This window comes from Vibrio sp. RW (assembly GCF_027587105.1).
Lineage (GTDB): Bacteria > Pseudomonadota > Gammaproteobacteria > Enterobacterales > Vibrionaceae > Vibrio > Vibrio toranzoniae.
On record NZ_JAPPTM010000009.1, the window covers coordinates 115,343 to 173,013 of the forward strand.

37 protein-coding genes and 1 pseudogene (2 of these 38 running past the window's edge) are annotated in these 57,671 nt (G+C 45.5%); 24 read left to right on the forward strand and 14 right to left on the reverse strand.

Annotation, left to right across the window (positions count from 1 at the left end; all coding sequences use genetic code 11):
- The 5 genes from OCT63_RS10690 to OCT63_RS10710 form a co-directional block, all read left to right on the forward strand.
- Nucleotides 1-342: the final stretch of a heme lyase CcmF/NrfE family subunit gene (locus tag OCT63_RS10690; protein ID WP_269983696.1), read on the forward strand. It extends 1,629 nt beyond the left edge of the window; 342 of the gene's 1,971 nt are visible here — the last part of the coding sequence; its start codon lies beyond the left edge, outside the window; its stop codon occupies nucleotides 340-342.
- Nucleotides 343-347: 5 nt separating this feature from the next.
- A complete protein-coding gene (locus OCT63_RS10695) occupies nucleotides 348-899 on the forward strand; it encodes a DsbE family thiol:disulfide interchange protein (protein ID WP_161674454.1) in 552 nt (183 codons plus the stop codon).
- Nucleotides 896-1,387, forward strand: a complete 492-nt coding sequence (locus OCT63_RS10700) for a cytochrome c-type biogenesis protein (RefSeq protein ID WP_161674452.1) — start codon at nucleotides 896-898, stop codon at nucleotides 1,385-1,387. Before OCT63_RS10695 ends, OCT63_RS10700 begins: the two co-directional genes overlap by 4 nt.
- Entirely contained in the window at nucleotides 1,387-2,607 is a 1,221-nt protein-coding gene (ccmI, locus tag OCT63_RS10705) for a c-type cytochrome biogenesis protein CcmI (RefSeq protein ID WP_269983697.1), read from the forward strand. Before OCT63_RS10700 ends, ccmI begins: the two co-directional genes overlap by 1 nt.
- A 126-nt stretch (nucleotides 2,608-2,733) precedes the next feature.
- On the forward strand, nucleotides 2,734-3,519 hold the full coding sequence (locus OCT63_RS10710; RefSeq protein ID WP_161687655.1) for an MlaA family lipoprotein: 786 nt from the start codon (nucleotides 2,734-2,736) through the stop codon (nucleotides 3,517-3,519).
- A gap of 96 nt (nucleotides 3,520-3,615) precedes the next feature.
- Here OCT63_RS10710 and OCT63_RS10715 read toward each other — a convergent pair whose 3' ends face one another.
- The 4 genes from OCT63_RS10715 to OCT63_RS10730 all read right to left on the reverse strand — a co-directional run bounded on the left by OCT63_RS10715 (nucleotide 3,616) and on the right by OCT63_RS10730 (nucleotide 8,073).
- Nucleotides 3,616-4,941, reverse strand: a complete 1,326-nt coding sequence (locus tag OCT63_RS10715; RefSeq protein ID WP_161674478.1) for an outer membrane protein transport protein — start codon at nucleotides 4,939-4,941, stop codon at nucleotides 3,616-3,618.
- 297 nt (nucleotides 4,942-5,238) lie between these two features.
- Entirely contained in the window at nucleotides 5,239-6,507 is a 1,269-nt protein-coding gene (locus OCT63_RS10720) for an outer membrane protein transport protein (RefSeq protein WP_161749115.1), read from the reverse strand.
- A gap of 296 nt (nucleotides 6,508-6,803) precedes the next feature.
- Nucleotides 6,804-7,532 carry a DUF3379 domain-containing protein gene (locus OCT63_RS10725; RefSeq protein WP_161687649.1) on the reverse strand — a complete coding sequence of 243 codons (729 nt, stop codon included), beginning with the start codon at nucleotides 7,530-7,532 and terminating at the stop codon, nucleotides 6,804-6,806.
- On the reverse strand, nucleotides 7,525-8,073 hold the full coding sequence (locus OCT63_RS10730; RefSeq protein ID WP_060468192.1) for a sigma-70 family RNA polymerase sigma factor: 549 nt from the start codon (nucleotides 8,071-8,073) through the stop codon (nucleotides 7,525-7,527). The genes OCT63_RS10725 and OCT63_RS10730 overlap by 8 nt, the downstream gene beginning before the upstream one ends.
- 561 nt (nucleotides 8,074-8,634) lie before the next feature.
- Here OCT63_RS10730 and fadI point away from each other — a divergent pair.
- Complete coding sequence (gene fadI / locus OCT63_RS10735; RefSeq protein WP_161680074.1) at nucleotides 8,635-9,942, forward strand: acetyl-CoA C-acyltransferase FadI; 1,308 nt, start codon at nucleotides 8,635-8,637, stop codon at nucleotides 9,940-9,942.
- Complete coding sequence (gene fadJ / locus OCT63_RS10740) at nucleotides 9,942-12,155, forward strand: fatty acid oxidation complex subunit alpha FadJ (protein ID WP_269983698.1); 2,214 nt, start codon at nucleotides 9,942-9,944, stop codon at nucleotides 12,153-12,155. The genes fadI and fadJ overlap by 1 nt, the downstream gene beginning before the upstream one ends.
- Before the next feature lie 100 nt (nucleotides 12,156-12,255).
- On the opposite strand, the gene OCT63_RS10745 is transcribed toward fadJ, so the two are convergent.
- Nucleotides 12,256-15,033: an insulinase family protein gene (locus OCT63_RS10745; RefSeq protein ID WP_269983699.1), complete on the reverse strand. Its 2,778-nt coding sequence runs from the start codon at nucleotides 15,031-15,033 to the stop codon at nucleotides 12,256-12,258.
- Between the two features lie 305 nt (nucleotides 15,034-15,338).
- Here OCT63_RS10745 and sixA point away from each other — a divergent pair, with 305 nt between their 5' ends.
- Nucleotides 15,339-15,803: a phosphohistidine phosphatase SixA gene (gene sixA, locus OCT63_RS10750; protein WP_046224380.1), complete on the forward strand. Its 465-nt coding sequence runs from the start codon at nucleotides 15,339-15,341 to the stop codon at nucleotides 15,801-15,803.
- 111 nt (nucleotides 15,804-15,914) lie between these two features.
- Here sixA and smrB read toward each other — a convergent pair whose 3' ends face one another.
- The gene (smrB, locus tag OCT63_RS10755; RefSeq protein ID WP_017056914.1) at nucleotides 15,915-16,445 is read right to left on the reverse strand and encodes an endonuclease SmrB; all 531 of its coding nucleotides are present in this window, start codon (nucleotides 16,443-16,445) and stop codon (nucleotides 15,915-15,917) included.
- 62 nt (nucleotides 16,446-16,507) lie between these two features.
- On the opposite strand from smrB, the gene prmB reads away from it, so the two are divergent.
- The 10 genes from prmB to hflX all read left to right on the forward strand — a co-directional run bounded on the left by prmB (nucleotide 16,508) and on the right by hflX (nucleotide 28,718).
- Nucleotides 16,508-17,440 (forward strand): 50S ribosomal protein L3 N(5)-glutamine methyltransferase, encoded by a 933-nt coding sequence (gene prmB, locus OCT63_RS10760; RefSeq protein ID WP_269983700.1) that lies wholly within the window; start codon nucleotides 16,508-16,510, stop codon nucleotides 17,438-17,440.
- Nucleotides 17,441-17,666: 226 nt separating this feature from the next.
- Nucleotides 17,667-18,308, forward strand: coding sequence for a LysE family translocator (locus OCT63_RS10765; protein WP_060468187.1), 642 nt, complete (start codon nucleotides 17,667-17,669; stop codon nucleotides 18,306-18,308).
- Nucleotides 18,309-18,824: 516 nt separating this feature from the next.
- The gene (locus tag OCT63_RS10770; RefSeq protein WP_269983701.1) at nucleotides 18,825-20,282 is read left to right on the forward strand and encodes a protein adenylyltransferase SelO; all 1,458 of its coding nucleotides are present in this window, start codon (nucleotides 18,825-18,827) and stop codon (nucleotides 20,280-20,282) included.
- Between the two features lie 151 nt (nucleotides 20,283-20,433).
- A complete protein-coding gene (locus OCT63_RS10775) occupies nucleotides 20,434-21,162 on the forward strand; it encodes a response regulator (protein WP_161674427.1) in 729 nt (242 codons plus the stop codon).
- 58 nt (nucleotides 21,163-21,220) lie between these two features.
- The gene (locus tag OCT63_RS10780) at nucleotides 21,221-22,666 is read left to right on the forward strand and encodes an ATP-binding protein (RefSeq protein ID WP_269983702.1); all 1,446 of its coding nucleotides are present in this window, start codon (nucleotides 21,221-21,223) and stop codon (nucleotides 22,664-22,666) included.
- Between the two features lie 110 nt (nucleotides 22,667-22,776).
- A complete protein-coding gene (locus OCT63_RS10785; RefSeq protein WP_004736057.1) occupies nucleotides 22,777-24,024 on the forward strand; it encodes an ABC transporter substrate-binding protein in 1,248 nt (415 codons plus the stop codon).
- A 144-nt stretch (nucleotides 24,025-24,168) separates the two neighbouring features.
- Nucleotides 24,169-25,107 carry a carbohydrate ABC transporter permease gene (locus OCT63_RS10790; RefSeq protein ID WP_009848503.1) on the forward strand — a complete coding sequence of 313 codons (939 nt, stop codon included), beginning with the start codon at nucleotides 24,169-24,171 and terminating at the stop codon, nucleotides 25,105-25,107.
- Complete coding sequence (locus OCT63_RS10795; protein ID WP_269983703.1) at nucleotides 25,104-25,961, forward strand: carbohydrate ABC transporter permease; 858 nt, start codon at nucleotides 25,104-25,106, stop codon at nucleotides 25,959-25,961. The genes OCT63_RS10790 and OCT63_RS10795 overlap by 4 nt, the downstream gene beginning before the upstream one ends.
- A gap of 6 nt (nucleotides 25,962-25,967) precedes the next feature.
- Nucleotides 25,968-27,080 (forward strand): ABC transporter ATP-binding protein, encoded by a 1,113-nt coding sequence (locus OCT63_RS10800; RefSeq protein ID WP_060468180.1) that lies wholly within the window; start codon nucleotides 25,968-25,970, stop codon nucleotides 27,078-27,080.
- 270 nt (nucleotides 27,081-27,350) lie between these two features.
- Nucleotides 27,351-28,718, forward strand: a complete 1,368-nt coding sequence (hflX, locus tag OCT63_RS10805; RefSeq protein ID WP_269983704.1) for a GTPase HflX — start codon at nucleotides 27,351-27,353, stop codon at nucleotides 28,716-28,718.
- 107 nt (nucleotides 28,719-28,825) lie between these two features.
- Here the strand turns inward: hflX and pfaD are convergent, their stop codons facing one another.
- The 4 genes and pseudogenes from pfaD to OCT63_RS10825 form a co-directional block, all read right to left on the reverse strand.
- Complete coding sequence (pfaD, locus tag OCT63_RS10810) at nucleotides 28,826-30,463, reverse strand: eicosapentaenoate synthase subunit PfaD (protein WP_269983705.1); 1,638 nt, start codon at nucleotides 30,461-30,463, stop codon at nucleotides 28,826-28,828.
- Nucleotides 30,464-30,501: 38 nt separating this feature from the next.
- Nucleotides 30,502-36,509: pseudogene (locus OCT63_RS10815) on the reverse strand (beta-ketoacyl synthase N-terminal-like domain-containing protein).
- A complete protein-coding gene (locus tag OCT63_RS10820) occupies nucleotides 36,506-38,554 on the reverse strand; it encodes a PfaB family protein (protein WP_269983706.1) in 2,049 nt (682 codons plus the stop codon). The pseudogene OCT63_RS10815 and the gene OCT63_RS10820 overlap by 4 nt, the downstream one beginning before the upstream one ends.
- Nucleotides 38,554-46,431, reverse strand: a complete 7,878-nt coding sequence (locus OCT63_RS10825) for a type I polyketide synthase (protein ID WP_269983707.1) — start codon at nucleotides 46,429-46,431, stop codon at nucleotides 38,554-38,556. Before OCT63_RS10825 ends, OCT63_RS10820 begins: the two co-directional genes overlap by 1 nt.
- Before the next feature lie 706 nt (nucleotides 46,432-47,137).
- On the opposite strand from OCT63_RS10825, the gene OCT63_RS10830 reads away from it, so the two are divergent.
- A complete protein-coding gene (locus tag OCT63_RS10830) occupies nucleotides 47,138-47,965 on the forward strand; it encodes a 4'-phosphopantetheinyl transferase family protein (protein WP_161687608.1) in 828 nt (275 codons plus the stop codon).
- A gap of 91 nt (nucleotides 47,966-48,056) precedes the next feature.
- On the opposite strand, the gene OCT63_RS10835 is transcribed toward OCT63_RS10830, so the two are convergent.
- Nucleotides 48,057-48,464 carry a thioesterase family protein gene (locus OCT63_RS10835; protein WP_009847292.1) on the reverse strand — a complete coding sequence of 136 codons (408 nt, stop codon included), beginning with the start codon at nucleotides 48,462-48,464 and terminating at the stop codon, nucleotides 48,057-48,059.
- 346 nt (nucleotides 48,465-48,810) lie between these two features.
- Between OCT63_RS10835 and OCT63_RS10840 the strand changes: the two genes are divergently transcribed.
- The 3 genes from OCT63_RS10840 to OCT63_RS10850 all read left to right on the forward strand — a co-directional run bounded on the left by OCT63_RS10840 (nucleotide 48,811) and on the right by OCT63_RS10850 (nucleotide 51,992).
- Nucleotides 48,811-49,806 carry a TRAP transporter substrate-binding protein gene (locus OCT63_RS10840; RefSeq protein WP_060468173.1) on the forward strand — a complete coding sequence of 332 codons (996 nt, stop codon included), beginning with the start codon at nucleotides 48,811-48,813 and terminating at the stop codon, nucleotides 49,804-49,806.
- A 66-nt stretch (nucleotides 49,807-49,872) separates the two neighbouring features.
- Nucleotides 49,873-50,628, forward strand: a complete 756-nt coding sequence (locus tag OCT63_RS10845; protein ID WP_161687606.1) for a TRAP transporter small permease — start codon at nucleotides 49,873-49,875, stop codon at nucleotides 50,626-50,628.
- A 2-nt stretch (nucleotides 50,629-50,630) separates the two neighbouring features.
- Nucleotides 50,631-51,992: a TRAP transporter large permease gene (locus OCT63_RS10850; RefSeq protein WP_060468171.1), complete on the forward strand. Its 1,362-nt coding sequence runs from the start codon at nucleotides 50,631-50,633 to the stop codon at nucleotides 51,990-51,992.
- Between the two features lie 60 nt (nucleotides 51,993-52,052).
- Here the strand turns inward: OCT63_RS10850 and OCT63_RS10855 are convergent, their stop codons facing one another.
- From OCT63_RS10855 to OCT63_RS10865, 3 genes are all read right to left on the reverse strand, one after another.
- A complete protein-coding gene (locus OCT63_RS10855) occupies nucleotides 52,053-52,226 on the reverse strand; it encodes a hypothetical protein (protein WP_167346764.1) in 174 nt (57 codons plus the stop codon).
- 78 nt (nucleotides 52,227-52,304) lie between these two features.
- On the reverse strand, nucleotides 52,305-53,654 hold the full coding sequence (locus OCT63_RS10860; protein ID WP_269983708.1) for a sigma-54-dependent transcriptional regulator: 1,350 nt from the start codon (nucleotides 53,652-53,654) through the stop codon (nucleotides 52,305-52,307).
- Between the two features lie 52 nt (nucleotides 53,655-53,706).
- The gene (locus tag OCT63_RS10865; RefSeq protein ID WP_269983709.1) at nucleotides 53,707-55,533 is read right to left on the reverse strand and encodes a sensor histidine kinase; all 1,827 of its coding nucleotides are present in this window, start codon (nucleotides 55,531-55,533) and stop codon (nucleotides 53,707-53,709) included.
- Nucleotides 55,534-56,172: 639 nt separating this feature from the next.
- On the opposite strand from OCT63_RS10865, the gene tig reads away from it, so the two are divergent.
- Complete coding sequence (tig, locus tag OCT63_RS10870) at nucleotides 56,173-57,471, forward strand: trigger factor (RefSeq protein ID WP_161687600.1); 1,299 nt, start codon at nucleotides 56,173-56,175, stop codon at nucleotides 57,469-57,471.
- 105 nt (nucleotides 57,472-57,576) lie between these two features.
- Nucleotides 57,577-57,671, forward strand: the 5' end (the start) of a protein-coding gene (gene clpP, locus OCT63_RS10875; RefSeq protein ID WP_017056939.1) for an ATP-dependent Clp endopeptidase proteolytic subunit ClpP. 532 nt of this gene lie beyond the right edge of the window; 95 of the gene's 627 nt are visible here — the first part of the coding sequence; it begins with the start codon at nucleotides 57,577-57,579; its stop codon lies off the right edge, out of view.

Here is a 57,671-nt window from a genome sequence, read left to right on the forward strand (position 1 = left end):
GATGGTCCAAACTACGATGGTTACATTGCTGACTTTGAAATCACTAAAGAAGGCAAATACATTAACACGCTTCATGCGGAAAAACGTTTCTACACCACAGCTAAGTCTATGATGACGGAAGCGGCGATCGACCGTGGCGTTACACGTGACTTATACATCGCAATGGGTGAGCGTTTGGACGACAACAAGTCTTGGGCTGTTCGTATCTACTACAAACCTTTTGTACGTTGGATCTGGGCGGGTTCTTTGATTATGTCGATTGGTGGTGCTATCGCTATCAGTGACCGTCGTTACCGTTTCCGTAAGCCAACCAAAAAGTCGGCTAAAGAGCAGGAGGCTTAATTAGAATGAACAAGAAGATTTTATTCATTCCTTTGATTGCGTTCATGGTTCTAGCTGGAATCTTTGCAACGCAATTAATGCGCAACCAGTCGGGCGATGACCCGACTAAACTGGAATCCGTATTGATTGGCAAAACGGTTCCTGAGTTTCGTCTAGAAGACTTAGAGCAACCGGGCAAACTTCACGACCAAGCTATCTTTAAAGGTGAACCGCTACTTCTTAATGTGTGGGCGACTTGGTGTCCTACTTGTTATGCAGAGCACTCTTACCTGAACAAGCTCGCTGATCAAGGCGTTAAGATTATTGGTTTGAACTACAAAGATGATCGTAATAAGGCTGTCGGTTGGTTAAACGAGCTAGGCAACCCGTACTTAATCAGTCTGTTTGATGGTAACGGTATGCTAGGTCTAGACCTAGGTGTGTATGGCGCGCCTGAGACCTTCCTGATTGATGCTAACGGCGTGGTTCGTTACCGCCATGTTGGTGATGTGAATCCAACCAACTGGGCGTCGACGCTTGAGCCGATGTATCAAGACTTGTTGGAGGAAGCGAAATGATTAAGAAGGCACTGATTGCTCTATTCGCTACGTTTGCAATTTCGGCAACGGCTTTTGCTGCACCTATCGAGTTCCATGAATTTGATAACGTTGACCAAGAGCAGCAGTTCAAAGAGCTGAGCAACACGCTTCGTTGTCCTAAATGCCAGAACAACACCATTGGTGATTCGAACGCTGAACTGGCGGTCGATCTACGCCAAAAAGTGTACGAGATGACAAAAGATGGTAAGTCGAAGCAAGACATCATTGATTACATGATTGCTCGCTATGGTAACTTTGTTACTTACAATCCACCGCTGACACTCGCAACTTCAATCCTTTGGGTTGGTCCGTTTGCAGTGGTTGTTGTTGGATTTGGTTTGATCATTTTACGCAGCAGAAAGTCAAAATCGAAAGCGGCAGTAGAGTCAGATAAAGACTGGGATGCAGACAAAGAAGCACGTTTAAAAGCGTTACTCGACGAAGAGAACGACGGAGATAAACAGTAATGACTCTATTTTGGATTTCTACCATTATCCTTTCGCTAGCGGCAATTTTCTTAATTGTTCTGCCCTTCATTAACAAGAAGGCGAACAACGACGAAATGCTTCGCGACGAGTTGAACAAAGCATTCTATAAAGACCGCCTCGTTGAGTTAGAAGTAGAAGCAGAAGAAGGCCTTGTTGATAACCAGCAGGAATTGATCGCTGATTTGAAACAGTCGCTGCTTGATGATGTTCCTACACAAGAAGAGATGAAGAAGACTCAAATCTCAACGCTTGGTGTTGTTGTACCGTCGATCATTCTGGTTGTAGTGGTAACGTATGGTATGTACTTTAAGTTTGGTGCGCTAGACAAAGTTCAACACTGGCAAGAAGTGAGTTCGAACCTTCCTGAGTTGTCTAAAAAGCTAATGTCATCGGAAGGTGGTGCGCTAACGGATGATGAACTCGAAGATTTGACGTTAGCGCTTCGTACTCGTCTGCACTATCAACCTAAAGACTCAACGGGTTGGTTACTTCTTGGTCGTATTGCACTGGCTAATCGCGATGCTGAAACAGCAAAAGATTCTATGGAACGAGCGTACAAGCTTGAGCCTAAGAATGAAGATGTTCAGTTAGGTTTTGCACAAGCACTGATGCTTTCGCCTGATGAAGCCGATCAAAACCAAGCTCGCTTGATTTTGAGCCGTTTGATTCAAAACGATTACGTGGACCTGCGTGTGTTTTCATTGCTGGCGTTCGATGCGTTTGAGCGTCAAGATTACCCAGGTGCTGTGAAGTACTGGAGTATCATGCAGCAGATGATTGGTCCGCAAGACAGTCGCTACGAAATGTTGTCACGCAGTATTGAAAGTGCTCAGAAGAAAATGGGCAATGCCATGGGCGTTGACCAAGGTAAGAGTGTTGCCGTAACGCTTGATATATCTGGTGATGTGAATGCTGATCCGAATTCAGTGTTGGTAGTATCAATACACAGAGCGGATGGCTCGCCAATGCCTGTTGCTGCGGCTCGTTACCCATTGGGGACTTTCCCTCGTACTGTTGTGCTTGATGATGGTAACAGCATGTTGGAAGGCCAAAAGTTGTCTAGCCTTGAAACTCTGATGGTTAGAGCTAGGCTTGATACCGATGGTAATGTTTCAACTCGCGATGGTGATTGGTACGGTGAGAGTGAAGTGGTTGAACTGGGTGCTCCAGTGACCATTGATATCAACAAGCAATATTAATCATCACTTTGCATAGGTGTTAGCTATTCCGATTTGTTGATAAACGGTATAGACTTACGCAAACAATTGAGGCCAGCGATTGCTGGCCTTTTTATTATTATATGAATTCCTTATGGAAAAGGTGATATGTCTAGCAGTGTTTTAAGACTCTCGGGTTTACTTTTTATCGCTAGCTTAACGGTGGGCTGTTCTAGCGCGCCAGATGAAAGCACTTACGATAATAACCTTGAAACCTCTGAATACGTCGTAGAATCCCACCCCAATGATCCTTTTGAAGGGTTCAACAGAGCGATGTGGGATCTCAACTACGAGTATCTAGACCCTTATTTGGTTCGTCCAGTTTCTCTAGCCTATGTTGATTATACTCCTGTGCCAATTCGCTCTGGAATCTCCAATTTTTTAGCCAACTTAGACGAACCATCAAGCATGGTGAATAATCTAATAATGGGTAATGGCGGTGAAGCACTCGACCATTTCAACCGATTTTGGATTAACTCTACGTTTGGTCTACTTGGCTTAATTGATATCGCTAGTGAAGCGGGGATCACTAAGTTTGATGACAAATCATTCTCTGATGCGATTGGTCATCATGGAGTAGGAAATGGCCCTTACTTTATGGTGCCAGGTTATGGCCCATTAACGACTCGTGAAGTAACAGATACTGTCGATGGTTTGTATGTGCCTCTCTCTTTCTTGAACTTCTGGGCGAGCTTAGGCAAGTGGGCGTTTGAAGGGATGGAGACTCGAGCTAAATTAGTTTCACAAGAAGCCCAATTGGATGACTCTCCGGATCCATACGCATTAACACGTGACGTTTACATTCAACGCCGTGACTTCAAAGCCGAGGTTGAACCTGAAGAGGTCGATCTTGATGAAGAAGACTTCATTGATGGGTATCTAGAAGATTACTAAATATAAAACTTTGAAGAATAAATAAAGGAAAGGCTCGAGGTTGAAAACAACATCGAGCCTTTTTAATGCTTATGACTTTAGATTAAGTCAAACAGATTAGAAGCGGTAGTTGGCTTGGATACCCACTAGCCAAACATTACCAGTTGTTGTACCAACAAATTGACCACCAACGGCTTCAGCAGTATCGTCAGATGCATAGCCACGTGATTCGGTGATTGGAGCATCTTTAGCAATAATGTATGTAAAGCCAGCATCGAATGACAGTTGCTCAGACCATTGGTAACCAGCACCAACACTTAACCAAGTGCGGTCTGTTTCTGGGATAGTAATAGTACGGTTTTTGTCACTTACTGCTGAGGTATCGTAAGCAATACCGGTACGTAGCGCTAGCTTAGGATCAATTTGGTAAGTTGCACCTAAAGCAAAGCGGTAGTTATCCTCCCAATTTTCGACTTTAACTGTATGGCTGCCAGATGTGCCTAGCTCTGCTTGCAGTTTCTCGAAAGAACTCCAATCCGTCCAGTTGAAACTAGCGTGAAGTGCTAAGGCTTTAGTCAGTTGATGGAAACTTGCGAGTTCTGCTGTTGCAGGAAGTGCTAACATCATATGGCCGTTGGCACGTTGACCTTGTGCCATCTTAAATCCGATCCCCTCAGCGTGACCTTCTAATTTCAGTTCAACCTCAGATTTATAGGCAAAACCTATACGGTGGTCTTCGTTGATCTGCCACGCTGTACCTACTTGCCAACCCCAAGCCGTGTCATCACCTTCCATATATTTTAGTGTTGTACCTGCAGGGACTGAGATTGGTGCACCTGTGCTTGGGTTTACTGCAACAGCGTTTTTTTCGGGGGCTGTTGCGCCAAAGCTACCTTCTCCCATAACGTAACGAATACCGCCACCAATGCTAACTTGTTCAACGATTTGATAAGCAAAGTTAAGGTTAGCTTCTTTGGTGATCACGCTTGCTTCGTTGCCGAAGTGAGAGGCGTTAAAGTCATCACCTAAATTAGTTTCCATGCCATAGTTCGTGCCAAATGCAAGACCAATAGCAAACTTTTCGTTGTAACGGTGAGAAATGTAAAGGTTAGGGATAATGGCATCATCTGCGAAATCGTTTGAAGATGCTTGGCTTGTCCCTATCGCAGGGTGAGCGTGGTTTACTTCACCTTTAACATCAATGTTAGGGTTAACGTAGATACCACCAACAGAAACCTGTGTACCTTCTAGGTAAGTCAACATTGCAGGGTTGCGCCATTGTGCGTCCGCACCGTCTGCGATTGCAGCTTCCCCCGCGTATGCACGGCCAAGGCCTGTAGCTGAGTATTCTGCTAATTGAAAACCTGCCGCTTGAGTCACGGTAGAAGTCGAAAGTAGTCCAACTGCCACTGCAGCAGATAGAAGAGTCTTATTCATTTTCATTGTGATGTTCGCTGAATCATAAGTATTTAGTGACATGATTCTACGTTTAGAGTTATTACTTTAAAAATGAAATTCGAATAAAATAGTGTTTTAGGGATTTAATTGTCAAATATGCCGAATTATTAGGTAAATAGCCTGAATGTTTCGGCTGTGTTGCGAAATTTGAGCGTACACCTGTAGGCATATTTTGCCTCTGCAGCCTACAGCTGTAAGCCTAAATCGATGCCAGTCAGTGGTTTAGGTAACAAAAAAGGGTCGCGTAATGCGACCCTTTGGATATTTATAACCCAGCTTATCTTAGAAGCTGCGGCTGTATTGTAGACCTAGTAGGATTGCATCAGCGTGTGTTGTCGCGTTGACACCAGTTGAAAGCCCTGTTCCTAACTGTGTGTTTTCTGATACATTTACATCATCACCCATTAAGTATGTGAAACCGAAGTCAACATTAGAAACTGTATCAATGTGGTATGTGAAACCTGCAGAGAACCACTGACGATCAGAGTCTGGTACAGAGATTGAAGTTAGCTTGTCTTGTGCGCTCGTGTCATACATATAACCAGTACGTAGTGTCCAAGTATCGTTTAGGTAGTAAGTACCACCAATTGCGTAGTGCCAACCGTCTTGCCATTGGTATTGTTTTGCATACGTTGAACCAAGTGGTGAACCTTGTAGGTTGTCAAAGTCAATCTGATCGAATGCACCCCAACCAATCCACTGTACAGAATAGTGAACTGCGAATTTAGTATCTTCGATTTTGTGGTAACCAGAGAATTCAGCAATGTCGGGTAGAGGTAGAGTAATTTCCTGCCCTTTGTCATCTTTAGCTGTAATTTCAGGGCTGTAACGGTACGATAGACCAAAACGGTTGTTTTCATCTAGTTCATACACAGTACCCACGTTAAAGCCTACTGCCCAACCATCAGCTTCATCAACATCAACTAACGTTGTTCCAGCTGGGACTAAGCCACCACTAGCGACTCCTAGAGCCGCACTTGTTTCTCTTTTCATCGTGCCTTGGCCGTAAATCAGGTCTAAACCTGCACCGAAACTCCATTGTTCACTTAGGCGATATGACCCAGCAAGACCAAAGTTAATGCTCTTAACATCAGTTAGGCCGCCGTATTCAGCTGCAGTGTAGCTGTCATCAAACTCAGTCTTTGTAGCAAAATTTGAATATGCATTCACACCCCAAGCAAATTTATCATTTACTGGGACGATAAGGTGGATATTGGGTGCAATAGAAGTGTCACCGACATCATCAGTATTGGCAACTGGGATTGGGCTGCCGTTAATATTGTATTCTGCATCTTTAACTTCAATCAGTGAAGTGATGCTTTCAAAACCAAGAGAAAGCTCAGTTTTATCAAACAGTGCCATTGCTGCAGGGTTACGTGCCATTACTGACGCGTTATCTGCGATTACTGCATCACCAGCGAAAGCACGGCCGATGCCAGTTGCTGATTGTGCGTTGATTTGGAAACCTGCTGCCATCGCTTGCGAAGACGCCAGTGTAATTGTTACTGCTAAAAGAGACTTTTTAAACAGACGCGTGTTGTTGGTAGTCATTTATTTATTCCTTTATATATCCGCCTCTACAGGGCGATTAATTTGAGCAATTGCTCAATGGTGGCTGATCCTATTCGCAAGTATACGATATACAAATCCGACCATTGAAAAATTTGAGTGGAAAATTATGGAAATGACGCCTATCTGGCACGAAAATGGTGAGAAATGCTTATTTTTAGAGTTTTAACTCTAGTGGTATTAGCTTTGTGAATGGTTTAAGGGTTTGTTATAAATAAAGCCCAGCAATATCAAGAGTATAGTTGCTGGGCCTTTTATTACGGGGCTTTGAGAGCGAATTAGCTCATCGGTTTGATCATTTTGGTAAGCTTTTCGGCGATCTTAGAAATGTCTTCACCATTCTCACCTACAAGGATCAAACTGCTGCCATCCACGGGGGTTACCGAACCGGACATGCCTTTTTCATCAAAGTCGATAGGTTTGTCTGTCGGAATACCGGTTAAAAACAACGTTACTTTGCCTTTTGCGCCTTGGAAGACCATATGTACCGCGTTGGATTTACCAAAGCCACAGTGGTTTAGGTAATAGACGTGGTAAGGGAAAGCATCATCAAACTGAAAAGCAAATGGGTTCATTTTTGCGTTGATCTGCTGCGATGTAACCTGTTCATCGATGCTACTAACAAAACTCTTTTCATCAACAACGTGCTTCATTGCTGTATCAGCCAAACTTGCTTGTGCGGGTGAAACGAATGCATTGCCCCAGTTAACCTGGCCAACTAATAAACCAGCAACGAATGCCACTGAAGCCGCCATCGCCATTGCTCGTCGAGCAAAAGTCGGCCTTACTACTTTACTTTCTTCGCTTGAGGTCTGATTGAACAGAATACGGTCAGCAAGATCGTCTGGCACATCTACGTTCATTGCAGTGTGGATCTGTTTATCAAGCGCTAGTACATCGTCTAAGAAGTTACTATTGGCTTCGCTATTCGCGGCCGCATCAACAATATCTTGTGTACGCTGTTTAGGTTCCGACAATACACGACGACGAAATTCCAAATCATCCATTATGTTGCCCCCTTTCTGCCTCTTCTGTATCCAGCATCTCTTTCAATTGATTTCGAGCTCTGAATAAACGTGTCATCACCGTGTTTTTGTTGAGTTCGAGAATATCTGCGATCTCATCACCACTAAAACCACCAATCACTTGTAAGAAGAGAGGCTCACGGTAATCAATTTCAAGTTTCATGATCTGAGCTTGTAACCACTGGTGTTGATGGTGCGGGTCATCACTGACACTAGCATCGTTACCATGATCGTCGATATCAACCAGATCAAATTGTTTACGTTCAAAACGTCGAGCGTTCTCGCGTCTCAAGATAGTAATCAGCCAAGATTTCGCGGCTTTTTCATCTTGTAGGCTATCGAGTGACTTCCATGCACGAAGGCAAGTCTCTTGCACTAAATCCTCGGCAATGCTTTTGTCTTTACATAACCAATAGGCATAGCGAAAGAGGTCACGATGATAGGCGCGCACGAGTGCTTCGTATTTTCTTTGTTTGTCCATATCAGAGTTGACCGGACGCTTGGCTGTTTTCTTTCCAAACATTTTTATTATTGACACACGAGCCTCCATAATTGCTCTGCGTATAGCTGTCTCTATACGTTGTGCTTCGTTTTTATATTCTGTTTCGTTTTCAGAGCGAACGATCGGCAGGAATTCGTAAAATCACATTAAAATTGATCTACTTCAAAATCTAAGGCCTCGAACCAGTTATAGTACACCTTGTCGTCTAGTTAGTCATTCGTGACTAGCATGTTGAGCAAGACGACACTTCCTTTTGAAGGCTGACTTTACTTTCTCCTAATCAGGAAACTGATTATTTCAATTGGCGTCAAGTTAATTGCTTTATACACATTCCAACCACACAGCTTTGTGTGGTTTTTTTTTACCTCAAGAAAACCATTCCCTACAAAGCGATAACAGTATTTGCTCACAATAGTTTAGTCTCTAACGACAACCTTCCCCCAAAAAAGATTCGCCTGAATGTGCTGCCATACTTTCAAACAGTGAGATACTCGTATCACGTTTATTTAAACGCTCGTTTGATTTAATTAACAACTTCTTTACAATGATTCAGGTCAGACCTCTTAACCTTAAGGAGAAACCATGGGCAAACAGGAAGTCAAAACGCGTTCTGGAGAACGTGTTGCCGTTGTCGCTGGGTTACGAACCCCATTCGCTCGTCAGAGCACCGAATTTAGTCAAGTGCCTGCGGTCGACTTAGGCAAAATGGTTGTGAGCGAAATGCTTGCAAGAACTGATGTCGATCCTGCGCTTATCGAACAAGTTGTGTTCGGCCAAGTTGTTCAGATGCCGGAAGCACCAAATATTGCGCGTGAGATCGTGCTGGGCACTGGAATGAATATTAATACCGATGCTTACAGTGTGACACGAGCATGCGCAACCAGCTTTCAAGCGGCAGTCAATGTTACCGAAAGTATTATGGCTGGCACGATTGATATCGGTATTGCGGGTGGTGCGGATTCGTCTTCTGTATTGCCAATCGGTGTTTCGAAAAAGTTAGCGGCAAACTTATTAGCGCTGAGTAAAACGAAAACTATGGGTCAAAAACTGAAGATTCTTAAAACCCTTTCCGTGAAAGACCTCATGCCAGTGCCACCGGCTGTCGCGGAATACTCGACCGGTTTATCCATGGGGCAAACTGCCGAGCAGATGGCGAAGACGCACAGTATTACTCGCGAAGCTCAAGATGCACTTGCACACCGCTCTCACTCTCTTGCTTCTCAAGCATGGAAAGAAGGCAAGATTAAAGACGAAGTAATGACGACATTCCCTGCACCGTACAAAAAGTACTTAGCGGAAGATAACAACATTCGCCACGACTCAACAGTAGAAGGCTACGCTAAACTTCGTCCTGCATTCGACAGAAAGTACGGCAGCGTAACGGCAGCTAATGCGACGCCTCTTACTGATGGCGGTGCGGCAGTGATGTTGATGCGCGAAGGCAAAGCGAAAGAGCTAGGCTTAGAAGTGCTTGGTTATATTCGCGGTTACGCATTCTCAGCGATTGGTGTTGAAACAGACATGTTGATGGGGCCAACCTATGCGACCTCTCAAGTGCTGAAGAACACAGGTTTAGAGTTGTCAGACCTAACACTTATCGAGATGCACGAAGCGTTTGCAGCTCAAGTTTTGGCTAACGTCAAAATGTTTGCAAGCGATGAGTTTGCTCAACAGAATCTTGGCCGAGATAAAGCAATCGGTGAGATTGATATGGAGAAGTTCAACGTGCTGGGCAGCTCAATTGCTTATGGACACCCATTTGCTGCGACTGGCGCACGCATGATGACTCAAACATTACGTGAACTGAAACGTCGCGGTGGCGGTTTGGCACTGAATACAGCTTGTGCGGCCGGTGGTTTAGGTGCAGCAATGATCTTGGAGGTAGAATAATGTCTACGACTCTTGATGCAACAACAGCAAATGAAGCGGTCACTAAAGAAGATTCGACTCTAACGGCAGACCCAAAAAATCAAGCAACAGCATTTAGGTTAACCATTGATGACAACAATCTTGCATGGTTAGCGATCGATGTGCCAAACGAGAAAATGAACACGTTGCAAGCGGCTTTTGCGGAAGAGATGAAAGCGATCTTTGAGCAATTGAAGGAAAAGAAAAGCCAAGTTAAAGGCTTGATCGTGCATTCACTCAAGCCAGATAATTTTATTGCTGGTGCTGATGTTAGAATGCTAGATGCGTGTAAAACGGCTGACGAAGCTCAGTCTCTTGCGCGTCAAGGACAGGAGATGTTCCAAGCGTTATCTGATCTTCCTTATCCCGTTGTGGCGGCGATTCATGGCCCATGTTTGGGTGGCGGTCTAGAGTTAGCCTTGGCGTGTGATTATCGAGTGTGTACAGATTCAGATAAGACTCGTCTTGGCCTGCCAGAAGTTCAGCTAGGCTTACTACCAGGTTCTGGTGGTACGCAGCGTCTGCCTCGTTTAATTGGTTTGCTACCGTCGCTCGATCTGATTCTCACCGGTAAACAGCTTCGCGCTAAGAAAGCGAAATCGCTAGGTGTCGTAGATGCTTGTGTGCCAGAAACTATCTTGCTTGAAGTCGCTAAGAGCTTTGTCGAAAAGAACTCAGGTGGAAAAAAAGGTAAGCGTCTTGCGTCTAAAAGCCAAGCTTCGACTAAAGAAAAATTAATCTCACGTAATGGTTTTGGCCGTAAAGTGATTTTTGAACAGGCTTCAAAGAAGACTAATCAGAAGACACGCGGTAATTACCCAGCCGCTGATGCGATTCTCGATGTGATTCGTTATGGCTTAGAGAACGGTTTTGATAAAGGTCTTCAGTACGAAGCCAAGCGCTTCTCTGAACTGGTGATGACGACACAATCTAAAGCTCTTCGTTCTATTTTCTTTGCCACCACAGAAATGAAAAAAGAACATGGCGCAGATGCAGAACCAAAAGCGGTTAAGCGTGTTGGCGTGCTAGGCGGTGGCCTAATGGGGGCGGGTATCAGCCACGTGAGCGTAGCGAAAGCGAAAGTGCCTGTGCGTATTAAAGACGTATCAAATGAAGGTGTACTGAACGCGCTTAACTACAATTACAAGTTGTTCGATAAGCAGCGTAAGCGTCGTATTCTGAGCCGAGCTGACCTTGAAAGTAAGATGCTTCAACTGTCTGGCGGTATCGACTTTACGAGTTTTAACCACACTGATGTTGTGATTGAGGCGGTGTTTGAAGACCTCGACCTTAAGCAGTCGATGGTTGCAGACATTGAAGAAAATGCTAAGCCAGAGACGATCTTCGCGACCAACACATCTTCGCTACCAATCCATAAGATCGCGGAGAAGGCGAAGCGACCAGAAAATGTGATCGGTCTTCACTACTTCAGCCCTGCAGAGAAAATGCCGCTGGTTGAGGTTATCCCTCATGAGACAACCTCAGAAGAGACGATTTCAACGGTTGTAGCATTAGCGAAGAAGCAAGGCAAAACGCCGATTGTTGTTAAAGATACAGCGGGTTTCTATGTGAACCGTATTCTTGCTCCATACATGAATGAGGCGGCACATCTGCTATTGGCTAATGAGCCGATTGAAAAGCTAGACAGCACGTTATTGGACTTCGGTTTCCCGGTTGGCCCAATTACCTTGTTAGATGAGGTTGGTGTGGATATCGGCGCTAAGATCATCCCGATTCTGGTCAATGAATTAGGCGATCGTTTCCAAGGCCCTGATGTGTTCGACATTCTTCTGAACGATAATCGTAAAGGCCGTAAGAATGGCAAAGGTTTCTATACCTACAAAGGTAAGAAGAAGGAAGTCGATAAGTCAGTTTACAAGCTGCTTAAGCTTCAACCTGAACCTAAGCTAAGTGATAACGACATCGCAATGCGTTGCGTGTTACCTATGCTAAACGAAGCGGTTCGTTGTCTAGACGATGGCATTATCCGTAGCCCGAGAGATGGCGATATTGGTGCTATTTTTGGTATTGGTTTCCCGCCATTCCTAGGTGGTCCGTTCCGTTATATGGATCAAATCGGTATTAAATCACTGGTTGAGATGATGAACGACTTCGCTAAGAAGTACGGTGATCGTTTTGCGCCATGTGATGGCCTACTGACACGTGCTGGCTTGGATGAGTCTTTTTATAAGTAACTCTCTATAAAAGTAACTTTCAAGCACATTGATTATTAAGCCCGTATCAAGCAATTGATGCGGGCTTTTTTAGTTTATTCTGGTTGGTATTCCAGTCTTATTAACCAAGTTGGCAGTCTTTAGGTCGTAACTGAAATTCATCAATAGACCCGATTTCAATACCTGCTGATAACTTTTCTTCTTCGTTATGAGCATTACCGTGAGCGTGCATTATTAGACGATTTGCCGTGCGTGGTTTCAGTTGGTTAATCACAAAACGGATCATGTCCGAGCGAGTGAGCCCTTTAAGCTCTTCCAATACACGCTCTCTCTGGTTGAATTCAATATCCTTATTACCTATCGCAACCCATAAGCGCTGAGCTCGACCTCGCAAAGTCGTATCGGGTGTCGAAATCTGATTCCAAAGGCCACGTTTACTGCTGTGCCATTGGTAGTCATTCAGCTCCAATAAAACCATGTAGAAGGCATTAAGGAACTCATCTATTGAGGCCAACAAGTCGGCTGGAGCGGCATTCGGTGACTGCACGTACAACACAATACCTGGGTGTCGGTTGAGCGGCATATTGCCTGTGCCAACCATGTATCCAAGTTGTTGTTTGGTGCGTATTTCATGGAAGAAAGTAGCTGACATCAAATGGTTAGCCAATGAATACAGCGCAATATTCTGAGGTGAAATATCGGGGCATTGATAATAAACCACGATGGCCGAATCATCCTGATTACACACAACTTCACGCTGGAAGCTACCATTTTCACCTAGCATTATTAACGGTCGCAGTGACTCTTCATAAGCTTGATCTTGGACACGCAATGTGTCTTTTAACGTTTCAGCCATCTCGAGAGCATCAGCTTGCTTCCAATCGCCATACACAAACATCTCAACATGGAGTTCGGCTAATATCGATTGAACGAATGAGGACAACTCATCGACTTCAATGGTATTTAGCGCTTCTATGAGAACCGCATAAGGAGGGTTATTTGGCTGCAGTATCCCAGTCATGGCATTAAACAGTTGTGACAGAGGGCGATCTTGTGACGCATTGCCCCAACTCCTAAGCAATTGATGCTTAATGGTTTCAAAGCGGGCTGGACTAAATTCACGAGCTTGAAAGCGTTCAAGGATCATATTGAGCAATTGTGGTTGTTTTTCGCTAAATCCAGACAGAGTCAGGGTTACGCCACCTTGGTGGGTATACATGTTGTAACCCATACCAGCAATTTCAGCCTGATAGGTCTCTTTTTCGAGTGAATCTAAGAACATCTCTACGCATAAGCGTGTTTTGACAATGTTCTTAGGGCTAGCGACCGAGTGCGGGCTATCGATGGCGATATACACCACACCTTTCGGTACTCGAAATTGATGATCTTGCAGATGCCACAGCTTAAAGCCGTCCAACTCTTCTAACAATTGCGGGTGCTTAGCGTCACCTTCGAGTTCTGCCGGATCTAAGTCATAGCAAATAAACGGGTTTTTGTTTGGAAGCTCAAACTGCCAACCGGGGTTAATGCACATAAAGCTTTGGGTTTGCTCTGGGCTAAAAGGTGTCACTGAGTAGGGCGTGTAGTACCATTTTGCTTCTCTATCATACTCGAAGCCTTGAGCCACAATGGTCGCGCGCATATTGTCGACGGTTAAGTAGGGGAGTAAAGATCGCTGTAATTCGTCATCGAAGTGCGACATTTTATAGTCGCCATACACCACATCTTGTTCTTGATAGTGTTGCATGTTGAGCACCAGATGACTGACTAAATCAAGTGGCCTTGCTGGCTCTTGAAAGCGGAACGCTGATTCTAACACTGCGCGTTTTTCTAGATAACGCCACTCTTCAATGCCCTGTTGTTCAATCAACTTGATGTATTGAAACACTGCTTGGATGATGTTATCGGTTTTGGTTAAACCTTCGATGGTCAACGAGCAACTGACGGTGAAATCACGATAGTTACTGCCACTTGCGCCACCACCGGCTGAGAGAGAAGTGATCCAACCTTTCTCTTTCAATTGCATCATTAAACTGCCTTCACCTTCGTAACCTAAAAGGTGTGCGAAGAACGACAGTGGCTTAACACCATAGTGCTCATCCATGCTTGGCATCGGGAAGGTGAGTATGAGTTTGCGCACTTCTTTTATTGGTTCGACATGTACTTGAACGCCTGTGCTTAACTCGCCAATAATCGGTTCTTGAACTTTTTTACCTTGCAGGCTGTGATTGGTAATTGAGCTAAAGCGTTCCTCAACCCAACCTTGCATCTCATCTAATGATTGATCGCCAGACAGTGTGAGTGTCATTAGGTCTGCAGAATATTGCTGCTGGTGGAACGATAAGATATCTTGTCGAATCGTTTCGCCGTTTCTGTCGCCCAACGTATCGATATTACCGACAGAAAATTTCGAGAATGGGTGATTGTGGTTCACCAGTTCTTTGGTCACTTGGTACAAGCGTCGCGAATCGTCGTTGAGTTTCATTTTATATTCTGAATCAACCGCTTGGCGTTCTTTATCTAATGCTTCTTCGTTGAACAGGGGAGCAGTGAAAAATTGGCTGAAGCGATCGAGTGCGGTTTCAAACGCATTCAATTCAACATCAAAAAAGAAGCAGGTGTGCTCTGTGCCCGTCCATGCATTGTTGCTACCGCCATGCTGGCTGATAAAACTTTGGAACTCTCCGACCTTTGGGTACTTTTCCGTTCCCAAAAATAGCATATGCTCTAAGTAGTGAGCTAAACCCTCTCGGTCTGTAGGGTCATCAAAGTGCCCCACATTAACGGCTAATGCGGCTGCGGCTTTTTGAGCTTTTGGGTCCTGAACTAACAGTACGCGTAACCCGTTATTTAAGGTTATGTAACGGTATTGATGTTCATCATTGGGGCTTAAGTGCACAGGAGCATCTCCAGAGAAGGTGGTTTTTAAATTATGTACCCGATGATTCGGCGTGCAAACGTTGTGATCATTTTTTGGGATATGAAGAGATTTTTAGCGACTTAAAAATCATCTTTTATCGATTTTTATCAGTAATTTATTTTCTTTTAATAAGATTGTTAAGAAAGTCGAACTCTTTAGCAAGTGACTTGATATAATTATTTATATAGACTGCGTTTTCTCTGGACTGAGAGCCAAACGCTAAGTAGCGTATCGTTGATATGGGATATATCAACTCTCGAAATGTTACGTAGACAGGATTGAGCATGAAAGTATTCATAATGCGCCACGGTGAAGCAGAAAATTTTGCAAACTCTGATGCAGAACGAGCGTTAACTCAGCGCGGTAAAATGGCGTCTCTTGCGGTCGCGCAAGCGGCAAATGAGCAAGGCATAAGTCAATTTGATAAAGTACTGGTAAGTCCCTACTTAAGAGCACAAGAAACGTGGTTAGAGATTTCTCAGGTGTTTTCTGCAAAGAAAGTTGAAACCTGTGATGATATTACTCCTTATGGAATGTCCGACGACGTGTTTGATTTGACCTTAGCGATGACGGAAGTGGAAAAGCTAGAGACTGTTTTATTTGTGTCTCATTTACCTTTAGTGGGCTACTTAACTGCGGAGTTCGCAACAGGTATGGCGCCACCTATGTTTCCGACTTCAGGTTTGGCCTGTATCGACTTTGAGCTAGAGACACAAAGAGGCGAGTTACTTTGGAATATTAATCCATAGGCGAGGCTTTAGAGAAGCTGCATGCTGAAAGGTAACAAAGAAAAGGGTATCCCAATTATTTGAGATACCCTTTGCTGTATTTGACGTTGGAATACTTAACAGGCCAACAGATCATTTCTCAGGGATCGAAATTAAAACCAACAGTGCACCATGGCCACCAAACTCTAATGGTGCTTGATGAAAAGCCATTATGTCCGGGTGCTGCGCTAACCACAAAGGCACCTTTTGTTTAAGGATGTGTTTACCAATACCATGTTGAACGCAGGCACACGCCACGCTCTCTTTTACGCAGTGGGCAATCATTGCACCTAACTCGCGTTTCGCTTCTTGTTGAGTCATACCGTGCATATCGAGATACACATCTGGTACGTAGACACCACGACGCAGACGCTTCACCTCATATTTAGAGACATCATCACGCGCATAACGTGTTGGGCCGTCTTCGCTAAGGTGCGGAATAAATTCATCCGAGAAATAAAACTCGCTGTCACTGGCTTGTCTTGCCGTTCGCGTAATTTCTTTTTGCTTGGCATTTCTTTTTGGCTGCTGGACTATGGTATCCTGTCGCAACTTTTTAACGCCCTTTACTGCATCATTGAATAGGGCGAAATCGTCATCGAAGTCGGTGTCTTTTTTGCTCATCAGGTTATGAATTCTAATTAGAAACGTAATTAGCGGTATTGTAGCGCTTTTCGGAGACAATTTTGGATAAGATTTTTGTAGAAGAAGCGGTATCAGAACTACACACGCTTCAAGATGTGATTCGTTGGACTGTTAGCCGCTTTAACGCAGCGGGCCTATTTTATGGTCACGGCACTGATAACGCGTGGGATGAGGCGGTACAACTTATTTTACCTACTCTTTATCTGCCGATTGATGTTCCTTCGCATGTCATGAACTCTCGTTTAACAAGCAGTGAGCGTCTACGTATTGTTGAGCGCGTGATTAAGCGTATCAATGATCGTACCCCAACGGCTTACCTAACCAATAAAGCTTGGTTCTGTGGCCTTGAGTTCTATGTTGACGAGCGTGTTCTTGTGCCTCGTTCGCCAATTGGTGAGCTAATTGAAGCTCAGTTCCAACCATGGTTAACAGAAGAACCAGCTCGTATTATGGATCTTTGTACGGGCAGTGGTTGTATTGCTATCGCTTGTGCGCACGCATTCCCAGATGCTGAAGTAGACGCGATAGATATCTCTACTGACGCACTTCAAGTTGCTGAGCAGAACGTTCAAGATCACGGCATGGAGCAACAAGTGTTCCCAATCCGTTCAGATCTTTTCCGTGATCTGCCGAAAGAGAAATACAACCTGATCGTGTCTAACCCTCCTTACGTGGACGAAGAAGATATGAACAGCCTGCCAGATGAGTTTACTCATGAGCCAGAACTTGGCCTAGCAGCAGGTACTGACGGTCTGAAATTGGTTCGCCGTATCCTAGCTAACGCACCAGATTACCTAACTGATGATGGTATTCTGATCTGTGAAGTGGGTAACTCAATGGTTCATATGATGGATCAGTACCCTGAGATTCCATTCACTTGGATTGAATTCTCGAACGGTGGTCACGGTGTATTCATGATCACTCGCGAGCAGCTAGTGGCTTGCGCTGACGAGTTCTCAATCTACAAAGACTAGGTAATGATGGCTAGTTTTTAGCTTAGTATCTGGTAAGACGTTCTATTTGAAACGTTTTAATTTAAACGCCATGCAGCAATGCATGGCGTTTTTTATTGCCTTAGTTTTAGGGCTAAGTCATCAATACAGAATAAATAATGTTCAATATTTAGTTGCCTAATATGAATGGCTATTACATATTGGTGGCTAATGTTTAGCCGTTTTAGTGAGTTAAGGAGAATTCGCAATGAGCTTTGATACATGGATTTATTATTTGTTGGCAGTACTGATTTTAACGGCATCGCCGGGCCCAAGTTCTTTATTGTGCATGACCAAAGGTGTGCAATCGGGTTTTAAATTATCAATATTTACTGCTCTGGGCAGCTTAACGGCGATCACCGGAATCTTAACGTTATCGTTCACCGGTTTAGGGGTGATCATAGCTTCATCGGAAGTGGTATTTAATGTCATAAAATGGACTGGCGCTGCGTATCTTATCTATCTTGGCTGGAAGTCTTTACGTTCTAACCAGCAAGATTACGACAATCTATCTAGTCAACAAACCGATTCTCAGCTTGTTAAAGAAAGCGCGGTGCAACACTACTTAAGTGGTTTTATTGTTGGCGCGAGTAACCCGAAAGCGATCTTGTTTTTTACCGCACTTTTCCCTCAGTTTATCGACCCGTCACTCGCTCTGCTTCCCCAGTTTGCTGTGTTTGCTTTAACCTTTGTTGTGATGGAGTTGTCTTGGTTATTGATCTACGCCTACCTAGGTGCAAAATCATCAACGTGGTTATTTGCCAAGGGTCGAGCCAAGGTATTTAACCGTGTTACAGGGGGCGTGTTTATTGGTGCAGGAGCGCTACTTTCGACAACAAGCCGAGCATAACTTTTCGATTTATCAAAGGGCTGAATAGTTACAGAAAATTCTTAATGCTGTCATAAAAGGTTAATATTAATATGCTTGCTGCTTTTAGCGAAAAGCCGATATATTGTAGTTACACCATCACGTTCTCAAGGAGAGATATATGCAGCATCAAGAAATGATTCAACACAGTAACTTTGGCGTTATCAGCCGCACTTGGCTTTTCTCTACCCTGTCTCTAGTGGGTATTCTTGCTCTAATGTAGTCAGCTTTATGGCTCTATATTTTTAGTTTTTATTATGAACACACTTGTTAAAAAGTCTTCAAAGTCAGAACTCTTTATCTCATAAACGTGGCTTTTCTCATCAGGCTAGCCACTTAACCTTTTCTCGCTGCACCTTTCTCTGAACCCCTTCTTTCCCTGAATAGTCTCTTTGTCTGATTCCCCATTTGTTTAATAGACTCATTGTTTAACCTGATCTGAAGTTGTTATCAAACTGTGATAATCTTAAGTTATCTATTACCTACAGTGTATCTCTCATGTCTGTCTGGGATTCAATTTCATTTAACAATCGATTTACGACGTTACCTCGACTGTTCTATACCCCAATTCAACCTACACCTTTAAATAATGTCCAATGGCTTGCATGGAACCAAAACCTAGCCAGTGAACTGGGCTTTCCGTCATTTGAGGACGTCTCTGATGAGTTGCTTGAAACGCTATCGGGCAACGTTGAACCTGAGCAGTTCTCACCAGTAGCAATGAAATACGCAGGCCATCAGTTTGGCTCTTATAACCCTGACCTCGGTGATGGTAGAGGTCTGCTATTAGCGCAAGTTGTCGCGAAAAGTGGCGAAATGTTCGATTTACACCTCAAAGGTGCAGGTAAAACGCCATATTCGCGCATGGGTGATGGGCGCGCTGTGATTCGCTCAACCGTTCGTGAGTATTTATGTAGCGAAGCGATGGCTGGGCTTAATATCCCAACGACACGTGCGTTGGCGATGATGACCAGTGACACGCCTGTTTATCGAGAAAAGCAAGAGTGGGGCGCATTGTTGGTGCGTGCTGCCGAATCACACATCCGTTTTGGTCACTTTGAACATCTGTTTTATACCAATCAGTTGGCCGAGCATAAATTGCTGGCCGATAAAGTCATTGAGTGGCATTTCCCTGAGTGTCTCGATGAAGAAAAGCCATACGCTGCAATGTTTAATCAGATTGTCGATCGCACTGCGGAAATGGTCGCGCTGTGGCAAGCTAATGGTTTTGCTCACGGGGTGATGAACACCGATAACATGTCGATCATCGGCCAAACCTTCGATTACGGCCCGTTCGCCTTTCTTGATGAATATGATCCAAGATTGATCTGTAATCATTCGGATTACCAAGGTCGTTACGCTTTCAATCAACAACCTAGAATTGGATTGTGGAACCTGTCAGCTCTGGCACACTCTCTGTCGCCGCTGGTGGAGAAGGCTGATTTAGAAGCTGCGTTGGAACAATACGAACCACAAATGAATGGTTATTTCAGTCAGATGATGCGTCGTAAGTTGGGGCTGCTTTCGAAACAAGAAGGTGACAGCCGCTTGTTTGAATCTATGTTCGAGTTGATGTCGCAAAACAAAGTCGATTATCCAAGATTTTTTAGAACGCTGTCGAACCTAGACACTTTGCCTGCGCAGGAAGTCATTGATTTAGTTATCGATCGCGAGGCCGCAAAGCTATGGCTGGATAACTATTTGCAACGTTGTGAACTTGAAGATAGCTCAGTAGTCGAGCGCTGTGAAAAGATGAGGCAGGTAAACCCTAAATATATCCTCAGAAACTACCTTGCTCAGCTGGCGATAGATAAAGCCGAGCGTGGTGATAGCAGTGATATTGACGCATTAATGGTGGTGCTCGCAGACCCTTATGCGGAACACCCTGACTACGAACATCTTGCCGCGTTACCACCAGAGTGGGGTAAAGCGATGGAGATCAGCTGCTCGTCGTAAATCGATTCGCTTAATCAAACGAGTGGATGGAGGTCACTTAGTTGTGATCTCTGTCTGTTTGTTCTTCTAATTTTACAAACATATCAATAATCAAATGCTCAACCTGTCTATACACTATGTGAATAAGTTGTAAATTTAATAGGTTTGGGCGATGCCAACAAATACTCGAATTCTCGTGGTGGATGATGATCAAGAAATCCGCGAGCTGCTGGAAGAGTACCTCACAAAATCGGGTTTCGATGTCTCTTCGGTCGGAGATGGTGTTGAACTCGAAACTCACCTGCAAAGCCAAGGTTACCCAGACCTGATTCTTCTTGATGTGATGCTACCCGGTGACGACGGTTTTACCTTGTGTCAGCGCGTCCGCAAACAATCGAATGTACCAATCATCATGCTGACTGCGGTATCGGATGAAACCGACCAGATCATCGGCTTAGAAATTGGTGCAGATGACTACATCGCCAAGCCGTTTAGCCCTCGTCAGTTAATGGCGCGTATCAAAGCTCTGCTACGCCGCGTTCAAGTCGTCGATGACAAACCCAATGATGCGTTGCCAAAGCAGATCATCTTTGGTGACTGGACGCTCGATACGTTAGCGCATCGAATTTCCAACAATGAAAGCTCAGAAGAGATGGACTTATCGGGCAGTGATTTCTCATTGTTAATGTTGTTCCTTACTCGCCCTAATGAAGTATTAGACCGAGATACCATCTCATTCGCCACCAGAGGCCGTGAAGCGCTGCCTTTTGAACGTGGCATTGATGTGCAGCTTAGTCGTCTGAGAAGCCGATTGGGCGACAGTGGTAAATATCCTCACTACATCAAAACCATGCGCGGCAACGGCTACATTCTGGCTGTGCCTGTTCAGTATGAACACTAAGCATGACCTACTGCTAATCAAGTAATGCTAATAAAGTATTTCAAATGAAGTATCTCGTATGAACTGGATGAGTCGTTTAAAGCCTAACTCCTTGGTTGCTAGAACCTTGTTGCTGACCTTGTTGGCGGTGGTGATTGCTCAAGGTATCGCAACCTCTATTTGGTATAGCGAATCTAAACAAAAAGAACTGGAAGGGATTCGCTCGGCATCGTCGAGCATGGCAAACATGTTTGCTTCAACGGTGACTTTCTTCCAATCTCTACCCGTTAAATATCGCCATATCGTGTTGGATCAAATCCGCAATATGGGCGGTACGCGCTTCTTCGTCTCGTTTAACAAAGAGGCTTTGATCGTTGAACCGATACCTGATACCCGCTTAAAAACCGCCTCAATTGAAGCCATAGAAAGTGTGTTGAGTAGCAAGCTCAATAAGGTGGAATCGGTGCGCGTCGACTTCTCTCGCCCAGAGCACCTTCGATTACTTAAAAATGACATCTACTTGAGCGATCTCCCTCGATCATGGGCGCATCACACATTAACCTTAGAGCCTCTCAATCCGCCAATATTGGTTGTGCAAATTGAGCTAGCTAGTCATGAATGGGTCTATATTGCCGCACTGTTGCCAGCACCTTACGTAAAACTTGATGACACTATTCTTGGTCGTGAACAGGTGATTTTCTTGCTCTCTTCAACGCTGATTCTACTGGTGTTGACCTACTTAATGATTCGCCGCCAAGTACGTCCGCTTAAGAAACTTGCAAGGGCAGCCAACGAAATGAGCATGGATATCCAGCAGCCTCCACTTAACGAAGAAGGAGCGACTGAACTGGTCACGGCGACTCGGGCGTTTAATCGCATGCAGCAGCGTATTCGTCGTTATGTTGCCGACCGAGAACACCTTTTCTCTGCTATCTCTCATGACTTAAAGACTCCAATCACCCGCTTAAGGCTTCGAGCCGAGCTATTGGAAAGTGAGGTTAAGAAAGACAAGTTCAATAAGGATTTGGATGAGCTTGAGATGATGGTCAAGGGCGCATTACAAGCGGTAAGAGATACTGACCTTCACGAAAACAACGCCATTATCGATCTCAACGAGATGATGCTTTCTGTGATTGAACTGCACAACCAACATCAAACCTTGGTTGAGTTTGAACCCATAGTGGTTGAACCGTTAGTCGCCAAACCACTAGCAATTAAACGTGTGCTCACCAATCTTATCGACAACGCTGTGAAATATGGAACATCAGGTGAGGTCGATATTAACAGTGATTCGGTGTGGGTTATCGTGACGATTCAAGACCACGGCAAAGGTATTCCTGAAGACAAGTTAGAGTTGGTGTTTGAACCTTACTTCAGGCTCGCCACCGACGACCAAGGACACGGTTTAGGGCTTGGGATCTGCCGAAATATCCTGCACGGACATGGCGGAGATCTCATTATTCGTAACTCCCCTCAAGGCGGCTTAGAGGCCAAAGTCTATATCCCTAGAGGCCTAGAAGTGTAATGTAACAATTGTGTTACATTGGGCTTACCTTTTGTTTCAATCCTAAAAATCAAAATAAGTAGACTCTTTATTGAACCGGACGTCGAGTCCGCTAAACATGGAAGATAATAATGAAAATCAATAAAACCCTACTTACTCTATCTCTTCTTGCTGCCTCAACATTTTCTCAAGCTGGTGAAGTGGAAGTGCTTCACTGGTGGACTGCCGGTGGCGAAGCAAAATCTGCCGCGGTACTGAAAGAGATGATTGAAGAACAAGGCCATACATGGAAAGACTTTGCAGTGGCTGGTGGCGGCGGTGAAAGTGCGATGACCGTTTTAAAAACGCGAGCAGTATCAGGTAACCCACCGTCTGCAGCGCAGATCAAAGGTCATGATATTCAGGAGTGGGGTGGTTTAGGTTTTCTAACGTCTCTCGATGCAACAGCGAAACAAGAACAGTGGGATGAATTACTACCAGAAGTAGTGACTAAAGTGATGAAGTGGGATGGCGAATATGTGGCAGTTCCTGTCAATGTTCACCGTGTGAACTGGCTTTGGGCTAACCCTGTTGTTTTAGAAAAATCAGGCGTTACGGTTCCGACTACATTAGATGAGTTCTTTGTTGCTGCAGACAAGATTAAAGCGGCTGGCTTCATTCCACTGGCTCACGGTGGGCAACCTTGGCAAGACGCGACGGTATTCGAAGCGGTAGCACTTGATGTACTGGGCAGTGAAGACTACAACAAAGCGTTCGTTGACCTTGATATGGACGTGTTATCTGGCGACAAAATGGTGGAAGTCTTCACCAAGTTCAAAAAGATGCGTGACTACATCGACAGCAACTCTCCAGGTCGTGATTGGAACGTCGCAACGTCTATGGTTATCAATGGTGAAGCCGCGATGCAGATCATGGGTGACTGGGCGAAAGGCGAATTTACGGCGGCAGGCAAAGTACCGGGTAAAGATTACATCTGCGCGCCAGCTCCGGGTACTGACGGCCAATTTACCTTCAATATCGATAGCTTTGCGTTCTTTGAGTTAAGCGACAAAGAGAACCAAAAAGCGCAACAAGACCTAGCGAAAACCATTCTTACCAAAGATTTCCAAGAAGTCTTCAACCTGAACAAAGGCTCAATCCCAGTACGTCTCGATATGGACATGTCTAAGTTCGACCAATGTGCGTTGGACTCAATGGCAACCTTTAAAGCGAGTGCAGAGTCTGGCGACCTAGTTCCAAGTATGGCTCACGGCCTAGCGACGACAAGTTACGCTCAAGGCGCGATTTACGACGTAGTGACCAACTTCTTCAATGAGAAAGATGCCGATCCAAAACAAGCGGCAGCTAAGTTAGCAAAAGCAGTGAAAGCGGCTATCTAATCTCACTTGGTTTAACACCAAACCCCCAGGGTGGGTAGGCTCGTAGGGAGCCTATCTGCTCTTCATTCCCAATTCTGATATGCGTGACGCTGATGTGGTGCCGAAAGGTAAGCCATCGGCTCGATTGTGCAACAAGGATAAGTTATGGAGCATGTTTTGACTGAGTCGACTCCAAAACCCACAAGGAGCCAGCCTGCGCCCAAGCCTAGCTTTGCTGACAGGTTGCAACATTGGTTACCTAAGATTGTACTGGCGCCTACCGCGTTAGTGACCGTGGTGTGTATCTACGGCTATATATTCTGGACGGCGGCGTTGTCGTTCACGAATTCTCGATTTCTACCGAGCTTTAACTTCGTTGGTTTAACCCAATATGAAAAGCTGATGGACAACGATCGTTGGATCACCTCAATCACCAACCTTGGTGTGTTTGGTTTTCTATTCATGGCGATTGCTATCTTGCTAGGTGTTGGTTTAGCGGTATTACTTGACCAGAACATCCGTCAAGAAGGAGCGATTCGTACTATCTATCTCTACCCAATGGCCTTGTCATTCATCGTGACGGGTACCGCTTGGAAATGGATTCTTAATCCGGGTCTTGGCATTGAAAAGCTGATGCAAGATTGGGGATTTACTGACTTCAAATTCGATTGGTTAGTCGACTCTGAAATGTCGGTCTACACCTTAGTGATTGCGGCACTTTGGCAGTCTTCAGGGTTTGTGATGGCGATGTTCTTAGCGGGTCTTCGTGGCATCGATTCTTCAATCATCAAAGCCGCTCAAATTGATGGGGCAAGCTTACCCACTATTTATCTAAAAATCATTTTACCGTGCTTGCGCCCTGTGGTTTTCAGTGCGGTGATTATTACCTCACACATTGCGATTAAGAGCTTTGACCTTGTGACCGCAATGACGGCAGGCGGGCCGGGTTATTCATCGGATCTTCCTGCGCTATTTATGTACGCACACTCATTCACTCGTGGACAAATTGGCCTTGGTGCGGCTAGTGCGATGATGATGCTTGCGGGTATTTTAGCGATTTTGGTGCCTTATCTTTACTCTGAACTTAGGGAGAAAAAGTCATGATGAATAACATCAACTTTGCTCGAATGTTCATCTATTCAGCACTGCTTTTCTTCTGCTTAGTTTATTTAATGCCACTGTTCATAATGGTACTGACCTCATTCAAAACTCTGCCAGACATTAAGGCGGGTAACTTGATGAGTTTGCCTAAAGAGTGGGTGTTTGATGCTTGGTATAAAGCGTGGGATACCGCGTGTACGGGCGTTAAATGTGAAGGCATCAAAGGCTACTTTTGGAACTCATTCCAAATGGTGATTCCTGCGGTCGCGATCTCGACATTGCTCGGTGCATTCAACGGTTATGTAGTAACAAAATGGCAATTCAGAGGTTCAAACCTGTTCTTTAGCTTGCTGTTGTTTGGTTGCTTCATCCCATTCCAAGTGGTGCTTCTACCAATGGCGACCATGCTTGGCAAGATGGGCTTGGCTAACACTACCATCGGCTTGGTGATTGTGCATGTTATCTACGGCATGGCGTTTACAACTCTATTTTTCCGTAACTTCTACATCTCGATTCCGGATGAATTGATCAAAGCGGCAAAGCTGGATGGTGCGGGCTTCTTCACCATTTTCTATAAGATCTTATTACCGATCTCTACACCTATCATCATGGTGACGGTGATCTGGCAGTTCACTGCTATCTGGAACGATTTCTTGTTCGGGGTGGTGTATTCAGGCTCAGAGACTCAACCAATCACCGTGGCATTAAACAACTTAGTCAACACCAGCACGGGCGTTAAAGAATATAACGTCGATATGGCTGCCGCGATCATCGCCGCAATGCCAACGCTGTTGGTGTATGTCTTCGCAGGAAAGTATTTTGTTCGTGGCCTAACGGCAGGATCAGTAAAAGGATAATTACCCATGGCAACATTAGATTTAAAACAGATCCGTAAAACCTATCGCAACGCGGACAACGAAACGTTAAAGGGCATCGACATCAGTATCGATTCGGGGGAATTTTTGATACTTGTCGGCCCTTCGGGGTGTGGAAAATCCACCCTAATGAACACCATTGCTGGGCTAGAAAATATTAGCTCGGGTGAAATCGTGATTGATGGTGTTGACGTGGCTCAGGTTGAACCTAAAGACCGCGACATCGCGATGGTATTTCAGTCTTACGCGTTATATCCAAACATGACGGTACGCGGCAATATCGCCTTCGGCTTGAAGATTCGTAAGATGCCACAAGACGAAATCGATGCAGAAGTGAATCGAGTCGCTGAAATGCTGCAAATTGAACAGTTGCTGGATCGCAAACCGTCGCAACTTTCTGGTGGCCAGCGTCAACGTGTCGCGATGGGCCGTGCTTTGGCTCGTCGTCCTAAGCTTTATCTGTTCGATGAGCCGCTTTCTAACTTGGATGCCAAGCTGCGTGTTGAGATGCGTCACCAGATTAAACGTCTGCACCAAAAGCTCAACACCACCATTGTCTATGTGACTCATGATCAGATTGAGGCAATGACGTTGGCTGATCGCATCGCGGTGATGAAAGATGGTGAACTGCAGCAACTCGGTACGCCGCAAGAGATCTACACCAAGCCAAATAACATGTTCGTGGCGGGCTTTATGGGTTCACCATCCATGAACTTCATTAAGACCATGGTGGATTTGGATGATGAGCAGAATCCGATCATCAAAGTAACTGGCACGGCGGAGCAAGAACACCACATTCGATTGCCACAGAGTATGCGTGACCAAGATGGCAAGGAGTTGGTTATTGGATTGCGCCCTGAACACATCACTGAGCAAGAAGGTGATGATGTGTCGGCAACCACAAAGCTAGATCTGCAATTAGAAGTGTTGGAGCCAACAGGGCCAGATACGATTGCGATGGTTAAAGTGAACGACCAAGAAGTCGCGTGTCGTTTATCGCCAGAATTTGAAGTGTCCGTTGGACAAATGGCGCCGCTGCATTTTGACTTATCAAAGGCGGTATTCTTTGATGCACAGACTGAAGCGAGAATTGATTTTTAGTTTTTGAGACAGTAGCTCAATGAGAGTCTAAGCTTAAACAAAGGCAGTATCACTAATTACTAATAAGTAACGTGATGCTGTCTTTTTTGTTGTTTTAGCCTGTTTTATTTCCTCACGAAAACAGAGGGATAAACGAGATAAATAGATTATCTGCAATAATATCGCCAATTAGCCTCCGTTAGCTCTATAAAGCTGACCGAGAACAGCGTAGGATCGCGCTACTTTAGACCAAATACTAGGTTGCACATTAGTGCATAAACAGAAGAATACATGAAACTAACAGCAAAACCCTCAGCTAGTAACGCTTTACTTATTTCTATTACGACACCGGACTTCAAAGGTGACGAAGCAAAAGAGTCTCTTGCCGAACTTGCTCGCTTAGTAACAACCCTAGGGTTTAAAGTGGTTGGTACTCAATCGCAGCACCACAGTTCAACTCAACGACAAAACGTGTTGGGTGCTGGTAAGCTTGCGGAAATTGCTCATCTAACCGGTTACCAAGGTTCGATTGAAGAAGCAGAAGATGAAGACTTCCTTGATGAATCGGGCCTGTTCGATTCAGAAATCGACGAGTTAGATTTTGATGATCTTCCAACGGGCGACTTTCAATACGGCGCTGCCGATGTTGTGGTCTTTGACTGTGATTTAAGCCCATCTCAACTGCGCACTGTTGAGGCTAGTTTAGGTGTGGAAGTATTTGACCGTACTGGCATCATCATCGAAATTTTCAGCCGTCATGCTCGTACTCGTACTGCTCGCCTGCAAGTTGATATCGCTCGTCTAAACTACCTAGTGCCACGACTTCGTGAAACGGCTGAGGGTGATAAAGAGCGTCAAATGGGTCAGGGCGCAGGTGAAACTTCACTAGAGCTAGACCGTCGTAACGTACGTGACCAAATTGCTGCGCTTAAGCGTGAGCTAGTAAGCGTACAAGATGAAATGAAGACCCGACGCACAAGGCGCGCGGAGCTTTTCACTGTTGCTTTAGTTGGCTACACCAATGCCGGTAAATCTTCGATGATGCGTGCAATGACCGCAACCGAAGTGGTGGGTGAAGATAAACTGTTCGCAACGCTAGACACCACGGTGCGTGCGCTTCAACCAATTACTCAGCCGCGTATCCTAGTGTCAGATACAGTGGGTTTTATCAAGAAACTGCCACACGATCTGGTTGCCTCATTCCACTCAACGCTAGCAGAAGCGCATGATGCTTCATTGCTGCTTTATGTGGTTGATGCTTCTGACGTTTCATTCCGCGCGCAGCTTGATGTGGTACACGAAGTATTAGCGCAAGTGGGCGTTGAAGGCAGCGAAAAACTATTGGTATTGAACAAGTGCGATAGACTGAGTGAAGAAGAGCAGTTAGAGCTGATTGAAGAATTCCCAGATGCAATGCTGACCTCGACTCGTGACCCGCTCGATATCACTAAACTGCACAAGTACATTGTGGGTGTGGCTGAACAAGGCATGATCGAAGAAGAGATCACGATTCCTTATTCTGGACAAGGCATCATCGGTGAGATCCGATCAAACATGAGTGTTGTGAAGGAAGAGTATGACTACGAGTGCATCAAGCTGACTGTGCGCTCAAGTGCAATTGATTTAGCGCGCTTGAAAAAGCGTATGCAGAAGTCTTAATCTTTTAGCTAGCCTGAAAAGAACAACCAAAAGAAAAGCGACCCGATAAGGTCGCTTTTTTATTTTTTGAGCCTAGTTAATCTAAGTTTAGCTAACTCATGAGTTACTTATGCCATTCTCTGAGTTGGCTTCCAGCGTGCTAACTCTGGGTCAAGCTTGATACCTTGCGAAGTCAGCAGGTTAACACGTGCCAAGTACGCCGCACCGTGCATCAGGTGCTTAGCAAGGTCGACCGCATTACGCTGCTGGTAATCATCTAGGTAGCTGTCTTTTGCCCACGCGTTGAATGCGCCAAGTGCAGGGCCTGCCCATACTTGATAATCCATTTCACGACCTTGTTCACCGGTGTTTGACCAACGGCTAGAAAGCCCTAAGTACCAACGGAAGATCAACGCCATTTTACGCTTCGGGTTGCCTTCAGCTCGTTCGATCTGTTTAGGGTCGCGCTCGTTAAAGTGAGCCACAGTTCCCGCCCAAATGTCATCCAGTGTTGAACGGAATACTTGCTTCTCAAGCTTCAGGCGTTCTTCTACTGGAATTGCCTCAATCGAGTCGTAACGTGTGTATAGCTCATACAGTTTGTTGGCACGCATTGGGAATAAAGTGCCGCGCTTAACCACTTGCAGTTTCACGCCCATTTCGAACATGTCTGCCGCCGGAGCCATAGTCACGTCAGCCATTTCGGTTGTCGAAAGCAGCTTACGTGTGTGTTCGCTCGCGCCAGCTTCAACACACGCTTGATTGATTGAACCGGTAACGATGTATGCCGCGCCCATATTAAACGTCGCTAGAGCAGCGTCAGGTGTGCCGACACCACCACCACAACCAACACGCAGCGGTGTTTTGAATTGGTACTGAGCTTGGATTTGCTCTTTCAGTGCAAGAATCGTTGGTAAAAGTGTGACAAGTGGACGGTTATCGGTGTGACCACCAGAATCGGCTTCTGCGGTAATGTCATCCGCCATTGGAACCAGCTGTGCTAGCTCCATCTGTTCTGCTGTGATTCGACCTTCATCAACCAAAGCTTGCAGCATTTTAGCTGGAGCTGGTTGCATGAACTTGCTTGCGACTTCAGTACGGCTCACCTTTGCGATGACTTTGTTGCCGATCTGGATTTCGCCTTGTGCATCACGGCTAAGGCCAGCAGCACGATAGTGAACGATTTGCGGTGTTAGCCCCAAGAATGCAGAAGCCTCAACGGTTTTCACTTTGTGCTTCAAAAACAGCTCTACACTGCCGCGCTCTAGAGCGGGTTCACTTGGGCTGTGAATCAGGTTAAACGCGTAAGGACCATTTGGCAGCGCTGCTTGAATACGGTTGATCGCTTGCTCAACGCGAAACGGGATTAAGCCCGCCGCGCCAAATGAACAAAGAATGCCAGCTTGGCCAAGGGCAATTACTAACTCTTCAGATGAGATGCCGTTTGCCATTGCGCCTGCGTAGTACGCGTATTTTACGCCATGGCAGCGACGAAACTCTTCGTCGCCCAAGCTTTGTGTACCTAGTGCTGGAGCAAATGCGCTAACAGGTTGGCTGTTCGCTGCACTTGCTGAGTCACCCGATGTGATTTCAGCTTGTTGGCTTACGCCTAAGCCTTTTTCTGGGTGGTTTACTACGTAACAAGCAAGGCTCAAGTCTTTTAAAATGGTCGACATTGCCGCGCTATCAAAGTGAGTTGTGTTCTCTTCAATCTGCCAAGGCCACGGAGATAGCTTTTCGTTATTAATTGTAGTTTGAGTTGTCATACTAAATTCTTTCCTAATTCTTTATCTCTAATGGCGGCTTATGCTTTCTTGATACCAGAAGCTTTATCGCTAGCAGGGGCTTCTTCGATACAAATCGCGATGTCTTTCACTTCGTAAATACGCAGGCCATCTTTGCTCAGGTTTGCATCGCCAACGATGATACGCTTACCGTCTTCGTCTTTAACCGCAGTGATATGTACATCCAGAGACATCTGTTTGTTCAGAGGGTTAATCTGACCACGGTATTTCCATTTCACTTCAGATTGGATTTGACCAAATTTCGGATTACGGAAGCCTGCGCCAAGATCTTTGTTTAGTGCGTAGGTTTGTATCAGTTCGATGATCGCTTCGACACCTAGAGAACCTGGCATTACCGGATCTTGATGGAAGTGGAACTGGAAGAACCAATCACTTGGGTCAATCGTACGCTCAGCGTATAGGTAACCAAGGCTGTCTTTACCACCATCGCTGGTGATCTGCACGGTATCGATAAAGTTCAAACGACCGCCAGCCAGTTGGTAGTGCTCTTGCACTTCACCATTAGCAGAAACAGGTGCATTGAAGTAACGCGTCGTTTTGTCTAGCAGGTTGATGTTTACATCCGGTGTGCGGTTGTTATCAACGTGCCAAGGGTGAGTCACTTTACCGTTGTCCAAACCAAGTTGGTCTTTCAGTGCAGCGCCTTTGAAGTAACCAAATACCGCTGTACCTTGGTAGAAAGGCACACCGTCTGTGCTCAGTTCGAAGCTAAAGCTCTGTACGATGTTGGTACCCATCATTACGGTTGAAAGCAGGCGAGAATCATTGGTGATCGTTTTGCCACGCAAGTCGACGTTACGCAGCATTTTGCCGCTACCATCTAGGTTACGGAAAAACAGTTCTTCACCTGGGAAGCCCAGTGTTGTGCCCATGTAGCCAGAGATAAAGCCGTTTGGCTGCAGTGAAATCTCCATTAATACCGAATAAGGCATCAAGGTATGGTGGCTGTTTTCATCGAAATACCATGCGTTTTCTGGCACTTCGTATTCTGCGATACACGATGAAGGCTTTTTGAAGTCACCACGTTTACCGTCGATCTCAACGACACGAGTGGTTAACTGCAAGTCGCCACACGGAGTACGTGGTGGAATCATCCCACGGTAGATAGAGAAGTCAGGGCCGAAACATTTCTCGATATCGCCAGTTGCGAATTCGAACATGTGGTATGGCGTGAATGGAACCGTATCGGGTGTGCGGTTCGGGTAATCAGGCGTTACTGGCGCTTCAACGTGTTGAAGAGGAATCACGCCTTTATTTGGTGCTGTTTCTAGGTCTTCAATTTGTGCCATCAGTGGTGCATTCGCTGAAGCCTGTTGATTCACTGCTGGTGTATGGCCCAAGTTTTTATGGTCCAAGTTTTCGATAACAGGGGTCGCGACAGCTGTTTCCAAAGAAGGTAGGTAACGAGTACATTCGTCATCTTCTTTGATCATCACACCCAAGTTTTGGAAATCAACAATCACTTTGCCGTTCAGCAAAATATCGATGTTGGCTTTCGCGTATGGACGAGGGCTTAGACCAATCTCGGTCACTTCCATGCGGTAAGTCAGTTCTGCCGATTGCGGGAGAACTTGTCCACGACAACGTACTTGTTGAGGCGCATTTTCCAGTGGTTGGAAACGACCATTTTGAACAAGCGTGTGCATGCCAAGGTGCATCATGAAGAACTGAAGCAGTTGACCACAACCTTCAGCCATCAAAGAGCCGGCCATTACTGAGTCATCTTTGAAGTGACACGGGAAGTACCAGTGCTCAGGCTCTAGCTGCTTGTGACCTTCAATCAGACCAAGTCCCCATGTGCCGCCTTGCGGTTCAACACGGCTAACCTTTTCGATCATCATGAACTTCTCTGAGCTGAAGCATAGAGAAGGCTGGTGGCGATCAGATTGGTGAGTCGGGCCAAAACACTCTGCAATGTTGGCAGTCAGTAAGTGACGCAGTTCTTGGTGGTTAAACTGGGTTTTTGGGCAGTGCAGCATTGGGTCGAAGCGTTGCTTAGTTGCCAGCTTGCGAGCCTTGATTTCATCTTCAGTGTGAATCACACCCTTGCCGTCTGCCAGCTCTTCGTCGGTGAAGAAGCCCGCACAACCGTTATCCATTTTCAGGATCATCTTGTCGCCAACGAAACATTCGTACGAGAAGAAGAACAGCAACGTGTCACCATTGCGAGCAAAGCTGTTGATTGAGATATCGTAACGCAGCGTATCGCCACCACGAGGCAAGTCGCCAAGGAAGGTCAGCGTACAATCAAGCAAGCGATAAACACGCTCGCCTTTGTTTTCGAAATCAATGCCTAAGTAGCTGATCAGCATTAGGTCACACTGACCAGATTCAACAGCAACAGCCCAAGGGATCTGACCATCGACAAGATACGGCGCATCAACTGGGATGTCGTATTCCGTAGTCATGGCGCTTGGCTTGTACTCGTTGACTGTCGCGTTGAGCTTAGTGACACGAGATACCAATAGGTAATCGGTGGTTGGCAAACGAACACGGCGCGAGTAGCTATCGATGATCGCGTAATCAGGGCCAAACACGTTCGCAATATCACCTTCCGCGTATTCAACCAGATCATCATAATCCCAGATACATGGCTTACGGATAGGTTTTACTGGTGCAGGCGTCGCAAGTACGTTTACTGGCACTGACTGAACCTGAGCCGGTTGAGCTTGAACAGGCTGACCTGATGTTTGTTGACCATTCGTTTGTTGAATAAGGGCATTGTTCTCTAAACTAGAGCTATCTAAACCAGACGTAACGGCGTTTAGCTGCGCTTTTAATAGTGCATCAGCCATTTGCAGACCTTGTTCACGTGTTTGCAAGAAGGCTTTGTGAACTTGTTGCACCGCTTGCTGATTTTGAGAAAAAGCTTGGTTTTGGCTTAGATTTTGTGGCTGCTGTGAAGCTGCGTCGATTTGAGACTCGCCATTTTTAGCGGATAGGACATGAGTCATATTGCTGTGGTTACCTGTTAGCTGACTGTGGCGAGTTGGCGCCAGAGTAGGGGATACTGATGTAGGAGTTTCGATTACTGTCTCTACCGCGTTCTGCGCTAATGCTTTCTTCTCTAACTCTTTTTGCGCAAGGGCTGCTTGAATACTTGCTGTCGTTGGAATCGACGCCACTCTTGCTGCTTGTTTACCAGAAGCTTTCTGTTGAATCGTTGCCAAGTTAGTCACTGGGGTTTGGGCAATATGTTGATAAATATCGCGACCACCTAGAGTGACTTGCTTAACCAATTGACGCTTAGCATCACTTGCCAATTCATTACTTAAACGAACCGATAGTGAGTGAGATTCAACACTCGATTGGCTTAGTAGCAGCTGTGAGCATTGTCCTTCGCTGATGTTGGCAACAATCGCGCTCTTAGAGCTGACATTTGGATTCAGAGACTCAAGGTTCAGGTTGAGCAGACCGTGTAGCAGACTGGCCATGCCAGAAGCTGCAGAGCAGTGCCCAACACGTTGACTCGCTTGAGTCGTCTTTGTGCTCGCTAAACTTAGAGACGAAGACTGATATGATGAAGACTCTGGTGCATGGTTAAGCTCAAGCAGAGAAACATCGTTCGAGCTCATACCAACTTGAGTCAGTAACTCATCAGCAACTCATCAGCAACGGCGTTGTGATGCTCGCTTGAACCAAAAGCCAATGCGTTGATGCTGCCGTAAGCCGTGTCTTGGTTGCTCGCTACTCGGTTTTCTTCAACAAGAACAATTGCACCTGCGCCCTCGCCCACATTCCAACTGCCGTCTTGCGGTTGTCCGAATTTGGGATCAAGTGACACTGGGCTCACGCTGTTCTTCAGAATCACATGCTCTGCACTGCCACTAAGGTCAACGGCTGCAATCACGACTGCGTCCATGGATTCTTGCGACATTAGGTTTTGCGCAACATCGATACAACGAGCAACCGACTGTTCAGCGGCTGAAATCGTAAAGGCAGGGCCGTTAAAGTCCCACAATGAAGAGATACGCGAAGCCATGATGTTGCCGATGAAACTGGTGTATTGGTTCAGCTTGGCTGCGTCCATCACACTGTCCATCGCGATGGTTTCTAGCGATTGGTATTCATCTTGTGTTAGCTCAATACCCATGTTGGCAAAGCTGTCAGCCAATTGGCTATGCAGGTTTACGCGTCCACGGAATTGGTGCATCTCAAGCTCTGTTTCCATCGCTACCAGTACTGCAACCTTCTGGCCTGCTACAAGCTTGGCGTCTTTGATGGCTTCGTCTGCAACTTTCATCAGTAGCAACTGCTGAGAGATCAAACGGTCATCTTCATTAGGCGGCACTTTGAAGCGTAGGAAATCGAGATCGAATTGATCGATGTAGGCTCCGTTTGGAATGCCGTGTAAACCAAACTGATTCAGCAGTTCTGGATGTTGGTCTAAGCCTTTCCAGCGCTTCTTAGGCAAGGCAATGAAAGCATCGTTGTTGGTTTCAATCGCAGTGCTCAGCGCGTTGATACTTTGCAGAGAACCAAAGTGAGATGCAAGACCAGTAATACTTAAATTAGACGGTTGTAGGCTTGGAGACGTTGACTCTAAAGTCTGGTTTACATGACGAGTGTCTGAATACGTTTCAAGCAGTAAGTGAGCGTTACAACCACCGAAACCAAAGACAGAAACACCCGCGCAGCGCTCTGAATTTCTCGCTTTACTTGGCCAAGGTTGAACTTGTGTTGGTAGGGTCTGTGAACCAAATAAACCTTCTGGCGAAGACAGTGGTTTATCCAAGTTAATACTTGGCGGCAGCACGCCTTCTTTCATCGCAAAGATCATCTTCATGATCCCCGGCATGCCGGCTGCAGTCAGTAAGTGACCGAGGTTGGACTTCGCAGAGCCAATCAATGGCGGGTTAGAACCATTCAACTTGTCAGCAAAGAATTGCTCCATTGAGGTTAACTCAACCTTGTCACCTAATGGTGTGCCAGTTGCGTGACACTCAATCACTTCGATGCTGTCTGGTGATAAGTTCGAAGCCTCGTAAGCGCGTTCAAAGGCTTGTACTTGTCCTTTGCTATTTGGGCTTAATACGAACTGACCGCGACCATCGTTCGATAAGCCAATACCGCTGACGACTGCGTAAATATTGTCGCCATCACGCTCTGCATCAGCCAAACGTTTTAGCACTAAAACACCGGCACCTTCGCCAGCAAATAGACCTTTACTGTTGCTATCAAACGGAGCGGAGACACCATGATCTGGGTAAGCATGGAATATGGAGAAACCCATGTTGATAAAGAATGGGTCAGCACCGGATACCGCGCCTGCCAACATCATGTCGGCTTTGCCTGTGTTCAAGTAATCACACGCTAACTTCAATGAATATACTGAACTTGCACATGCCGCATCTAGGCTAAGTTGCACGTTGCCTAAACCCAATGCATCAGCCACTAATTTCGAGGCGTTATGTGCAGCTGCACCATTGATAGGGTTGAGGTTTTGCGCGGTTTCATTAGTTGGTAGCAATGAAAACTGGTCATTAGCCAATTTAGCTTGTAGTGCTTTCTCGACCACCGAGTGATACATCGGCAGAAACAGATCGTTCGAACGTGTAGTTGGGAACGAAAGGGTACCCATGATCACGCCTGTGTGTTCTAAAACATCGGCATTAAGATCAATACCAGCGTCGACTAACGCCTTACGACTGGTATCCAAAGCCCAAAGGAAACTCTGGTCGACACCTTTGAATGACTCGGCGGTTAAGCGGTAGCCATTGCTATCGAAATTGAAGTTTTCGATGTAGCCGCCTTTATCACAGTAAAAGCGGTCTGACTCACCTTGAACGCCCTGATAGCTTTCAGGTTTAGCACCTAACTTTTCAGCGCTTAATGTGGTTCGAGAATCTTTTTTATTCAGCAAGTTTTGCCAAAAGTCTTTTGGCGTATCAGCTTCTGGATATTGGTTAGCAATACCAACAATCGCGATCTTATTGCACTTCACTTGCTGCTTATTCTTACTTTGAGCCTGAGCCTGATATTGAGATGGTTTCGATTGAGAACTCATACTAGCTCTCCTTGATGATTCACTGCGCTGCCTTGAGACACCCCACTTAATTGCTTAGCGGTGGTGATCTGTTGTTCTAGCCCTTGAATAAGTGGCTCGACAGACAATGGAATTTGATGAGCAATGAGCTGACCAATGCACTTGATGAGCGTGACAACATCGTCACCGCCTTTGGCATTGGAAGCGATTGTGTAGTACTGGTCGGCTACGTCGTCGCTACGATTGATTTTGTCGATCAATGTGCTGGTTTGACGATCGGCACCTACTTCGACAAACAGGTGAGCACCTTGCTGACGCGCACTTTGGATCAACGCAGTGAAATCCAGCGTTGAACAGAAGGTGTCGGCAATCGAAAGGGCGATGCTATCGCTGTCGATATTGATTGGTGCGCCAGTCGGTAGACCTGCTGCGCTGATAAAGCGGATATGCTTTGGCAACTCGTCGAACAGTGGTTGCGTGTAAAACTCTCGCACTTGGCTATGTTGGCTCAATGCTGGTGTAGTGTGCATTGCGGTAACACGATTCGCGGCAATGCCTCGTTTACCAAGCTTTTTGAGTAGTGCACGACAAGTGTTTTCACAACCGGCCAGTACGCAAGTGTCACCTTGGATGATAGCGAGATAAGCGCGTGGGAATTCTGGTAACAGAGCCTCAATCGCTTGTGCATCACTGCGAACCACAAAGCTATTCCATTGGATGCTTTCGTCGCCGTTCAGCTGCCAATCTTGACGCACTGCGGTGAGTTCACCAGAAATAGCCGTCGTGAAAATAGGGCTAGTTTGAGTCATCTCAATCAACGCATGCGGATTTTTCCAAACATTCAAACTGGCCCACATTGAAGCTTCACCCTTGGAGTAACCCAAAGCGAAGTCTGGCTGTACTTTGAATTCATCACATAGCAGTTGTGTTAACAGATAACTACTGCCCACACCTGCAATGGCCAATTCACTGAGCGACATTTCTTGCGAGTCGTCAGCGTAGGTTTTGTCAGCCTGCAGCATCTCTTTCAAGTTACCTTCACGTTCTAAACGAGCAAATAACTGTGGGAAATGGTGATGAAATTCGCGCAACATGCCAGAATAAACCGTGCCAACACCTGGGTAAACAAATGCAACGCCACCTTTGCTTTGAGGCTTCGGTGAGAAACAACTGCCTGCTGGCGTTTTGTATTGGCTATTGTCAGCCATTGCTTTTGGCAACGCATTTTCTAGCGCTGTGATTTCTTGTAGTGCAGCATCGATTGAAGCCGCCTGAATCACGATGTTCGCGCCAAGGTCAACATGGTGTTGAGCGCTTTGGTAGTGGCTTAGGTTTGAATGCATCAAGCTGGCGATAGCAAGTGCGCTGTTTGCCGAATCCTTAACGCATTTAAGCTCTTCTCTCAATGAGGTTAACTGAGAAACCAATTCGGCTTGTTCACAACCAGAAACCACAAACATCAAACGTTCGCTGGATAGCAATGGTTTTGGTTCTTGCAAACCTGTAGCTTGAGTCAATATCAGGCTGGTGGCAATTTGGTTATCATCATTGAAGGTCAATGAAGCAACACGTGCTTTGTTCGGCTCAGTGAACCAGTAATGATTAGGTAATGAATGGTTCGGCAATGAACGGCTCGATATCGCATTAACCATATTCAACAACTCATCAAACTGCTGCGAAGCAGAGAGTGCTGAGTATTGCTGTTGATGGCTTAAATCTGTCGCGAGGCGGCGTGCAATATCCAGAGCAAGCTGAACGCTATCTTCGATAGTTGCATCTGCAAAACTCGCTAGATAAGCGTGTGGGTGAATCTTATTTTGAGCAGCCGTCAACGCGCTCAACATCACCAATGATGGAGAGTGAGAATCCAAATAAAGATTAACAACACTACCTTGACTGACTGCTTCAATCGCTTGAGCAAGTGCTTGATTAAAATTGCCATCAACCACAACAGTCATCATCTCAGGAAGCGAAGGTGATAAGTCGGCAGAAAGCTCAGCCGCGTTTGCTGGCTGAGCTAAAAGAGCGATGCGCAATGGCATCGCTTTATTAGTAGGAACAGTCACTATGACAATTGCTCCTTTTCTGTTTTCTTATCCGCTTTAGGCTTACTCGCTAATGCTGATCTAGACTTCGGCAAAAATGCGTCATTTAAACTCTTACTGATGGTGACTTTTGCACCCTTCATTACCGCGCTTAAGCGACCATCTTGGTGGTAAAGCGAGATATCAGCTTGAAGCGAACGAGCCGTGCTTTTTATCACGCTCAGCTCTAGCCAACCTTGGTCGCCATTGTGCATCGGTGCGTAACAAATAAACTCACCGATTGCAGACGGTAGGCTTGCCGCGCCGTATTTCAATCGAGCCCATACCAACATGGCTTGCAACAGATAATCTTCAGCAAATGGCTGGCTATCGCCAAAGCCTTGCTTGGGAATAAATGCTCCGCAGTCGCTGTTTTCAATCTGAGGCAACTGGCATTGAGCCAATAAACCTAAGTCGTCAAAGCGTTCGACTGAGGTAATACCTTGCAATCTTGGTCCATGAAACAGAGTGCCGTCACTGTATAGAGCTTGTGCCGTTGTTACAGGTGCTGAAGTGTTGGCCTCAAAACGTTTTTCTGACGCTTGTTGAGCATCTTCAGATACTTGCACAGAGGCAACTTGCAACTGAGCTTGATACTGTGGTCGCCCTTGGCAACTGATCACCGCTTTTAGCTGATCTTTTGATTTAGCGTCAGAAGAAAGAACCAGTTTCAGCTCTTGTACTTCATCGGTATCAAAAATCACACCCTTAAGCAGTTTGTAGTTGTGAACGCTAACGTTCACCCCTAACAGTTGCTCTGCCACTTCACGCATCCATTGGATGGCACACACTGTCGGTAACACTGGGTTACCGGCAATGCAGTGATCTTGAATGAAAGGCAATGCCTTTGGATCAAGATGACGTGTCACAGTGATGCTTGTATTTAGCGGACTCTTTGCAAGATGCACAGACTCCGCATTAAGCTTTTTTACAGCAGCTTCCTTGTTGTCAGAACCTTGCATGCTCGTACCAACCAGCAGTTGAATGCCAGTTTCGTTCAGTAGTTGAGAGCTAAACAGGTCTGCACCCGCCTGAAGAGGAATCACGTACACACCGCGCTCTGTGAACATACGTTTCAGTGCTGCGTTTACCATGCCACCGTCCCACGGTCCCCAGTTGAAGCTCATCACTTTCGCTTGAGGGTTACGCGCAGACAACTGCAGAGCCGCTTTGTTTAGGATTTCGTTAGACATCGAGTAATCACTTTGGCCTGTGTTTCCGTAGAAACCCGCCGCCGAAGAGAACATCGCAATCAGTTTTAGCTTGCTGCTATCAAGACCACCAAGAACCGCTTCTAGTCCGCCCACTTTCGTGCCGTAAACCATGTTCAGTTCATCAAGCGTTTTGTCTTGAATGTGTTTGTCAGCCAGTACACCTGCACCGTGGATAAGACCTGTGATGCCTTCGAAATTCGCCAGTGTTTTCGCTACTGACTGATGGTTCGATACATCTAGGCTTAGGTATTCAGCGCTCGCGCCAATCTCATTGAAAGCGGCAAGTGCTGCGTTGATTTCAAGGCTGCTCAATACCGGCTTTAGCAAGGCATCAACTTTCTTTGGCGTTGGCTTATCACCCATCGCTTGTAGGTGTGCAATTGCAGCAGGTTTTAGCTCTTTCTCTTGCTTGCCTTGTGCCCACTGAGGTAGCCCAGCTGAAGTAATATGCTTACTACGACCTGCAAGAATGAAGTGAGACTTACATTGCTTAGCAAGCGTCAGTGCACATTCAAACGTCACGCCTTTAGCGCCACCCGTCACCAGAACTTTGTCGCTCTTGGTGAGTTGAGCGCCTGTGTTTTTAGTTTGTGCAGAACCTGGTGTTGCAGCAATCAATGTTGCACGACCAGATTCACCGTTTTCCGCATGGCTAAGGCCGATTTCAACCGTGTGGGTATCGATATCGAACAGTTCGCCTGTAATAGCTTCAGCTAGGTGACGAGCATCAATAGAAGCGTCAGCATCCAATGCACGGCAGAACACGTTTGACCATTCATGGCTCAGTGTCTTAGTGAGACCAGACAACGCGGCTTGGTTAAGTTCTGCATTCGCTAGTTGCTTAGTATCTAGGTAACCAAAGCCGCCATCGATACGGCTTAGCGTGAAGAACACGCTGCGACCAGAAACTGCATTCAGTAGGCCATTTAGGTGCTTGGCGAATAAGAACGCTGTGGTTAGTGAAGCTCTTGAGTCTGCATTCAAGTTAACCGCTTGCTCGTTGCTTTGTTTTGCATCAACGATAGCTTGCAGGTGAATGAAGCCAGCAATCACTTTGTTCGACGTTTTAAGGTCTGCTTCGATGTCGTTAATCACAGCTGTCACACCAGCATCATCGATACTGTTGAGTGTGTAGCTTGCGATTTCACTGTTTAAAGGTGACGCGGCAGAAAGGGCACTACGCACTACGGCAACTTGAATGCCGTTAGCGGTCAACTTTTCTGCTAGAACACCAGCGTTGTGACCATCATCTGTGATCACGACACAAGCGTCTTTTGAGAAACAATCGACGAGTTTATCTGCCGCTGGTAGCTTTTTTAGCGCTACCTCATTGTGTGGAGGAAGTTCCGCTGTCACTGTTTCTGCGATAGGCGTTACTGATTCAGTTTTAGCAGTCGCTACAGGTGCAGCTGCGGATAGCTTGCTTTGCATGTAGGTAACGATTTCACCAAGCGTACGACACTCAGCTAAGTCTTCAGGGTTTAGCTCTGGCAGCGTTGGTAGCTGGTTTTGAACCGTACCCAGAATCTCAACACGTTTGATTGAGTCGATGCCAAGGTCTGCTTCCATGTCCATCGCTAGGTCGAGCATTTCTGCTGGGTAGCCTGTTTTATCGGCAACCACTTCCATCATTGTTGATTGAACATGGGCAGGGTTTAGGTCATTGCTCGTGCTTTCTGCAATTGCCTCTACTTCTGCAGCAGGAGCTACTGTCGCTGCTTCCGAACTAGGAGCTAACTTGCTATTCATGTAGTCAACGATTTCGCCAAGAGTGCGACACTCAGCGAGGTCTTCAGGGTTTAGTTCTGGCAATGTTGGTAGCTGGTCTTGAACTGTACCAAGGATCTCAACACGTTTGATTGAGTCGATGCCAAGGTCTGCTTCCATGTCCATTGCTAGGTCGAGCATTTCTGTTGGGTAGCCCGTTTTATCAGCGACTACGCTCAGCATTGTGCTTTGAACTTGTTCTGCGTTTAAACCGCTTGATACTGCTTGCGCTGGTGCTGATACTTGAGTTGCGACTGGAGCAGAAGTCGGAAGCTTGCTGTTCATGCTTTTAGTATTCATGTAAGCAACGATTTCACCTAGAGTACGACACTCAGCGAGATCTTCAGGGTTTAGCTCTGGCAATGTTGGTAGCTGGTCTTGAACCGTACCAAGGATCTCAACACGTTTGATTGAGTCGATGCCAAGGTCTGCTTCCATGTCCATTGCTAGGTCTAGCATTTCAGTCGGGTAGCCCGTCTTCTCTGCTACCACTTCTAACATGGTTTTCTGAACTACAGCTGCATCTAAACCGCTAGCTGCTTGAACTGAAGTTTCTGCAGTTTGAGCGACTACTGGTGCCGAAGCTGGAAGTTTGCTGTTCATGTAAGCAACGATTTCGCCAAGAGTGCGACACTCAGCTAAATCTTCAGGGTTTAGCTCTGGAAGAGTAGGCAGTTCATCTTGAACCGTACCTAGAATTTCAACACGTTTGATTGAGTCGATACCAAGATCTGCTTCCATGTCCATTTCTAGATCAAGCATTTCCGTTGGGTAACCTGTCTTCTCAGCAACCACTTCTAACATGGTTTGTTGAACGACTTTTGCATCAAGACCATTAGATGTTTGAACAGGCTCGGTTGCGCTTGGCTGTGCGGCAACAGGCGCTGATACTGGCATCTTGCTGTTCATGCTTTTACTGTTCATGTAGCCGACGATTTCGCCAAGAGTACGACACTCAGCTAAATCTTCAGGGTTCAGCTCAGGTAGGTTTGGCATTTCATCTTGAACCGTACCAAGAATCTCAACACGCTTGATTGAGTCGATACCAAGGTCTGCTTCCATGTCCATTTCTAGATCAAGCATTTCCGTTGGGTAACCCGTTTTCTCAGCGACCACTTCTAGCATCACTTTTTCAGCATCGGCTGTTTGTACTGCTACTGGTGCAGCTACAGGAGCCGGTTGCGCTTTAACAGGCACAGGCTGAGCTGCAACAGGCGCTGCCGCTTGAGCCGCTACTTGTGGAGCCGGAGCGGTTTTCTGTACTGGAGCTTTCTGAGTTGTTGTATTTTGAACCGGCGCAGCTTGAACCGACTGAGCTTGTACAGGAGTCGCTTGTACTTGAGCTACCGGCTCTTGAACGATAGCGGTTGGAGTAGCTTGAAATGCTGGCTGAGTATTTACTGGCGCAACGAATGTTGGTTGTGCTGTTTCGACTGAACCTTGCGTCAGCATGTTAAGTGCTGAGTTGTTGCTGTGCGCTTGCATTTCTAGGTAATGAGCGTGAGCTTTTAGCGTTTCAGCTTGGTGCTGGTGGAACATCTCCATAGAACGTTGCAGGTTCTCAGGAATTGCTACGCCTGCTGTTGCCATTTTCGCTTGCTCAGACATTAGGGTGTTGAACGTGTCACCGTATTGCTGAGGAATTGCAAGGAACTGCTGATGTACTTCTGCTGCTTGTTGTTGAGCATTGAAGAACGATTGCAGTGAAGACTCATCAACCGTTACTTGAGCTGTTGGTTGACTAGTCGCTGGTGCAGGTTGCGCCACTTGTGGTTGCTGAGCTGCTGTTGCTACTTGTGCACTTGGTGCTGGAGTAGTTGACTGTTGTACATTTGAAGCTTGAGGCGCAGCCACAGGTACTTCAACGATTTCTGTTTTAATCACTTCTTTTTCCACGATTTTCTCGACTTCAACTTTCACTTCAACAATCTCAGTCTTTTCGGTGACGTTGCCCGAAGCCAATGATTGATCCATTTTCTTACGAGTAGCAGGGCTGATGTAGTTGGTTGCATTCAGCTTGATGTTCATTGGTGATGCCTTTGCAGGTTCAGCAATGTCAGCTTGGTAAGGGTCAATGTTGTCTAATGAAACACCTGCCACGCACAGTTGAACCGCCGCTAAGCGAAGCTGTTGGTCACTGTCGCCTTTAGGGCTTGGGTTGATGCTGATTGCGTAAAGCTCTTCGTTCTTATCAGCCAATGTTTTATCAACCAGCTTTTGAAGAATGTTCTTCGGACCGAACTCTACGAATACACGAGCACCTGCTTCATACATCGCTTCAATTTGTTCGCTGAAACGAACCGATTGCAGCATGTGTTGCTTGAACGCTTTCTTGATCGCTTTCGCGTCTTTGCTGTGCAATTTGCCCGTTGCGTTTGAGTAAAGCGGCAGCGTTGGAGCGCTAAATGAAGCTTTATCAATTGCAGCAGCAAATGGTTTTTGAGCGTGAGCAACAAGCGGTGTGTGGAAAGCACCAGACACTGGCAGAGCAATCGCTTTGAAGCCTTGTTCAGTTAGCGCTTGTGCTGCTTGTTGAACCGTTGCAGTTGGACCTGCAATAACCAGTTGAGTCGGAGCGTTGTAGTTGGCAATACTCACGCCTTCGAATTGGCTGATACAGTTTTCAACGGCTGGAAGTTTGTCTGCGTCTAGGATGACCGCAAACATCGTACCGCTGTCACCTTGTTCTGGTGTCGCTGCCATCGCATCGCCACGAGCGAAAGCTAGCTGGTAGTAATCGTCTTGCGAGATAACACCCGATGCACATAGTGCGCTTAGCTCACCAAAGCTGTGGCCTGCGACCATGTCTGCTTTGAAGCCAGCTTGAGTCATGATGTCGAACTGACCCATAGACACAGTACCAATCGCACTTTGCGCATTGGCCGTGTTGGTTAGTACCGCTTCTTGAGCTTTGGTTGCTTCTGGTGTGAAGGTTGGAATTGGGAATAGAATTTGCGACAGAGCCGTTTTCTTGTGTTGACCAAATACCTGATCCGCTTGAGCAAGCTGTTGACGCATTTCAGGGTAGTGACATGCAAGCTCGCGCCCCATGTTTAGGTATTGCGAACCTTGACCAGCAAATAGCGCTGCCACTTTACCTGCGCCGTTTTCAGCAATCAGTGCCGACTCACGATAGCTAGTACCGCTTGGCATCTGCCAATGTGCTTTGGTTTGGCTCTCAAGCATAGAAACCGCTTGAGTCAGTTGCGCTTGAAGGTCTGCTTGATCAGTAACGACTAAACCAATACGAGCATGCTGAGCGTTAACTTCACGCAGAGCGTGTTGCTCTGCAAGTGCTTCCAGTTTGAATGCAGCATCGGCAGCTTGAGTTGAAATCTGTTTCAATTCATTGATCAATGTTTGGCGAGATTCTGCGCTGAACAACAGAGTTTGTGGTACTTGGCGCTGACGGTATTTGTCGCCGCGAGCGTGCTCTGGTGTGTACTCTTCTAATACAACGTGGAAGTTCGTGCCACCAAATCCGAACGAGCTGATACCTGCACGGCGTGGTGTGCCGTCGACACGTTTCATCCAAGGACGCGTTTGTGTGTTTAGGTAGAACGGAGAGTTCTCGATATCTAGTTTAGGATTCGGAGCCGATACGTTAATCGTTGGCGGCAGTACTTTGTGATGCAGTGCCAGTGCTGCTTTGATTAAACCTGCAGTACCCGCGGTTGATTTGGTGTGACCAATTTGAGATTTTACAGAGCCTAACGCAATGTGTTGCTTCTCTTCGTTGTTCTCACTGAATACCGAGTTTAAGCCACCAAATTCGGCAACATCACCTGCTGCTGTTCCTGTACCGTGCGCTTCTAAAAGGCCAAGCGTGTGCGGTGCGAAACCAGCATCATCGTAAGCGCGTTTTAGTGCTTTTGCTTGTCCTTCAGGGCGAGGAGCGTAAATACTCTTGAACTTACCGTCCGAAGAAGAACCGACACCTTTAATCACTGAGTAGATTCTGTCGCCATCGCGCTCAGCATCTTCAAGACGCTTAAGAGCAACCATGCCGATGCCTTCACCAATCATCATCCCTTTTGAATCGATATCGAAAGGTTGAATGGTTTCATTGGTGGTAAATGCAGGTGTTTTAGAGAAGCTCATGTACATGGTTGGCGAGTTATCAGTACACACACCACCAGTGATCATCATTTCACTGCGGCCTTCAACCAGCTCACTTAGAGCCATACGCATTGCGGCTAGAGAACCTGCACAAGCAGCGTCTACTACACAGTTGATGCCACCAAGGTCAAAGCGATTAGCAATACGACCTGAAATTACGTTACCCAATGAACCAGGGAATGAGTTCTCTTCCCAGTGGATGTATTGGTCTTGGAATTTTTTGATCAGCATTTCGCTGTCTTCGTCGTTGATGCCACTGCTCTTGAAGACTTTTTTTAAAACAGGGTATTGAAGACGAGCATTCAAGCTTTGAGCAATCTTCTGACCACCACCAACACCAAGCGTAATACCGATCTTGTCGCGATCGTAACCTTCAGGCAGCTTGGCGTCTTCGAGTACTTCCTTTGCCACGATCAGAGAAAGCAGCTGTGAGGTATCAGTCAGTTCTAGGATATTTGGCGGAAGGCCGAACTCCATTGGGTTGAAGTCCACTTCAGGGATGAAACCACCACGCTTGCAGTAAGATTTGTCTGGCGCAGTACGATCTGAATCATAGTAATCTTCTGGACGCCAGTGCGTATCAGGTACTTCGGTAATGGCATCGATCTTTTCACTGATCAAATCCCAGAACTTGTTTAAGTAACGAGAGTTCGCAAACATGCTTGCCATACCAACGATAGCAATAGGCATGTCTTTAAGACGTTTATTAAGTCGAGTGTCGTCGACTGATTCCGGTGTGTTTTTTTCGGGTTGGCTCATTATGAGTCTCCACTAGAAATCACAGAAAGTGATGTCGTGTTTTGAGGCTGCGCTTTTAAAGCTATAGGAAGAAAATCTGAAACAGATTTAGGGAAGCGCAGCTGAAAATTCAGGTTGCTGAGTGGCGGCAACCAGATAGAAATTAGGCCTTCGAAGTGCATTGACTTACGGGAATTGAGAACGTGTTTCATGCGCGGGAGAGGCATTCGAATGTGAGGGTTGTGTCCATTAAAATCCTGTCCAAAGTACTGCTTTTGTTAAAGCAGATATCCGCAATAAAAACATGTGAATTTGTTTAATGGTTGAGCAGGCTACCCGAGGTACGTAATCGATACAATGCTCCTAAAGGCCGCCACGATCTGTTCAGACCAGATGAATTGAGTGTGTTTTTGTTTTTTGTGTTTTAATTAAATTTAACTTATTGATATTTAACAGGTACAGGTGGTTTTTTAGTGTTTATACTCTATTTTATAGGGTAGTGAGATCTACGTCAGGTTTTTGTAAGTAATGTTTAATAGGTAATTGTTCAGTAAGGCTCAGTGTGATCTATGTTTCAATTTGTTATTATTTGAAAAATGAGTTTTAAATCCGCATATGAAGGGAGTTTTCTGGCCAAGCTCTCTATGTTTACCTCAAAACATAGGTGGGTTAAATTTGTTCGTTTTGATGTTTTACTGATGGCTTTATGGTGAGTGATTTTTAAGAAATGAGTGCTAGAAAGACGGAAACGTTAGTCATTGATTTGTGGCTTTGTTCTTTAAGTGATTTGGATGAAGATAGTGATCATGTGTCGCGCCTAAAACAGAAACTTACTGCCGATGAAGTAGCCAAAGTTGAGCGTTATCGAATGCCTTCATCTCAGGCTCAAGCTCTGTATGTGCGAAGCTGTTTGAGAGCGATCCTATCTCGTTACTCTTGTTTGCAGCCTGAAGAGTGGCGCTTTGAATATGGTGAAAAAGGCAAACCAAGCTTAGTTGAGAAGCAACAGATAGAAACTGGCCTGAATTTTAATATCAGTCATAGCAAAGAACATTTGTTAATCGCGGTATGCCAAACAAAAGGACAACCACTACAGCTTGGGGTGGATATTGAACATGCAAGAAGCTCGACCAACATAGCGGCGATCATGAAGCATTACTTTTCGGAGTTTGAGATTAACGACTTACTCGAACTGGATGACGTATCTCAAAGAGAGCGCTTTTTTGACTTGTGGGCACTGAAAGAGTCGTACATCAAAGCGACGGGTAAGGGGTTGGCCACATCATTGAAAAGTTTTTCGTTCGATTTTTCTAATCTGACTGAACAAACACTGCCACTTCATTCGTTGGGTTTACAACCAGAGTTATGTGGCGAAATCATTGTACATAACAGAGTTGGGTTGGATGTTATTGAACAAGGCGATGTTTCTGCTGACTGGCAATGCAGTTTAGGAAGGTTAGATGACCAATTCCGATTTGCCGTGACGCTTGGTGGTGCAACGCTTCCGGTGCAATTAGAGATGAAATGCTTCCCAGTAGCTAAGCTACTTGGCTGAGTGTGCGCTCGTTATACTAGAAACTTGAACCTCTAATCTTGAAAAAAGCACACTCTTAGCCACTCGCACTTTCAGCCACTCGTAATATTGGTTAACTCGTTTCGCCAAGCATCGCTTTTAATACTTCAGCGGGTACTGGCTGAAGTTGTTTGTCTTTATCTAGGCAAACCATTTCAATATCACCAATCACGGCGGGTTTGGTTGCATCTTTACGCCATACCTCTTGTCGCCATAAGGTTTTGTATTTGCCATCGAGTTCAAAAGAGGTTCGGATATCGCAGATCTCTGCGAACTCAACGCCGTCTTGAAAGGTCATATTGGCTTTATACACCGCAAACCCCAGTCCATGCTCATTCCATAATGTCGCCAGTTTATCGCTGCCCAACACATGCTCGCGTGCACGCTCAAAGTATTTAAGAAAGTTAGGGTGATAAACCACACCTGAGTGATCGGTATCTTCGTAGTAAATCTGTACTGGGTGATGGTAGATCTGACTCATGGGTAGCAACTCTTGGTAAGTAGTGGATCAGTAAATCTGACTAAGTTGTGCAGCACTCTACAGGATAGGTCGAAATTACTTCAAGGCATCATCGTGAAAGGGGCTTTTGGTCAGACCTCATTTATCACTGATGCTTTGGTCAACTCCCACCCATTTATAAATATTCTATGTGTCATTTTCCACCCATTAAATTTTGCAAAGCGCTGGCGACTCATGTTGGCAACTATGATGAAGCCTTGTGGTTAAAGGCTTGTTAATGTTTTGTATCAATATGGCGCGCTAATTGCCTTAGTGAAAGTACGCAGTTCCCATTGATGGGCTGCTTTGTTTACTAAGGAGAATAATAATGTTTAAGCCTCTTACTCTGCTGTCTGTATCTGCTCTGGCGCTCACCAGTTTTAATGCTGCTGCAAACTGTGACCCTGGTGAAATCGTGATTAAGTTCAGTCACGTAACTAATACCGATAAGCACCCGAAAGGCATTGCCGCTTCTCTACTAGAAGAGCGAGTAAACACTGAAATGAATGGTAAAGCTTGTATGCAAGTTTTCCCTAACTCGACGCTTTACGATGATAATAAGGTACTGGAAGCCCTGTTAAATGGTGATGTTCAAATGGCGGCACCTTCGCTGTCTAAGTTTGAGAAGTTCACTAAGAAATACCGCATTTTTGACCTTCCGTTCCTATTTGAAGATGTAGACGCCGTTGACCGTTTCCAAAACTCAGAATCTGGTGAAAAACTGAAGAATGCAATGAAGCGTCGTGGCCTACAGGGATTAGCGTTTTGGCATAACGGTATGAAACAGATGTCGGCGAACAAACCTCTAATCAGCCCTGAGGACGCGGAAGGTTTGAAATTCCGTGTTCAAGCATCAGACGTATTGGTTGCTCAGTTTGAACAGCTAGGCGCTAACCCACAGAAGATGTCTTTCAAAGAAGTGTATGGTGGCCTACAAACTAAGGTTATCGATGGCCAAGAGAATACATGGTCAAACATTTACGGTAAGAAGTTTTTTGAAGTACAAGACGGCGTGACTGAAACCAATCACGGTATCTTGGATTACCTAGTTGTAACCTCAAACGACTTCTGGAAGGACCTACCTGAAGATGTACGAACACAACTTGGTACTATCGTTCAAGAAGTGTCTGAGACGCGTAATGCTGAATCTTCAAAAGTTAACCTAGCGAACAAAAATAACATCATCGAAGCCGGTGGTGAGGTTCGTACGCTGACGCCAGATCAGCGTCAAGCATGGGTAACGGCACTTCAACCAGTATGGAAGAAGTTTGAAAAAGACATCGGTTCAGACCTTATCGATGCAGCACTAGCTTCAAACCAATAACACCGCTAAAGAAGTGGCGAGCGTTTTCGCCACTTCTTATTAAAACAATTATAAGCGGAGTCAATTATGGAAAAGCCTCAAATGGAACAACCAAATTCTAGCGAATCAGCACTGGAAACCTCTCTTTTTTCCAAAGTCGGAAGAGTTACGGATGTGATTGAAGAGTCATTAATCGCATTTTTCCTTGGCGCAATGACGCTACTTACTTTTGCCAATGTGGTATTTCGATACGCATTCAATGACAACATTTTATGGGCATTGGAACTGACGGTATTCATGTTTGCATGGATGGTGTTGGTCGGCGCATCTTACGGCGTGAAAAAACACTTCCACATTGGTGTTGATGTGATTATCAACCTTGCCCCTGAAAAGCTACGCAAAGTGTATGCGTTAATCGCGGTGACCAGCTGTCTAGCATTCTCAGTGTTACTGCTTATCGGCTCTTGGAATTATTGGTACCCATTCGCGACTGATCGCGCATGGTATGAAACCGATGATATCCCTATGCCAGAGATGCTTCAGTTTCTTGCTGACTGGCTGAATGAAGGCGAGCGATATGAGAAACTGCCACGTTTTATTCCTTACATGGCGCTGCCGATTGGTATGGCAATGCTTACATTCCGTTTTGCTCAAGTGGCTTATCAAGTCGTAACAGGCAAACTCGACCGCATGATTGCAGGCCATGAAGCCGAAGAAGAGCTGGATGCGTTGAAAGCGGACGTGCTAGCGGGTTCTGACGAAGACGCGACAGCGGTATTGGATTCGACTAAGGAAAACAAGGCGAATGAGTCGGGTACAAAATCTAACGGGAAGGAAGACTAATCATGGCAATGTTATTTCTATTTTTAATGGTAATTGCTTTTATGTTGGTCGGTGTACCAATTGCGATTTCCCTCGGTTTATCAAGCGTCATATTCTTATTGATGCATTCTGATGCTTCTTTGGCATCCGTTGCACAAACGCTGTTTAATGCTTTTGCAGGCCACTACACACTCTTAGCGATTCCTTTCTTTATCTTGGCCTCTAGCTTCATGTCTACAGGTGGCGTGGCGAAACGTATTATCCGTTTTGCAATCGCGATGGTGGGTTGGTTCCGCGGCGGCTTGGCGATGGCATCGGTTGTGGCATGTATGATGTTCGCAGCCCTTTCTGGTTCATCTCCTGCAACGGTAGTGGCGATCGGTAGTATTGTTATCGCAGGGATGATCAAAAACGGTTACACAAAAGAATTCGCAGCTGGGGTTATCTGTAACGCAGGTACTCTGGGTATCTTGATTCCGCCTTCAATTGTGATGGTGGTATACGCAGCGGCGACGGATGTATCGGTAGGTCGTATGTTCCTAGGCGGTGTAATTCCTGGCCTGTTGGCGGGTGTGATGTTGATGATTGCTATCTACATTGCGGCGCGTATTAAGAAGATTCCGGCACAGCCATTTGTGGGTTGGGGTGAGATGTTTTCGGCAGCAAAAGATGCGAGCTGGGGCTTGTTATTGATTGTCATCATTCTGGGCGGTATCTACGGCGGTATCTTTACTCCGACAGAAGCGGCGGCAGTGGCTGCGGTGTATGCCTTCTTCATTGCCAATTTTATCTATAAAGATATGGGGCCATTTGCTGACAAGAACAATACAAAACCGGCTTTGGTAAAAGTGTTCCAAACCTTCTTCCACAAAGACACCAAAGACACGCTGTACGATGCAGGCAAGCTGACGATTATGCTGCTGTTTATCATTGCCAACGCTCTGATTCTTAAGCATGTACTAACCGAAGAACGTATTCCTCAAATGATCACTGAGTCTATGCTATCTGCGGGTTTAGGTCCGATCACCTTCTTGATTGTAGTGAATGTTTTACTCTTAATTGGCGGTCAGTTCATGGAGCCATCAGGCTTGCTGATCATCGTTGCGCCATTGGTATTCCCAATCGCTATTGCACTCGGTATCGACCCAATCCACCTAGGTATCATGATGGTAGTGAATATGGAGATAGGGATGATAACGCCGCCTGTTGGACTCAACTTGTTTGTGACCGCAGGGGTCGCCAAGATGTCGATGATGAACGTAGTAAAAGCGGCACTGCCTTGGGTAGGCGTGATGTTCTTATTCCTGATTATCGTAACGTACGTGCCTTGGGTTTCGACATGGCTACCAACCACATTGATGGGACCAGAAATTATCACTAAGTAAGTGTGGGCATTGTTTGCGTAAAATAGAAAAAGAACAATTAGAATGGAAAAAAGGAGGTCGTTAGACCTCCTCATCAATATTTTTACCGAAGTTCAAATGATGGTCGCTCTGTTGATAGAGGGACCTTTTTGCTTCTAACTCCGGTGTGTTTAAGTCGACATGCTGATCGATGTAATAAACACCATCTATTTCAAGTGTGTCAGTAATGGATGGCACTCTCGTTTTCTCACCCATAACCATCTCCTCACTATTTTGATCGTAGAACATCCTATGACCGAAATAAGTATAGGTGATCTTGCTCACAAAAATAGTTTAGTTTTCTCTTTGTCGATACGATTCTTTTGCAAGCTGGTATTTTTGCATCTTGTCGTAAAGGGTTTTGCGTGGAAGTTGAAGCCTTTCCATGGTCTCTTTTATACTGCCGTTACACTCAATAAGCGCTTGCTTTAGTGCACTTTTCTCAAAGTCAGAGACCAACTCAGCTAGCGATAAGTGTTGGTTTGACTTAACGGTGTTGTCTGATAAATGAGAAAGCTTACCTAAAAGTACAAAACGCTCCGCAGTATTACGTAGTTCTCGTACATTTCCGGGCCAATCATGAGCTAAAAGCGCGTGCAGTTCTGTTTGTGGCAGTGCAGGGGCTGTTTTACCATAACGCGCTGCTGCGACGAGCAAGAAATGGTGAAAGAGTGCTGGGATGTCTTCCTGTCTACTTCTTAGTGAAGGTAAATCTAAGGTCACGACATTGAGTCGGTAATAAAGGTCTTGGCGAAAAGTGCCTTCTTCAGCGGCTTTCTTTAGGTCGACTTTAGTTGCTGCAATCACTCGAATATCGAGAGGAACCAAACCGTTTGAGCCAACCCTTTCAATGACACGTTCTTGTAATACGCGTAACAGACGTATCTGCGCTTGCATTGGCATGGATTCTATTTCATCTAAGAACAGGGTGCCGCCTTGTGCAAACTCAAACTTACCTACGCGTTTGCTATCAGCCCCCGTGAAAGCGCCTTTTTCATGGCCATAGAGCTCACTTTCAATCAGGTTCTCAGGAACGGCACCACAATTGACTGCGACAAAATTTTGCTCTCGACGGCTGCTTTGTTCATGTAGGGAACGTGCGACTAGTTCTTTACCTGTTCCCGTTTCGCCAAACAATAAAATATCGGCGTTGGTATCGGCGACGTGAGTGATGATCGAACGAAGCTCAGTCATCGATGGCGTGTCACCAATGATTCTTGGACCCAGTGCTTTACTCGCTTTCAACGAACGTTTCAGTTCTTGGTTTTCGAGGGTCAATCGGCGTTTTTCGATCGCCCGTTTGGTGGTTTCGATCAAACGCTCATTGGCAAATGGTTTTTCAATGAAATCATAGGCACCATCATGGATAGCTTGCACGGCCATTGATATATCACCATGCCCGGTGATCATGATGACAGGAATCTCTTTATCTTTGTGCATGGCAGTGTTGAGTAGATCATGTCCAGAAATACCCGGTAAACAAATATCTGTGATGATCACATGGGGAAGACCATTTTTTTGGATCGCAAGTAGTGCTGATTCTGCATCATGAAAGAATTCAGCATTAATGTCAGCGAGCTCGAAGCTCTGCTCAATTGCCATCCTTAAATCGGATTCATCATCAATGAAATAGACGTCACACATAGTTATTCCTTTACTCTTTTATACTGAATATCGCTGAAATTTTTGTTTTGCTTCAGTCCATTTTGTTCTTTTTGGAACGTTGCTCGTCGGACACTATCGGGAGTTCAATAGTAAAACGAGCACCGCCTTGCGGACTGACTCCTGTCACTAGTTTGCCGTTAATTCCGCTGATTATTTGTTGAGAAATCGACAGCCCGAGTCCAAGTCCATTTTTTTTAGTGGTATGAAAGGGTTCAAAAAAGTGTCCCGTCGTAGACGAGACAAAACCGGGGCCATTGTCATCGACATGAATCAACAGAGTTTTTGATTGTGCGTTATCTGATTCGCTAATCTCTAACAGGATAGCCAATTGTTTATCTTCTTGATTTTCCATAGCTTGAACAGCATTGGTCAGTAGGTTAATGATTACCTGTTCCAATTGAATCGCATTGGCGAGCACGCAGGCGTCGAAGATTTCAGGAAGCTCATTTACTTTGACTCGCTCAGTCTTTAACTGCGGTTTCATTAGTTCTTTTGAGGAATGAAGAATAGGCAGTATCTGCAACGTGTGTAGCTCTTCCGCCGTGGATTTCTTAGCGAAGGAACGGAGTTGATGGCTTATTTTTGCCATACGATCCGTCAGTGCTGAAATCCGAGAGAGGTTGTCATCGACTCGGTCTGTCTTCTCTTTTTCAAGAAAGAGTCGGCCATTGTCTGCATAACTGCGAATAGCCGCTAATGGGTTATTCAGTTCATGGCTGATGCTTGCTGACATCTGACCTAATACTGCCAGCTTTGCTGCTTGTATTAGCTCGTCTTGTGTCTGTCTGAGTATCTGTTCTGTTTCGATACGGTGCTTGATCTCAACGTGCAGTTCTGATGTGCGCTCAAGAACTTGAAATTCCAGCTTTTGTTTGGCTTCAGATTGCAGCCTATCGATCTGGGCACGTCTTTGTTGGCGATGGTTGTTGAGTTGTATGGTGAGATAAATAATCGCAAATACTAAGCTCAACACCACCATATAGGCGATCAAATCCCACCAAACTAAGTGTGTCGGAGAGAATACCCGGACGGTTAATTTGGGGTCATCCAAAAAACGTGAGGAAGTGAAAAAGTGCTCTTGAACGAGTTTATGCGTTGACTTAATACTGCTGGTAGAGCTCTCCAAATCTCCTGAAAAATGCAGACTCTCGATTTTTGTATCTAGATACTGCCTACTTTCTTGAATTCGAGCCTGTTGGGCTTTATTGAGTGGTTGGAGGCTTTTGAGTAACCATTCTGGATTACTTGACATAAAAACAATCTGGTCTTTATCGTCAGCAACAAAATAACTCTGTTTGCCTTTCCAACTTGTTTCAATCAGTGATAAATCCATTTTTACGACAATCACGCCAATGATTTCAGCCGCGTAGGAGACAGGAAAGGAATAATAATAACCCCGTTTCCCCGAAGTAGAACCTAAAGCAAAATACTGATTCTCATTGCCGAGAATCGCTTGTTGATAGTAGGGGCGAAACGCAAAATTACGCCCGACAAACGAGTGTTCAAGGTTCCAGTTGCTGGCTGCGATAGTGGTGCCGATGCTATCCAATAAATAGGTGTCGGATGCCTGAATCACTGTGTTGACGTGCTCTAGATAGCGGTTGGTGAGTTCTATCTGGGCAGAATTGCTTGGTGAATGTAGGGCGTCGATCAGTTCTTTATCCTTTGATAGCAGCTCCGGGATGTGGGCGAACTTGTCCAATTGGCTAGATATATGAACAGAAAACCTATCTAGCTTGGATTGGTGATCATTTAACAAACTTTGGTGGCTTGATCCCCAGATCCAATGACCACCAACGACCATGAGTAAACAATAGGTGACTGCCAGCAGTAAAGGGGGGCTCAAAGCTCGAAACATGAAGGCTCTCCGCTCAATCTTAGATAACACAAATACGCCTGTATTCTCTCGTATATTGCAGTTAATAACGGTGTTTTAGCTGAAAATTGAGAGCCAACAGATGGCTGTAGGTTAAGGCTTTGTAACAGAGATTGTTGAAAAACTTATCGACTCTGAGGGGTAAAACAAGAGCAAGATCTCTTTTTAAGGTTTTTAGCAAAAAAAGGCCTCGATTCCCTTGAAAAAGTCGCTATTGTCCCCATTTCTGTTGTGCTAAGTGATGTTTTGATTGTTTTTTTATCATTTGGTTGAACGAATTTAGAGCATTCATCATTAAGCAGAGGTGAACGGCTCGACAGAGATTAAACAGATCGCTAGAATGTCGCGTCTAAAATCTCTGTCCTGAGGCTAATCGGAGATACCTTTCTTGTTTCTTAAAACAAGCTTTATTACGTTCAAGTCGGCGTGTGAAGAACGAAGATATCGCTGATTAGTCTGGTGTTTGGTTGAATAGTCAATTCAGACATCAATGCTCGATTTTAAATTAGGTGTTCGGATAGAGCACTACACAAGGATGCAGCCAACAACGTCGGCTTTTGAATTAAAGCTAAGTTACGGCTCATATGCTCAGATTACTGAGCCAGTTTTGAGGTTTATATAATGCAAGTTACTGTTGAAACGCTAGAAGGCCTAGAGCGCCGTCTTAATATTACTGTTCCTGCTGCTAACATCGAAGATGCAGTTACAGCTGAACTACGCAACATCGCGAAAAATCGTCGTTTCGATGGTTTCCGTAAAGGCAAAGTGCCAATGAAGATGGTTGCTAAAATGTACGGCAAAGCAGTACGTCAAGACGTGATGGGCGAAGTAATGCAACGTCACTTCATCGAAGCGATCGTTAAAGAGAAAATCAACCCAGCTGGCGCACCTACTTTCGCACCAGTTGAAAACAGCGAAGGCGCTGACCTAGTATTCAACGCAACTTTTGAAGTTTACCCAGAAGTTGAGCTGAAAGGTCTAGAGAACATCACTGTTGAGAAACCTGCAGTAGAAGTTAAAGAAGCTGACGTTGAAGAGATGATCGAAACTCTACGTAAGCAACAAGCAACTTGGACTGAAGTTGAAACTGCAGCTGACGCTAGCTCTCGTGCAACTATCGACTTCGTTGGTTCTATCGACGGTGAAGAGTTCGAAGGCGGTAAAGCTGAGAACTTCCCACTAGAGATGGGTGCTGGTCGCATGATCCCTGGTTTTGAAGACGGTATCGTTGGTAAAACAGCAGGCATGGAATTCGAAATCGACGTAAACTTCCCAGAAGATTACCACGCTGAAAACCTAAAAGGTAAATCAGCTAAGTTCTCTATCAAGTTGAACAAAGTTGAAGCTCGTGAACTTCCAGAACTAAACGAAGAATTCGTTTCTAAGTTCGGCGCTGCTGACGGCGTTGAAGGTCTTAAAGCTGAAGTTCGTAAGAACATGGAGCGTGAGCTTAAGCAAGCTGTTAAGAACCGCATCAAAGAGCAAGCTATCGACGGTCTAGTTAACGAAAACAACATCGACGTACCTTCTGCTCTTATCGATCAAGAGATCGGTGTTCTACGTCAACAAGCTGCTCAACGTTTCGGTGGCAACACTGAAGCTGCTGACCAACTTCCACGTGAGCTGTTCGAAGAGCAAGCTAAACGTCGCGTAGTTGTAGGCCTTCTTCTTGGTGAAGTAATCAAGACTGAAGAGCTAGAAGCTGATGACGAGAAAGTTAAAGCTATCATCGAAGAGATGGCTACAGCATACGAAGACCCAACAGAAGTTATTGCTTACTACGAGCAAAACGAGCAAATGATGAACAATATGCGTAACGTTGCTTTAGAAGAGCAAGCAGTTGATGCAATCATCGCTAAAGCTCAAGTTTCTGATAAAGAAGTTAGCTTCAGCGAGCTAATGAATCAGCAACCTGCATAATATAGTAATATCTGATGTAGAAGGTTGACGTACGGTCAACAATTCTGCTAACAATGGTCCGTATGATTTAATCATTCGGGCCATTTATTTTAGGGACATAAGAATATGAGCTACCAAGAAAAAAATACAATGCCATCGATTATGGACGCGTTAGTTCCTATGGTGGTTGAACAAACTTCCCGTGGTGAACGCTCTTACGA

What these genes read in the sequence shown, in the direction of transcription:
- OCT63_RS10695 (WP_161674454.1), top strand. Translation starts at nt 348, where the DNA reads ATGAACAAGAAGATTTTATTCATTCCTTTGATTGCGTTCATGGTTCTA.
- OCT63_RS10700 (WP_161674452.1), top strand. Translation starts at nt 896, where the DNA reads ATGATTAAGAAGGCACTGATTGCTCTATTCGCTACGTTTGCAATTTCG.
- ccmI (WP_269983697.1), top strand. Translation starts at nt 1,387, where the DNA reads ATGACTCTATTTTGGATTTCTACCATTATCCTTTCGCTAGCGGCAATT.
- OCT63_RS10710 (WP_161687655.1), top strand. Translation starts at nt 2,734, where the DNA reads ATGTCTAGCAGTGTTTTAAGACTCTCGGGTTTACTTTTTATCGCTAGC.
- OCT63_RS10715 (WP_161674478.1), bottom strand. Translation starts at nt 4,941, where the DNA reads ATGAAAATGAATAAGACTCTTCTATCTGCTGCAGTGGCAGTTGGACTA.
- OCT63_RS10720 (WP_161749115.1), bottom strand. Translation starts at nt 6,507, where the DNA reads ATGACTACCAACAACACGCGTCTGTTTAAAAAGTCTCTTTTAGCAGTA.
- OCT63_RS10725 (WP_161687649.1), bottom strand. Translation starts at nt 7,532, where the DNA reads ATGGATGATTTGGAATTTCGTCGTCGTGTATTGTCGGAACCTAAACAG.
- OCT63_RS10730 (WP_060468192.1), bottom strand. Translation starts at nt 8,073, where the DNA reads ATGTTTGGAAAGAAAACAGCCAAGCGTCCGGTCAACTCTGATATGGAC.
- fadI (WP_161680074.1), top strand. Translation starts at nt 8,635, where the DNA reads ATGGGCAAACAGGAAGTCAAAACGCGTTCTGGAGAACGTGTTGCCGTT.
- fadJ (WP_269983698.1), top strand. Translation starts at nt 9,942, where the DNA reads ATGTCTACGACTCTTGATGCAACAACAGCAAATGAAGCGGTCACTAAA.
- sixA (WP_046224380.1), top strand. Translation starts at nt 15,339, where the DNA reads ATGAAAGTATTCATAATGCGCCACGGTGAAGCAGAAAATTTTGCAAAC.
- smrB (WP_017056914.1), bottom strand. Translation starts at nt 16,445, where the DNA reads ATGAGCAAAAAAGACACCGACTTCGATGACGATTTCGCCCTATTCAAT.
- OCT63_RS10765 (WP_060468187.1), top strand. Translation starts at nt 17,667, where the DNA reads ATGAGCTTTGATACATGGATTTATTATTTGTTGGCAGTACTGATTTTA.
- OCT63_RS10770 (WP_269983701.1), top strand. Translation starts at nt 18,825, where the DNA reads ATGTCTGTCTGGGATTCAATTTCATTTAACAATCGATTTACGACGTTA.
- OCT63_RS10775 (WP_161674427.1), top strand. Translation starts at nt 20,434, where the DNA reads ATGCCAACAAATACTCGAATTCTCGTGGTGGATGATGATCAAGAAATC.
- OCT63_RS10780 (WP_269983702.1), top strand. Translation starts at nt 21,221, where the DNA reads ATGAACTGGATGAGTCGTTTAAAGCCTAACTCCTTGGTTGCTAGAACC.
- OCT63_RS10785 (WP_004736057.1), top strand. Translation starts at nt 22,777, where the DNA reads ATGAAAATCAATAAAACCCTACTTACTCTATCTCTTCTTGCTGCCTCA.
- OCT63_RS10790 (WP_009848503.1), top strand. Translation starts at nt 24,169, where the DNA reads ATGGAGCATGTTTTGACTGAGTCGACTCCAAAACCCACAAGGAGCCAG.
- OCT63_RS10795 (WP_269983703.1), top strand. Translation starts at nt 25,104, where the DNA reads ATGATGAATAACATCAACTTTGCTCGAATGTTCATCTATTCAGCACTG.
- OCT63_RS10800 (WP_060468180.1), top strand. Translation starts at nt 25,968, where the DNA reads ATGGCAACATTAGATTTAAAACAGATCCGTAAAACCTATCGCAACGCG.
- hflX (WP_269983704.1), top strand. Translation starts at nt 27,351, where the DNA reads ATGAAACTAACAGCAAAACCCTCAGCTAGTAACGCTTTACTTATTTCT.
- pfaD (WP_269983705.1), bottom strand. Translation starts at nt 30,463, where the DNA reads ATGACAACTCAAACTACAATTAATAACGAAAAGCTATCTCCGTGGCCT.
- OCT63_RS10825 (WP_269983707.1), bottom strand. Translation starts at nt 46,431, where the DNA reads ATGAGCCAACCCGAAAAAAACACACCGGAATCAGTCGACGACACTCGA.
- OCT63_RS10830 (WP_161687608.1), top strand. Translation starts at nt 47,138, where the DNA reads ATGAGTGCTAGAAAGACGGAAACGTTAGTCATTGATTTGTGGCTTTGT.
- OCT63_RS10835 (WP_009847292.1), bottom strand. Translation starts at nt 48,464, where the DNA reads ATGAGTCAGATCTACCATCACCCAGTACAGATTTACTACGAAGATACC.
- OCT63_RS10840 (WP_060468173.1), top strand. Translation starts at nt 48,811, where the DNA reads ATGTTTAAGCCTCTTACTCTGCTGTCTGTATCTGCTCTGGCGCTCACC.
- OCT63_RS10845 (WP_161687606.1), top strand. Translation starts at nt 49,873, where the DNA reads ATGGAAAAGCCTCAAATGGAACAACCAAATTCTAGCGAATCAGCACTG.
- OCT63_RS10850 (WP_060468171.1), top strand. Translation starts at nt 50,631, where the DNA reads ATGGCAATGTTATTTCTATTTTTAATGGTAATTGCTTTTATGTTGGTC.
- OCT63_RS10855 (WP_167346764.1), bottom strand. Translation starts at nt 52,226, where the DNA reads ATGGGTGAGAAAACGAGAGTGCCATCCATTACTGACACACTTGAAATA.
- OCT63_RS10860 (WP_269983708.1), bottom strand. Translation starts at nt 53,654, where the DNA reads ATGTGTGACGTCTATTTCATTGATGATGAATCCGATTTAAGGATGGCA.
- OCT63_RS10865 (WP_269983709.1), bottom strand. Translation starts at nt 55,533, where the DNA reads ATGTTTCGAGCTTTGAGCCCCCCTTTACTGCTGGCAGTCACCTATTGT.
- tig (WP_161687600.1), top strand. Translation starts at nt 56,173, where the DNA reads ATGCAAGTTACTGTTGAAACGCTAGAAGGCCTAGAGCGCCGTCTTAAT.